This window comes from Arthrobacter celericrescens (assembly GCF_003614925.1).
Lineage (GTDB): Bacteria > Actinomycetota > Actinomycetes > Actinomycetales > Micrococcaceae > Arthrobacter > Arthrobacter celericrescens.
This window is the reverse complement of the sequence record NZ_QYLP01000030.1, coordinates 1-57671: the sequence shown is the minus strand read 5'-3', so window position 1 is coordinate 57671 and position 57671 is coordinate 1. Positions and strand designations below refer to the sequence as shown.

General features: G+C 65.4%; 47 protein-coding genes and 3 tRNA genes (1 of these 50 running past the window's edge). 25 read left to right on the top strand and 25 right to left on the bottom strand.

What is annotated here, in order from left to right; genetic code table 11:
- From murJ to trxA, 4 genes are all read left to right on the top strand, one after another.
- Window positions 1-169: the 3' portion of a murein biosynthesis integral membrane protein MurJ gene (gene murJ, locus D3654_RS06665; protein WP_120520732.1), read on the top strand. The gene continues 1868 nt to the left of window position 1, outside the view; 169 of the gene's 2037 nt are visible here — the last part of the coding sequence; its start codon lies beyond the left edge, outside the window; it ends in the stop codon at window positions 167-169.
- Between the two features lie 142 nt (window positions 170-311).
- A complete protein-coding gene (locus tag D3654_RS06660; protein ID WP_120520731.1) occupies window positions 312-2102 on the top strand; it encodes a discoidin/SUN/FTP domain-containing protein in 1791 nt (596 codons plus the stop codon).
- Between the two features lie 346 nt (window positions 2103-2448).
- Window positions 2449-3405 (top strand): thioredoxin-disulfide reductase, encoded by a 957-nt coding sequence (gene trxB / locus D3654_RS06655; RefSeq protein WP_120520730.1) that lies wholly within the window; start codon window positions 2449-2451, stop codon window positions 3403-3405.
- 40 nt (window positions 3406-3445) lie between these two features.
- On the top strand, window positions 3446-3772 hold the full coding sequence (trxA, locus tag D3654_RS06650) for a thioredoxin (RefSeq protein ID WP_074588517.1): 327 nt from the start codon (window positions 3446-3448) through the stop codon (window positions 3770-3772).
- A 7016-nt stretch (window positions 3773-10788) separates the two neighbouring features.
- On the opposite strand, the gene D3654_RS06645 is transcribed toward trxA, so the two are convergent.
- The 8 genes from D3654_RS06645 to rpmH form a co-directional block, all read right to left on the bottom strand.
- Window positions 10789-12057 (bottom strand): ParB/RepB/Spo0J family partition protein, encoded by a 1269-nt coding sequence (locus tag D3654_RS06645; protein ID WP_120520729.1) that lies wholly within the window; start codon window positions 12055-12057, stop codon window positions 10789-10791.
- A 65-nt stretch (window positions 12058-12122) separates the two neighbouring features.
- Window positions 12123-13178 (bottom strand): ParA family protein, encoded by a 1056-nt coding sequence (locus D3654_RS06640; protein WP_245413118.1) that lies wholly within the window; start codon window positions 13176-13178, stop codon window positions 12123-12125.
- Between the two features lie 96 nt (window positions 13179-13274).
- Complete coding sequence (gene rsmG, locus D3654_RS06635; RefSeq protein ID WP_120520727.1) at window positions 13275-13925, bottom strand: 16S rRNA (guanine(527)-N(7))-methyltransferase RsmG; 651 nt, start codon at window positions 13923-13925, stop codon at window positions 13275-13277.
- Window positions 13926-13930: 5 nt separating this feature from the next.
- Entirely contained in the window at window positions 13931-14509 is a 579-nt protein-coding gene (locus tag D3654_RS06630) for a Jag family protein (RefSeq protein ID WP_120520726.1), read from the bottom strand.
- On the bottom strand, window positions 14509-15477 hold the full coding sequence (gene yidC, locus D3654_RS06625) for a membrane protein insertase YidC (protein ID WP_120520725.1): 969 nt from the start codon (window positions 15475-15477) through the stop codon (window positions 14509-14511). The genes D3654_RS06630 and yidC overlap by 1 nt, the downstream gene beginning before the upstream one ends.
- 17 nt (window positions 15478-15494) lie before the next feature.
- Window positions 15495-15893 carry a membrane protein insertion efficiency factor YidD gene (yidD, locus tag D3654_RS06620; RefSeq protein WP_205571742.1) on the bottom strand — a complete coding sequence of 133 codons (399 nt, stop codon included), beginning with the start codon at window positions 15891-15893 and terminating at the stop codon, window positions 15495-15497.
- Window positions 15886-16296 (bottom strand): ribonuclease P protein component, encoded by a 411-nt coding sequence (gene rnpA, locus D3654_RS06615; RefSeq protein WP_120520723.1) that lies wholly within the window; start codon window positions 16294-16296, stop codon window positions 15886-15888. The genes yidD and rnpA overlap by 8 nt, the downstream gene beginning before the upstream one ends.
- A gap of 41 nt (window positions 16297-16337) precedes the next feature.
- Complete coding sequence (gene rpmH / locus D3654_RS06610) at window positions 16338-16475, bottom strand: 50S ribosomal protein L34 (RefSeq protein WP_074588526.1); 138 nt, start codon at window positions 16473-16475, stop codon at window positions 16338-16340.
- A 457-nt stretch (window positions 16476-16932) separates the two neighbouring features.
- On the opposite strand from rpmH, the gene dnaA reads away from it, so the two are divergent.
- The 11 genes from dnaA to D3654_RS06560 all read left to right on the top strand — a co-directional run bounded on the left by dnaA (window position 16933) and on the right by D3654_RS06560 (window position 29143).
- Window positions 16933-18354, top strand: a complete 1422-nt coding sequence (gene dnaA / locus D3654_RS06605; protein WP_120520722.1) for a chromosomal replication initiator protein DnaA — start codon at window positions 16933-16935, stop codon at window positions 18352-18354.
- Between the two features lie 549 nt (window positions 18355-18903).
- Window positions 18904-20028, top strand: coding sequence for a DNA polymerase III subunit beta (gene dnaN, locus D3654_RS06600; protein WP_120520721.1), 1125 nt, complete (start codon window positions 18904-18906; stop codon window positions 20026-20028).
- Between the two features lie 82 nt (window positions 20029-20110).
- A complete protein-coding gene (gnd, locus tag D3654_RS06595) occupies window positions 20111-21022 on the top strand; it encodes a phosphogluconate dehydrogenase (NAD(+)-dependent, decarboxylating) (RefSeq protein ID WP_120520720.1) in 912 nt (303 codons plus the stop codon).
- A 23-nt stretch (window positions 21023-21045) separates the two neighbouring features.
- Window positions 21046-22239 (top strand): DNA replication/repair protein RecF, encoded by a 1194-nt coding sequence (recF, locus tag D3654_RS06590; RefSeq protein WP_120520719.1) that lies wholly within the window; start codon window positions 21046-21048, stop codon window positions 22237-22239.
- Complete coding sequence (locus tag D3654_RS06585) at window positions 22226-22774, top strand: DciA family protein (RefSeq protein WP_120520718.1); 549 nt, start codon at window positions 22226-22228, stop codon at window positions 22772-22774. Before recF ends, D3654_RS06585 begins: the two co-directional genes overlap by 14 nt.
- Window positions 22775-23174: 400 nt before the next feature.
- Complete coding sequence (gene gyrB, locus D3654_RS06580) at window positions 23175-25250, top strand: DNA topoisomerase (ATP-hydrolyzing) subunit B (RefSeq protein WP_120520717.1); 2076 nt, start codon at window positions 23175-23177, stop codon at window positions 25248-25250.
- A 61-nt stretch (window positions 25251-25311) separates the two neighbouring features.
- A complete protein-coding gene (gene gyrA / locus D3654_RS06575; RefSeq protein WP_120520716.1) occupies window positions 25312-27996 on the top strand; it encodes a DNA gyrase subunit A in 2685 nt (894 codons plus the stop codon).
- Window positions 27989-28639, top strand: coding sequence for a DUF3566 domain-containing protein (locus tag D3654_RS06570; protein ID WP_120520715.1), 651 nt, complete (start codon window positions 27989-27991; stop codon window positions 28637-28639). Before gyrA ends, D3654_RS06570 begins: the two co-directional genes overlap by 8 nt.
- 112 nt (window positions 28640-28751) lie before the next feature.
- A tRNA-Ile gene (locus D3654_RS06565) sits at window positions 28752-28825 on the top strand.
- 47 nt (window positions 28826-28872) lie between these two features.
- Window positions 28873-28995: a DLW-39 family protein gene (locus D3654_RS20690; protein ID WP_245413114.1), complete on the top strand. Its 123-nt coding sequence runs from the start codon at window positions 28873-28875 to the stop codon at window positions 28993-28995.
- A 72-nt stretch (window positions 28996-29067) separates the two neighbouring features.
- A tRNA-Ala gene (locus tag D3654_RS06560) sits at window positions 29068-29143 on the top strand.
- Window positions 29144-29430: 287 nt separating this feature from the next.
- On the opposite strand, the gene D3654_RS06555 is transcribed toward D3654_RS06560, so the two are convergent.
- Together D3654_RS06555 and D3654_RS06550 are read right to left on the bottom strand one after the other, a co-directional pair.
- A complete protein-coding gene (locus D3654_RS06555; protein ID WP_120520714.1) occupies window positions 29431-30306 on the bottom strand; it encodes a glycosyltransferase family 2 protein in 876 nt (291 codons plus the stop codon).
- Window positions 30307-30422: 116 nt separating this feature from the next.
- Window positions 30423-31379, bottom strand: coding sequence for a hypothetical protein (locus D3654_RS06550; protein ID WP_120520713.1), 957 nt, complete (start codon window positions 31377-31379; stop codon window positions 30423-30425).
- Window positions 31380-31532: 153 nt separating this feature from the next.
- On the opposite strand from D3654_RS06550, the gene D3654_RS06545 reads away from it, so the two are divergent.
- Complete coding sequence (locus D3654_RS06545; protein WP_120520712.1) at window positions 31533-32075, top strand: peptidylprolyl isomerase; 543 nt, start codon at window positions 31533-31535, stop codon at window positions 32073-32075.
- 21 nt (window positions 32076-32096) lie between these two features.
- Entirely contained in the window at window positions 32097-32942 is an 846-nt protein-coding gene (locus tag D3654_RS06540; RefSeq protein ID WP_120520711.1) for a rhomboid family intramembrane serine protease, read from the top strand.
- Between the two features lie 788 nt (window positions 32943-33730).
- Here the strand turns inward: D3654_RS06540 and D3654_RS06535 are convergent.
- The 6 genes from D3654_RS06535 to D3654_RS06510 all read right to left on the bottom strand — a co-directional run bounded on the left by D3654_RS06535 (window position 33731) and on the right by D3654_RS06510 (window position 37058).
- Window positions 33731-34327 carry a DNA-3-methyladenine glycosylase I gene (locus tag D3654_RS06535; protein WP_120520710.1) on the bottom strand — a complete coding sequence of 199 codons (597 nt, stop codon included), beginning with the start codon at window positions 34325-34327 and terminating at the stop codon, window positions 33731-33733.
- A gap of 72 nt (window positions 34328-34399) precedes the next feature.
- A complete protein-coding gene (locus D3654_RS06530; protein WP_120520746.1) occupies window positions 34400-35047 on the bottom strand; it encodes an alpha-ketoglutarate-dependent dioxygenase AlkB family protein in 648 nt (215 codons plus the stop codon).
- Between the two features lie 50 nt (window positions 35048-35097).
- Entirely contained in the window at window positions 35098-35727 is a 630-nt protein-coding gene (locus D3654_RS06525) for a methylated-DNA--[protein]-cysteine S-methyltransferase (protein WP_425359395.1), read from the bottom strand.
- Between the two features lie 11 nt (window positions 35728-35738).
- Complete coding sequence (locus tag D3654_RS06520) at window positions 35739-36242, bottom strand: RNA polymerase sigma factor (RefSeq protein WP_120520709.1); 504 nt, start codon at window positions 36240-36242, stop codon at window positions 35739-35741.
- The gene (locus D3654_RS06515) at window positions 36242-36751 is read right to left on the bottom strand and encodes a methylated-DNA--[protein]-cysteine S-methyltransferase (protein ID WP_120520708.1); all 510 of its coding nucleotides are present in this window, start codon (window positions 36749-36751) and stop codon (window positions 36242-36244) included. The genes D3654_RS06520 and D3654_RS06515 overlap by 1 nt, the downstream gene beginning before the upstream one ends.
- A gap of 55 nt (window positions 36752-36806) precedes the next feature.
- Complete coding sequence (locus D3654_RS06510) at window positions 36807-37058, bottom strand: cell division protein CrgA (RefSeq protein ID WP_120520707.1); 252 nt, start codon at window positions 37056-37058, stop codon at window positions 36807-36809.
- Between the two features lie 173 nt (window positions 37059-37231).
- Between D3654_RS06510 and D3654_RS06505 the strand changes: the two genes are divergently transcribed.
- Window positions 37232-38017, top strand: coding sequence for a class E sortase (locus D3654_RS06505; protein WP_425359394.1), 786 nt, complete (start codon window positions 37232-37234; stop codon window positions 38015-38017).
- Window positions 38018-38187: 170 nt separating this feature from the next.
- Window positions 38188-38829: an aminodeoxychorismate/anthranilate synthase component II gene (locus tag D3654_RS06500; protein ID WP_120520705.1), complete on the top strand. Its 642-nt coding sequence runs from the start codon at window positions 38188-38190 to the stop codon at window positions 38827-38829.
- 90 nt (window positions 38830-38919) lie between these two features.
- Here the strand turns inward: D3654_RS06500 and pknB are convergent, their stop codons facing one another.
- From pknB to D3654_RS06465, 7 genes are read right to left on the bottom strand one after another with little or no spacing between them, the layout of a single operon-like run.
- Window positions 38920-40842 carry a Stk1 family PASTA domain-containing Ser/Thr kinase gene (pknB, locus tag D3654_RS06495; RefSeq protein WP_120520704.1) on the bottom strand — a complete coding sequence of 641 codons (1923 nt, stop codon included), beginning with the start codon at window positions 40840-40842 and terminating at the stop codon, window positions 38920-38922.
- Between the two features lie 6 nt (window positions 40843-40848).
- Window positions 40849-42621 carry a protein kinase domain-containing protein gene (locus tag D3654_RS06490; protein WP_120520703.1) on the bottom strand — a complete coding sequence of 591 codons (1773 nt, stop codon included), beginning with the start codon at window positions 42619-42621 and terminating at the stop codon, window positions 40849-40851.
- Window positions 42618-44075, bottom strand: coding sequence for a peptidoglycan D,D-transpeptidase FtsI family protein (locus tag D3654_RS06485; RefSeq protein WP_120520702.1), 1458 nt, complete (start codon window positions 44073-44075; stop codon window positions 42618-42620). The genes D3654_RS06490 and D3654_RS06485 overlap by 4 nt, the downstream gene beginning before the upstream one ends.
- Window positions 44072-45439, bottom strand: coding sequence for an FtsW/RodA/SpoVE family cell cycle protein (locus tag D3654_RS06480; protein WP_120520701.1), 1368 nt, complete (start codon window positions 45437-45439; stop codon window positions 44072-44074). The genes D3654_RS06485 and D3654_RS06480 overlap by 4 nt, the downstream gene beginning before the upstream one ends.
- Window positions 45436-47061, bottom strand: a complete 1626-nt coding sequence (locus D3654_RS06475) for a PP2C family protein-serine/threonine phosphatase (protein WP_120520700.1) — start codon at window positions 47059-47061, stop codon at window positions 45436-45438. Before D3654_RS06475 ends, D3654_RS06480 begins: the two co-directional genes overlap by 4 nt.
- 2 nt (window positions 47062-47063) lie before the next feature.
- On the bottom strand, window positions 47064-47543 hold the full coding sequence (locus D3654_RS06470; protein ID WP_120520699.1) for an FHA domain-containing protein FhaB/FipA: 480 nt from the start codon (window positions 47541-47543) through the stop codon (window positions 47064-47066).
- Window positions 47540-48295: an FHA domain-containing protein gene (locus D3654_RS06465; RefSeq protein WP_120520698.1), complete on the bottom strand. Its 756-nt coding sequence runs from the start codon at window positions 48293-48295 to the stop codon at window positions 47540-47542. The genes D3654_RS06470 and D3654_RS06465 overlap by 4 nt, the downstream gene beginning before the upstream one ends.
- A gap of 365 nt (window positions 48296-48660) precedes the next feature.
- Between D3654_RS06465 and D3654_RS06460 the strand changes: the two genes are divergently transcribed.
- A tRNA-Leu gene (locus tag D3654_RS06460) sits at window positions 48661-48743 on the top strand.
- Window positions 48744-48871: 128 nt separating this feature from the next.
- Here D3654_RS06460 and D3654_RS06455 read toward each other — a convergent pair.
- On the bottom strand, window positions 48872-49540 hold the full coding sequence (locus D3654_RS06455; RefSeq protein ID WP_245413112.1) for a TetR/AcrR family transcriptional regulator: 669 nt from the start codon (window positions 49538-49540) through the stop codon (window positions 48872-48874).
- 154 nt (window positions 49541-49694) lie between these two features.
- On the opposite strand from D3654_RS06455, the gene D3654_RS06450 reads away from it, so the two are divergent.
- A complete protein-coding gene (locus tag D3654_RS06450) occupies window positions 49695-51083 on the top strand; it encodes a flavin monoamine oxidase family protein (RefSeq protein WP_120520696.1) in 1389 nt (462 codons plus the stop codon).
- Between the two features lie 180 nt (window positions 51084-51263).
- Here the strand turns inward: D3654_RS06450 and D3654_RS06445 are convergent, their stop codons facing one another.
- Complete coding sequence (locus tag D3654_RS06445; protein WP_120520695.1) at window positions 51264-52193, bottom strand: carbamate kinase; 930 nt, start codon at window positions 52191-52193, stop codon at window positions 51264-51266.
- A 148-nt stretch (window positions 52194-52341) separates the two neighbouring features.
- Here D3654_RS06445 and D3654_RS20410 point away from each other — a divergent pair, with 148 nt between their 5' ends.
- Genes D3654_RS20410 through D3654_RS06420 form a run of 4 tightly spaced genes read left to right on the top strand, consistent with a single transcriptional unit; the run spans window position 52342 to window position 57625 of the window.
- Window positions 52342-53304 (top strand): oxamate carbamoyltransferase subunit AllH family protein, encoded by a 963-nt coding sequence (locus D3654_RS20410; protein WP_162943650.1) that lies wholly within the window; start codon window positions 52342-52344, stop codon window positions 53302-53304.
- An 11-nt stretch (window positions 53305-53315) separates the two neighbouring features.
- Window positions 53316-54845, top strand: a complete 1530-nt coding sequence (fdrA, locus tag D3654_RS06430; RefSeq protein WP_205571741.1) for an acyl-CoA synthetase FdrA — start codon at window positions 53316-53318, stop codon at window positions 54843-54845.
- Window positions 54842-56269, top strand: a complete 1428-nt coding sequence (locus D3654_RS06425) for a YlbE family protein (RefSeq protein WP_120520691.1) — start codon at window positions 54842-54844, stop codon at window positions 56267-56269. Before fdrA ends, D3654_RS06425 begins: the two co-directional genes overlap by 4 nt.
- 45 nt (window positions 56270-56314) lie before the next feature.
- The gene (locus tag D3654_RS06420) at window positions 56315-57625 is read left to right on the top strand and encodes a cytosine permease (RefSeq protein ID WP_120520690.1); all 1311 of its coding nucleotides are present in this window, start codon (window positions 56315-56317) and stop codon (window positions 57623-57625) included.
- Window positions 57626-57671 lie beyond the last annotated feature (46 nt).

Below are 57671 nucleotides of genomic sequence, written 5' to 3'. Positions count from 1 at the left end.
CCGGCCCGCCCGGAGCTACCTTCCCGAGGAGGAACAGCCCTCGGGCGCGCGTTCCATGTTCAAGGGTTCCGCGCTTCGCCGGGATGTTCCCCTGCCCGGCAGGCGGACCCGCCAGGACCCTGCCGGAGGACCCTCCCACCGGGAACGCAAACGCCGCCGCCGGGAGTGACGTGGCCCTTCCAACACAAGGCCCGTCCAGCTCAATCCGCTAGGATCAGAAGCTGAGAGGTAGTTGCAGGCCACGGGTCCACCGGCTTACCGGGAGCCCCGGGACAGGGCAACGCAGCTGCCGGACAGCCTAGGAGGAGCCCGTGTCCCAACCGATCGACGTCGGATCAGTACTTGGCGGCCGCTACAAGGTCACCGCCACCGTGTTGACCTCGCACGACCACGATCTGGTGCTCGACGGCGTCGACCAGGTCCTCAACCGGCCGGTCAGCATCCTCGTCGCCGGCCCCGGGAACGCCGAACAGCTCGCCCAGAGCGCCCGCGAAGTGGCCACCGGCGAGCGTCCCGGCAACGTGCAGATCCTGGACCTCGGCGTCAGCGAAAGCACCACCTACCTCATCGCCAACCACAGCACCGCTCCGGACCTGCTGGACCTTGTGGTGGCCACCAATCCTCCGTATGTGGAGCCGTTCTTCACGGACACCCTCGGCAGCGAGATCTTCGGCCAGGCGCGTTCGCGCGAGCCCGAAACCTATGATGGCCTGTACGACGAAGACGAGCACGACGCCGCGTACATCAACTACGACGATCCCGGGAACTACGTCGCAGCCCCCGCGGAACGTTCCGCACCCGCAGCCGGCGTGCCAGCCGTTCCGCCCATGCCGGCGGCGAAGCCGGCGTCCGCCGGCGGCATCGGGTCGCGGATCGCAGCCGCGGCAGCCGGTGCCGCAGCCGGTGCCGCTGCGGCTGCGGCCGCTGTGAAGAACGCGGCCAAGCCTGGTGCGGAACCCGCCCACGACGACGCCGGCAGCCCGGCTCCCGAAGGCCCCGGCGATGCGGTACGCCCGACGTCGGCCCCCGCCCAGGCGCCCACGCAACCTGCCCCGACTGCTGCTACGCCGACAGCACCTGCAGCGCCCTCGGCCCCGGTAACTCCGGCTCCGGCTGCACCTGCCAGTGCCGCACCGCAGCCTCCGGCCACCCAGGCCGTTCCCGCCGCTCAGGCTGCGCCGCCCGCCCCGGCAGCGGCGCCGGCCCAGGCCCCTGCCGCGCAAGCCCCTGCAGCCGAGCCGGCCCAGGCTCCCAAGGTTTCCCTTTGGTCCGACGAAGACCACGCCAGCGCAGGCGCAGGCGCCGCAGCCGGTGCCGGGGCGGGTGCTGCGGCCGGCGCCGGCGCGGGTTACGACCGCGGTGCCAGCAACTTCCCGGCCTCGGCGCGTGCGCAGTCCAACGACTACGAGGAAGAGGAGTACTACGAGGACGAAGAGCCGCCACGGGAGCCCCGCTCCATGCGCTGGCTGGTCGGCGGCATCCTCGCAGCCGTCCTGGTGGTCGGCCTGATCCTCGCCGTCAACACCCTCGGCGGACTGCTCGGCAACAACAGCAACCCGCCGGCGGCGCAGCAGAGCACGGCACCCACCACCGCGGGCAACGGCGGTACGGAGACACCCGGCAGCAACAACACCAGCGCTCCGCCCGCCGCGGCGGCGCCGGCCATCGAGGGCGTCACCCGCCAGGGCGACTTCGACTTCGCAGGCACCTATGACAAGGACCTCGCCAAGACCTTCGACGGCAACGCCGCGAGCTTCTGGTCCAACATGGAGTTCGCCACCGCCAACTGGGGCGGACTCGCTCCCGACGGCGTCCCGCTGGCTGTGAAGCTCAAGGAAGCGGCCGAGGTAAATTCGATCACCCTCAGCCAGTTGGGTGCTTCCGGCGGAAGCATCAGCGTCTACACCAACGACCGCCCGTCCATGGACGGCGCCAAGCTGGTGGGAACCAACAGCTTCACCTCACCCGAGCTCACCATTCCGCTCAGCTCGCCTACCACGGCGCAGTACGTGATCATCAACATCAAGACCCTGCCCAAGCTTGCCGCTCCGAAGACCCAGTACGGTTTCGGCCTCCGCCTCGCGGAGATAAAGGTTCAGTAAGGCAGCGCAGTCCAGTATGGCAGCGGCCTTTCGGTCGCCCCGTCGGCGCCGGTCACCGTCACGCGGTGTCCGGCGCTGACGCATTTAACGACGACGGCGGTTCCGGCCGCCTTCCGGCCGTCGTCGTGATCAGCCGCCCGACGCCGTCGCCCGCTTTTCCTTCGACACCGGCAGTCGTGTTACGGCCGGCGGGAGCGGCTGCCTTGGGCGGTAAGGGCAGACGGTACCCTGAATATGGTGGATATAGGTCCCCGGAACCACCGGAATATTCAACGGCGCCACGGGGTTGTGCCATGTGGCCGGGTTCGAGACCGGTGCATCGACTAAGGAAGAGGTTCACCCAACAGTGAGCAACGCAGAAAACACCGCGTCCCAGGTACGTGATGTCATCATCGTAGGCTCCGGTCCGGCCGGTTACACGGCGGCTGTCTACACGGCCCGTGCCAACCTGAAGCCGCTGCTCATCGCCGGTTCGGTCACGGCCGGTGGAGAACTGATGAACACCACTGACGTCGAAAACTACCCGGGCTTCCCGGACGGCATCATGGGCCCGGATCTGATGGAGAATTTCGAGAAGCAGGCTGCCCGTTTCGGCACCGAGATCCAGTTCGAGGACGTCACCGAGCTTGAGCTCGAGGGCGACATCAAGACTGTCACTATCGCCACGGGGGAGACCTTCCGGGCCCGTTCCATCATCCTTTCCACCGGTTCGGCGTACCGCGAGCTTGGCCTGGAGAACGAAAAGCGCCTCTCCGGCCACGGTGTCAGCTGGTGTGCAACCTGTGACGGTTTCTTCTTCAAGGACCAGGACATCGCCGTGATCGGCGGCGGCGACTCGGCCATGGAAGAAGCCCTCTTCCTCACGAAGTTCGCCAAGTCGGTCACCGTGGTCCACCGCCGCGACACCCTCAAGGCTTCCAAGATCATGGGCGACCGCGCCCAGGCCCACGAGAAGATTAATTTCGTGTGGAACACCGCTGTTGAGGATGTCATTGGCGGGGACAAGGTCACGGGCCTGAAGCTGAAGAACCTGGTTGACGGCACTGTTTCCGAGCTGCCCGTCACCGGTGTCTTCGTAGCGATCGGCAACGACCCGCGCTCCGAACTCGTCAAGGACAAGCTCGAGCTGACCCCGGAAGGCACCATCGCCGTCCAGGGCCGCAGCTCCAAGACCAGCATCAAGGGTGTGTTCGCAGCCGGCGACGTCATCGATCCGACGTACCGTCAGGCCATCACCGCTTCCGGTTCCGGTTGCGTGGCAGCACTCGACGTCGAACACTACCTGGCAGATCTGCACGGCTGAGCTGAGCAGCCGGCAAAGTCCATACGAAGGGAATGAAAGAATGAGCAACGCAAAAGACGTTACTGACGCCAGCTTTGGCACCGATGTTCTGAACGCCGATAAGCCGGTCATCGTGGACTTCTGGGCAGAGTGGTGCGGCCCCTGCCGCAAGCTGGGTCCGATCCTCGACGAGATCTCGGTTGAGTACGGTGACAAGGTGGACGTCGTCAAGGTCAACGTTGACGACAACCCGGCCATCGCCGCGGAGTACGGCATCACCTCCATCCCCGCCGTGTACCTCTTCAGCGGGGGAGAAGTGAAGAACACCGTCATCGGTGCAAAGCCGAAGCAGTTCTTCGAGAAGGAATTCGAAGCGGTCCTCTCCTAGGACGCCTCATCCCTTGCCGGCGGCCGTTGCTCCCTGAGCAGCGGCCGCCGGTTTTTTGTCCCTTTGGGGGCCACCCGTGCATGCCTCCGCCGCCCGGGTTGACGAGTAAACCGCCTGCCGTTTCATGCATGGTTCAGAATCCAGGGGAGCGTCCTGGACGCTGCGAAACCTGACTTCGTCCTTTTCATTGGGGCGCTCTACTCCGCTCTTCCTCCGCCTTGCGTCCGGTCGACTGGCCGACCCCGTGTTGCCGGTTTCACGTGAAACATGGATTCCCATTATTGGCCCTTTCCTCATACCCACGGGACCACCTCGAACCCATCGGCTGTCCGGCAGCGCGCGGTCCGTTCGCGCGGACCGGGGCCTGCCGAGGAACCTGGACTCCTGTTTTGGGCCGCTTTCGTCTTTCAGGGCGGGTAGTCCCTCCGCCAGCCCGATCGCCTTCTCCTCGTCCAGCTGGCACAGCGCACCGGGCTACTGTCTCCCGGCGTCGGACGTTCCCGCCTGCGGTTACCTGCTCCTCACAGAAACGAAACGGGTCCCGCGCACGCGATACGCTCACCGCCGTCCTTCGAGGGGCCAAAGTGGCCCCGGCAATCCGGAGTGTTTCTTCCTGCTGGCCAAAGCCGTTTGTGAGTATGGACGCTGAATAGCCAAAGGCCGCGTGGGAGGAGCATCAACACACGCGCCCAGGAGCGCCTTCTCGACGTTACACCTTCTCGACGTTACAGGGGACAAGCCTCCAGCCCGTACAACGGGCAGGCTGCGGGTGGCAGAGAGGCCTCACGCCGCTACCAAGGGCGGCACCGTGGGGCGCGCAAGCCGTAGGTATCCTTGCTACCAGAAACGGACTGCGCACGCTGTGCAAGAAGACGTAGCTCGGGAGATGCCGGCCCTCCAGCTCAGGCACTGGAGTTGTCTGAGATCGAACCCGTGATTGCCCATCTCGCGCGTGGCCGGCTTGCCCCACAACCGAAATTCGGACGGTGGCCAGGTGAAGGCTTCTGACGGATAGCCAACGAGTCCACCGCCTAGTGGTCGACCACGGGCCGGCCGATGCGCGGGCAACGCTCGAAGCCGCAAACCATCCCTGATGGCACCCCGGAAGAACGGTCTGATTCCACAGAACTGCCAGGGTGGCTATCTTCAGATACTTTCTCGAGGACCGGTTCAGCCGTCTCCAAGAAGCGGTAACAGCCCCCACCAAGCCTGCCTGCGTGTTCCAGCCAAGTCAGCAGGCCGCGTCCGTCTAGTCGCCTCCAGTCGACATATCGTTCTGCAGCCTCCGGACCGCGTTACTCCTGTTAACGCAGCCCTCCTCGACGTCTGTGTTCCTGCTGCCGGGGATACGCCCCAGTGGACCTGCCAACCTCGGTTCCGAGCCTCGTGAATCTGGAAAATCATGCGGTCGAATGGGACGCTCCAGCCTCCCTCCGGCACGTACTTACCGCCACGCAGGATGGGTGGCATCCTGGTCTGCCTTGGTCCGCAGCAACTACTCCATACGTCGTCGAATACCCCGTACGGTCCGGTTCCGCATCGGCGGGCAGCCCAACAGCAGGTGGCCCTGCTGGTCATCTTCTACTCCCAATCTACTGGGGTCGACGTCCACTACCTTCACGCACACCAAGACCTTGGAAGCTACCACTTCTTCCATGGCTGGCTCGATCCGCTCGGCGAGTCCGCCGACGCACCACAGACCCTCCGGAGACTCTTACCCCACCTGAGATGCGCTTGACCTTTCCTGACGGTCAACAACCATAACCAGGTGAGCACTAGGGTCGCCGTCGGGGTGGGAGCGGTCAAAGGCCTGAAGCAGTCTGTGGCTGTCTACTGACGCGCTTCGGGATGCAACCCGGCTCTACCCATCGGGCGCGATTGATGGCGACGGCGTGCGCGAATGGAAGGAAGCGCATCGCAGTTTGAAGTCCGTGTACGTCGCGCCATCCACCTCAGCGGCACAACCTCGACGACCAGCGCTCGTCGGCTTCCAAGGAAAGCGCACCGGCGTCGATACCGGAAGCCGCTTGCGTTGAATGATCTCCCAAATCTACAGGCACTTCGGCGTGCTTCTGATTCAGGCGGGCCTGTTTTTATCGAAGGCAGTCCGCGTTGGGATAGCTTTGCCGGTCACTACGTCTATCCCGACTGCCGGCTGAACGAGTTGGATGTGACGCAAGAGGCAAGTGCGTTGACGGGCAGCCCCATACCAGGGAGGTCGTTCCATGCAAGACGGGTTTCGATGCGTCGGCACCAGTCCACGTCCGGGCCTGCGACCCGGTGCCGTTTCACGTGAAACATCGACGGATGTAGTCCGCAGCGAACCCCGGCTCCCAATCTCCCTAGCAACCGTTTCCACGCCAGACCGCGCTCCAACACAGCAGACGCCAATGCTAACCAACGCATCGCTGAGCGGATCCGCAGGCAACTCTTCCGCCCGATCCTCTTTCCGCCCCACCGCGAAAGTCCTACCCGGCTGATCCTCACGGCCCCAGTATCGGCAGGCCAGTCAGCGTGACCACTGAGCAAAGGCAGGGAGCACTTCGACGAAATGCAGAGCTGCTCCTAATCGGGTCGTTGACGCCAGGCAGACAGTGTCTCTGCAGAAGGGTACGCAGCTCGGTAGGACGACCCTCTCTCAACGACTGGGCGCTTACAACTGGTTTCCCTAACCGCCTGGCTACGACGCGTGCCTATCTGCAGGCTCCCATTCGCCGGCATCGACACTTCCCAGCCTTCGTCCCGACTGCCCGGCCTGCTTCCGGGTTGGGCATTCGCGCATCGACCCCAACGGCGAACACGGCATGTTTCACGTGAAACCTACGCCGCTCCCTGACGCGACGGCTAGCATCGCCGTCGTCCTCACTGTTCGACCAACAATCGCTAAGTTCCAGCTCTCCATGGGACGGTTCTGTGTGGACAATTCGACTGCAGAACAGAAGGACCCCGACGACACCTGAACAGATCAGGGCAAGCCCGCGGGAACCTTGCGGGGCCTGTCTGCACGTCGACCAGGCCTCATGGGCCGATCAACAAGTTTTCCTGAAGGCCTCCCGTCATGGCTACTGCGCGTCGCCTCGCCTACCTGGAGTCCGTCACGAAGCGAGGTCGCAATGGGGACGCTGTTCCGGTCTGCCCCTGCACCCCGACTGGAGTAGTCTCTCGCCGCCGCGCAAAGAGGGGCGCTGCTGTCGGGCCTAGAGTGCTGCTGGCGGCATTGAGTCTGGCGCAGCTGCCGTCTGATCTCAGTGGCGCACTGCCACGTTGGAACCTAGTTGTCCTGAAGACGGTAGACATAGAAGCACGTGCCGCGGTTCCGATCGATAGCCACGGGCCACGGGTGATCTCGGTTCGCCACGCGGCATAGCCGCACCTGCCAGATCAATGCACGCACTTCCTTCCGTCGATGTTCGCAGCCGGACAAAATGCGGGATACTAGCAGCTGCCGGCCTGGACCCTCCCTATCGTCTGGAGGACAACTCCCCAAGCGGCGCAATCGCTAGGAACCATTTCGGCCTTACAGTGCGTGTGCGAAGCACGCCGGCCAGGGTCATCCATCCCGACCTCCACCCAGGACCACCTGGTGACATCAGCTGCGTCAGGCCCTCTCGGAAGGGTGACTGCGGAGAGCGTCCGGGTACCGAATGTGAACCTGGAGACATCCGATCAAGACGCGGTGCGCGATCGGAACGCGGTGAACATGATGCACACCACAAAAGAGTTATCCACCGGTCGGCGCTCGGTTATGCACAACGTTATCCACAGCGAAATCCACATGGGTCCGAATTCCCACAACCGAGCTTCGGACTACCCTGCGGTGCGTCCAAAGCCCGCCCTCGTCCGCTACGCTCGGCCGTATGCACATATAGTGTGCTGAGATGGTCAGTTAGGGGCAAGAATTGACTGAAATGCCCATCCAGGCGCGCTTTTAAGGCCAATTCTGGCCACTCCGGAGATGTTTCACGTGAAACAGTATGAAAGGTGCCGCCTGACCTGAAATCACCGGCCATGACCGAAGCTTCGTGGGACTACTAGCGCGGACCTCAAGCAATTCGCACCTTGCCGTCTATCCACAAAGTTATCCACAGCAATATCCACGGACCGCTGACCCGTTTTCAACAGGCTTGCTGGGGATTTCTGTTGGGCCAAACGTCTGTTCGGTGATCTCAACTTGGCCGGCCAAACAGTCAAACAAGAACGTCGATGTGACGCCCCGGCCTGAAAAGGACAAGCCAGAATAACGGCCGTGACGGTCGGACAAACCGAAAGACGCGCTGTTCCCGGGGGAGATCTGGCGGCCAAAGTCGCAATGCCGCTCGATCGCATAGCTCGCAGCTGAACATCGAACGGCCGACAAAGCGCCGGGCCACCCTGGAGTTGCGCGCGCCGACCACGCGGTGACCTCCTCGCGGTCGCTCCTTCCCGCAGCGCCCAACAACTGGGATGCCGCCCTCGGACCCGGTCGGTCCAGAGGAGTTGCCTAGGGTCGACGGAATTGGCGCTCGTCTCTGGAGGACCCGAACGACTTTGCGCTGAACCGGATCCGTCTGGGTTCAGGGGAGGACCTGGGTTCAGGGAACGACCCGGAGTCCGGCCAGGACCTTGTTTCAGGGGGCGACTTGGAGTCCGGGGGAGCACTACGTGATTCGGTAGCGTCCAGGTGCACGTCTTCCAAGCCATGGGCCGCCGGCTGATGCGCGCACATTCACCTCGCCCTCTGCAGCAGCTGACGGACTTGAACGATGAGAAGGAGGAATCGAACGATTGGTCGACACAACACCAACAAGTTTGCGGACTCCAACCGGGATGCCAGGGGACCCGTGCAATCAACCTGGGTCCGGCTCGGGAAATTCAGAGCGGAAGCCTAGCTGCCAAATCATCAGTAAGCTGAGTAAGGATGAAGCTGCGGTAGCTGTAGACCATCAGGCGCCTTAGCAAAGCAATCTCCTCCGGCGGCCTATTCCACTGGGTTGGCGTCCGTCGTCCCACCGAGGCTGTGTCCAAACCTTGCCCTGAGGTCAGCGTTGGACAAGGCCCGATAGCGAAGCCCGAGCGCCGACATGACGGGTGTGCGGGTTTCCCACACGGCGGATGCCTGACGGAGTAGCGAACGGGACCCGCCCAAGTGTTGCCTCAATTCAGCGCAACACAGCCTCCACGTTACCGTCATTGGTTTGCGGCTCGTCCTCGGCAAGGGCCCAGCCTGGATAACAGAAACTGGAACGGATACCCTGGGGAGCGGTCTGCCCCCTGATGGACGCTGGGTGGGCATCGCAGTCACTGGTACGTCTCGGCAGTTGTATCTGACAGCCTGGTGCGCAGTTGATCAAGGCTACTAGCTACGGGAGCGAGTCAAAGCGAATCGCGGTACCTCTCGTGATCCGCGCAAGCGATCAGGATGCAGACGTATGCGTACAGGTCTCCAGTCCGCCCACAACGGGGCTACTTAGCAAAACCACCCTACTTACTGGGAGAAGCGGGACCCTCTAGTTGTCCGGACGGCCTTGTTTCACGTGAAACCGTCTCCTCGTTAGATCCTCTGACTCTACTGCGCGGACTCTATGTGTGAACGATGGCATCACAGCGCAGGACCTCTCATGCGCCGCCAACAAGATCGGCCTGAGGCGATCTCGCATTCGAAACACAAGCACCATGAAGGAAGTCGCCCACATGCAGGTTGAATCGAAGAGAACTTGCTCAGGATGCCGGACCCGGCATCGCGCCCACCCTTGTTTCACGTGAAACATGGATGGTCACGCTGGCACGCCGCGAGGAACACCGGCATGGCTACGACTGGATATGCTGGTACCGCCGGCAGGCGAACGGCTCCAGATGCCAGTTGCATAACCCCGAGTCCGACCCCTCTCGTGCCTGGCAACTGAGATTCCCGGGACCGTATCCAATTCTCGACGCTCGGGAGGCTCGGAAGGCGAAGGACCTAGCATTGATGGCCCGGGCATCGGATGGTTTTGGCTGCATCGGTATTCCCTTGGCGCTTAGGTCCGTGCGGGGGATAAGCGGCATGTTTCACGTGAAACGCCGTAACGGTTTGAGAGGAACAGGTGACCTACTTCGATCTGTCTGCAGGTCGAATCCAATACCCGACGGCGACGCAATCGCTCATCAGTGCGCCCCGATTGCACCGAGAAGAACGCACGAACTGCGATACCTCTCGCTGCGCCGCTCTACGAGGCGCCGGCTCGTAGAGCAATCGAAGGGAACAGGGGCTTCGAGAGCACCCGGACTGGGACACCAGCAACAGCCTTTGGATCCCTCCTCAGCGGCCTGGGCTCACTTTGGTGCCCAAGAAGCCGTCCGAACCCCTGAACGCCAAGAGCACCCGTTGAGACCACAGCAACAGCAGCGGCAGCCTTGCCGCAAGAGCACACCGCAAGGGGAGGCTACGCGTAGCAATTGGTGCCAGTAGACCAGTTTCGACGATAAATGCCCGCGTTTCGCGGATCCTGCGAATCTGGATTAGAGAAGGCGGTCACCCCGCGCGAACTGCGCCCCGCGAGGAGGGAGTCAAGATCCGCGGGAGAGTTCCCACCAGGACTGTAGACACCCGGGGAAACAACAAAATGGCATGGGTTGCGAAACCCAGGATCTCAATCCGACGGGACGAGATGCAGCCGCGGAAACCGATGACTCGGTGCCCGACCCGGAAAGTCCACGCATAGATAGGGAAAAGTGACCGGCAAACAAGCCAGGCCACGGGATGCGGAGTCGGATCGATGAAGAACTGGAAGGAACACGGAAGCCCTCATCCGGCCTGAAAGCATCGCTGGACGCAACCGCCAGCTGGGTTCCGGCGCAAGCCTGATCCAGGAATCGGAGCTTCCGGAGTGATTCCAACGCAAAGCACTCCCCATCAAGGGCCGAGAAGAGCCAAGACACGGAACGTTTCACGTGAAACTCGAGCCGCTGTTCCAGAAAGGAACACGCGAAACCGCTCCAAGCCCAAAGACAAAGGGCGCCTCTCCAAACTGGAGAAGCGCCCTTCCGTGCTCGGAGCTCTATGATTCCGCACCAGGGGACAGAACGTCCATGATGCGGTTCAAGTCTTCTACGCTCGCAAATTCAATGCTCACACGTCCCTTACGCGCACCCAAGGTGATCTTCACGTTGGTGTCCAGGCGATCGGATAGCGAGGAAGCCAGGTAATCCAAGCGCTCGTGGCGGGCGTTAGGGCGGGGAATGTTGTTCATGGCCGGCGTCGCAGGCTCCTGGTACAAAGCAACGGCTTCCTCGGTGGCACGTACAGACATGCCTTCGGCGACGATCTTCTGCGCCAGGCGCTCCATGGCCGCGGCATCGGGAAGCGCAAGCAGTGCACGGGCATGCCCGGCAGAAAGAACACTGGCGGCGACGCGGCGCTGAACCAGCGGTGGCAACTTCAAAAGCCGAAGGGTGTTCGAGACCTGCGGACGCGAACGCCCGATGCGATCAGCGAGCTCCTCGTGCGTGGTGCCAAAGTCTTCGAGCAGCTGCTGGTAGGCAGCCGCCTCTTCCAAAGGATTCAGCTGGCTGCGGTGGAGGTTCTCGAGCAGCGCGTCACGAAGAAGGTCATCGTCATTCGTGTCTCGCACGATCGCGGGGATGGTTTCGAGTCCGGCGGCCTGGACTGCACGCCATCGGCGCTCACCCATGACCAATTCATACGGTTCTCCACCCTTTTCGGTTGAAGTACGTACGACAATTGGCTGGAGGACTCCGATTTCCTTAACAGAGTGAATGAGCTCCGCCATGTCGTCCTCATCGAAGACGCTGCGGGGTTGCTTCCGGTTCGGATGAATGTCCTGCACCGGGATTTCAGCGAAGCGCGCGCCGGGAACCTCAACGAGCTCCACCTCCGGCTCCTCAGGAGAGGGAGCGGCCTTTGCGGCAGTGTTCCGCGCAGACTTGGCCGTGGCCGGAGCTTTCGCCGTATCCTTCGCGGGAGTAGCCTTCGCAGGACCGGTCTTCGCAGCGCCGGCCTTTGCCTTGGTGGCCGGGGCAGTGACGACCGGCTCAGGAGCGTCCGACTCAGAAGCATTTGCGCCCGAAGCCGGCTGCGAGGGAGTCCGCGCCGCGGACTTGGCGGGGGGAGCTGCCAGTGCATCCGCCGTCGTCGGTTCCGTCTCGGAAACGGAAGGCGCGGGTGAGGCGACCTTCCGCGCTTCCGGGAAGAACAGGTCTACCGGGCGGGACGAGCCACCGGTGCCGTTGCCTGCAACACCAGCCGAAGCCGAGCTGGGAATAAGGGCACCAAGACCCCTGCCCAAACCCCGTCGCTTTTCGCTCATGTGTGTATCCCTCCAAAGGAACGGCAGGGAAGACCCGCCAAGGCTGTTGCAGTGTTTAGAGAAGTCTAGCGTTCAGCGATTTCCGCTGCGGCTTCCATATAGGAAAGGGCTCCGCTCGACGAGGAATCGTAGGTCATTACCGTCTGCTGGTAGCTCGGGGCCTCGGAAATACGGACCGAGCGGGGAACCACTGCACTGAGCACCTGATTCGGGAAGTGTTCACGCACTTCGGTGGCCACTTGGGCGGCCAGGTTGGTACGGCCGTCATACATCGTCAGGAGGATCGTCGAAACCACGAGGTCACCGTTCAGGTGCTTCTGGATCATCTCGATGTTCTTGAGCAGCTGGCTGAGGCCCTCCAGTGCGTAGTATTCGCACTGGATCGGGATCAGGACTTCACTGGCGGCGCAGAAGGCGTTGACCGTCAGCAGGCCAAGGCTCGGCGGGCAGTCGATGAAGATGAAGTCGAGCCGGGGTTCGCCGTTCTTCTCGCGTTCCTTCGCGTAGACATCGATCGCCCGGCGGAGGCGCTGCTCGCGGGCCACCAGGGAAACCAGTTCGATTTCCGCGCCGGCCAGGTGGATGGTGGCGGGAGCGCAAATGAGGTTGGGAACGTCGGGGCAGGGCGCCACCACTTCACCCAGCGGCAGGTCGTTGATCAGCACATCGTAGATGCTGTCGACGTCGGCGTGGTGCTCAATGCCGAGCGCGGTGGAGGCGTTGCCCTGGGGGTCGATGTCGATCACCAGGACGTTCAGGCCGGCCGATGCCAAGGCAGCGGCGATGTTGACCGTGGTGGTCGTCTTGCCGACGCCGCCCTTCTGATTGGACACAGTGAAGATGCGGGTCTTCTGCGGTTTCGGCAGCTCCCGGCCAACCAGGCGTTCCCTGCGGCGGGTCTCGTTGGCCAACTGGCGGGCAATGGGGCTGGAGTCGTCGATCAAGTCCATCACATTCCCTCCACCGCTTACGGTTGTTTCACGTGAAACTATCGAGTTATCAACCAAATTCGGGCTAATTTGTCCCATGAGGCCCAGCGTGGAGGGCGCAGAGACTGCACGTGCGGACCCCAAGGACATGAACGGGGGGATCCGATGCGTGGAGGTTTCGCTACTGGCCACTGTCACACTCACTCTCATTTGGCGTTGGCTGCCGTTCTCTAGCCTAACGGCTTCGCCTAGGACACGCCGGACACAGCGCGGGGAAGGCCGGGGAAACTACGCGGGTTTACGTGTCTTGTCGACCAGGACCTTGACCACTGTGGTGGGTTCCTCAAGCAGTTCCTCACCGCACAGAACAACGCTGGTTTCGACCCCGCCAAGTTTCCGGATGACCTTGGCGGCCTTTTCGATTTCCTCTTCGGCGCTACGTCCCTTGATGGCCACGAGTTCACCCTTGCCGTCCAGCAGGGGGATGGTCAGGCCGGCGAGCTTGCTCAGCGCGGATACGGCGCGGGCCGTGACAACGTCGGCCTTGACCAGACCCACCGCGAGTTCCGCACGGGTACGCATCACGGTCACGTTCGTGAGTCCGAGGTCGTCCACCACTTCCTGCAGCCAGATCACGCGCCGTTCCAGCGGCTCAATCAGGGTCAGTTCAAGGTCCGGGCGGGCAATCGCCAGGCACAGCCCGGGCAGCCCGGCGCCGGATCCGACGTCGGCCACGTGGCTGCCGTGGGCGATCTCCGATTCAATGACCGCGCAGTTGAGCACATGGCGACCCCACAGACGGGGGATCTCCCGCGGGCCGATAAGCCCGCGCTCGATCCCCGACGTCTCGAGGTGCTCCACATACCGGCGGGCCAGATCCAGGCGGTCGCCGAAGATTTTCTCTGCGGCCGACAGGTCCGCTGCAGTAATGTCCGCCATGATCCCTAGTCGGCCGAAACCACGATGTGGCGGTTGGCGCCTTCGCCCTCGGATTCCGATACGAAGCCGAGGTCGGCAACGGCGTCGTGGACGATCTTGCGCTCGTATGCGCTCATCGGTTCAAGGGCGACGGCGGAGCCGCTTTCCTTGACCTTCGCGACGGCGTCCTCGGCGATCTGCTGCAGCTCGCCGGCGCGTTCCTTGCGGTAGCCGTTGATGTCCAGCACCAGGCGGGAACGGGTGTCCGTGGCGGACAGCACCGAGAGGCGGGCCAGTTCCTGGAGCGCTTCAAGGACCTCGCCGTCGCGGCCGACCAGGCTCTCAAGGCCCTCGGAGGATTCCTCTGCGGCGATGGAGATGTAGGTGCGGCCGTTGCGCACCTCGATGTCGATGTCGCCATCGATGTCGGCAATGTCCAGGAGTTCCTCGAGGTAGTCTGCAGCGACGTCGCCCTCTTCCTCGAGGCGGCTCGCTGCGCTCCCCTTGCCGGCGGGCTTCTCTTCTGCCTGGGATGACAGGGACTCGGTGGCCAGCTCGTCGTTCACGCCTTCAGCCTTCGTCTCTTCAGTGCTATCAACCGACATTACTTCTTCTTCCTGTTCTTGCGTTGTGGCTGGACGCGCTGGCCCTTGGGCTTCTCGGGCTCGGCTTCAGCGGGGGTCTCCTCGGCCTTCTTTCCGCCGAGGATCGGCAGGACCGGCAGCCCCTTGGCGGCGCGGCGCTCGGCGAGGGCCTTCGCAGCGGGGGAGCCCGGCGTCGGCATGCGGCGGATGACGAAGAACTGCTGGCCCATGGTCCACAGGTTGGTGGTGGTCCAGTAGATGAGCACACCGATCGGGAAGTTGATGCCACCCACACCGAAGACGATGGGCAGGATGTAGAGCATCATCTTCTGCTGGCGCATGAACGGGCTGGCCATGGCCTCTTCGGACATGTTCTTGGCCATGATCTGCTTCTGGGTGATGAACTGCGAGGCCGTCATGGCCAGGATCATCACGATCGACAGGATCCAGACCGCAACCTCGTTTCCAGGGGCGCCGCCGTGGAGAAGCGAAGCGGACAGCGGAGCCCCGAAGATGCTCGACTGATCGAACTGCACCACCTGCGCGTGGCTCATGGCACCAATGCCCTGGCCCTTGTCCTTCGCGGCGGTAATGCCGGAGAGCACCTGGAACAACGCGAAGAAGAACGGCATCTGGATCAGCATCGGCAGGCAGGCCGAGAACGGGTTGGTGCCGTGCTTCTTGTACAGCGACATCTGTTCCTGCGCCATGGCCTGGCGGGAAAGCTGGTCGGTCTTGCCCTTGTACTTGTCCTGCAGCTTCTTCAGGTCCGGCTGCAGCAGCTGCATGCCGCGCTGCGCCTTGATCTGCTTGACGAAGACCGGAATAAGGGCGGCCCGCAGCACGAGCACCAGGCCAATGATGGACAGCGTCCACGTCCAGCCGTTGGCGGGTGGCAGCCCAATGAAGCTCAGACCCTCATGGAATCCGACCATGATGACTGAGACCAGCCATTTGAACGGAAACATGATTGTTTCAAAGAAGTCCATACGTTTTCCCTATTTCCTCAAGCCGCTTCCCGGCGGCCGTCTTCATCAGCCTGAGCAGCCAGGAACTGGTCCGGGTTGTTCAGTACAACAATCATGGGGGTGCGGCCCTCGGGCCAGTGGCGGTGGCCGGCGGGGACGTGGTCCACGCCGCCGGCGTTCCAGGGGTGGCAGCGCGCAAGGCGCCGTGCAGCGAGCCAGCTTCCCTTGACGGCACCATGGACCGTCACTGCTTCCAGCGCGTAGGCGGAGCACGAAGGAAAGAAGCGGCACACCTGGCCGTACAACGGCGAAACGATCCGCCGGTAGGCCTTCAGCAGCAGGATGAGGATGTTGCGGGGCAGGTCCCAGAGGACGGAACCGATAGTCCTTGAGGTTGAGACAAGGAAGCGGACGACGGCGGAGCCTAGCTCATGCACGCAGTGTCCCTTCCGTTGTAGTGCTGCCGATACGGTCCGGCAACCGCGGCGGAACCGTTCCGCCAAGCCGCTTCCTGTTCGCTGACAGGGCGGCGTTGAAATCGCCCAGCAGCTGTTCCCAATCAGCGGACGCTGCCGCCGGCAGGGCCCGGACAACTACGGCCAGTCCGGTTCCCTGGGTTTTCAAGGCCAGGGCAGCAGCTTCCCTCAGTCTCCTCTTAACGAGGTTCCTGGTGACAGCGTTCCCGACGGCTTTGGAAACAATGAAGCCGAACCGGCTGGGTTCATCGGCAGCGATAGGTGCCGTATATAACACTAAGTTCCGGCGTCCATTGCGGACGCCGGAACGTACTGTTGTTGAAAAGTCGGTTGAAGTCCGCAGACGATGGGGGGTGGCAAGCACCGCTTGACTCGCTTGGGAAGGTTGACCGACGAGTCAGTTATTTACGCCGACAGCTCGACGCGGCCCTTGCTGCGGCGGGCAGCCAGGATGGCGCGGCCGGCACGGGTGCGCATACGAAGGCGGAAGCCGTGCTTCTTGGCCCGACGGCGGTTATTCGGCTGAAAAGTCCGCTTGCTCACGTTAGTTACTCCAGTGGATCAAAGGTGCGCCCACCCGATCAAAAGGGGAAGAACTGGCCGACGCTAAGTTTTTTGTGCGTCCGCGCCCACCCAACGCCGGACAGTGCCGGAGATACAGGTGGCCGAAAGTGGACACATAGGACTTCACAACGTTAGGGCAAAAACACGCCACGGGTCAAACCGGGAAGCCGCCTCCAGGCTATCCCCAGCTGTGGCAAAGTCGGGCCGGCAGCCTGTGGATGAAGTGGCTCACAAGGCCGTTTCGAGAACCACAACCGTGTAATTATCCACAAGCAACTCCCCAGCTATCTTCTGGGGAATCCATCCCCTAGAGTGTCTCAGTAGCCGATTTTCCACGGACTGTGCATAACCCTGTGGATTCGGTTGGAATCCACCCTTGGTTCGGACTTTTCGGCTGCCGGCAATTCAGGCACACACGGACCAGAGGAACCACTTGATGACGGTAGACGAGACCAACCACGCCAATACTGTCGGAAGTTCCTGGCGCCGGGTCCTCAGCCTGCTCGAACAGGACGAGCGGGTCAGCCCCCGGCAGCGTGGTTTCGTCATCCTTGCCCAGGCCCAGGGCCTCATCGGTTCCACCCTCCTGGTGGCCGTTCCCAACGAACTGACCCGCGAGGTCCTGCAGACCCAGGTCAAGGACGCCCTGGACGACGCCCTGCGGAGTGTCTTCTCTGACGACATCCGCTGCGCCATCGATGTCGACACCGACCTGGTGCCGGTCCACGAAGAGCCGGCTCCCGCCGTCGAGCTTTCCGCCGGGGCGGATGACGCAGTGGAGCTGCGGCCCCAGCCGACCCCGCCCAGCACCTCGCACGAATTCGGCCGCCTGAACCCGAAGTACGTGTTCGACACCTTCGTGATCGGTTCCTCGAACCGCTTCGCGCACGCGGCCGCCGTCGCCGTCGCCGAAGCGCCCGCGAAGGCCTACAACCCGCTGTTCATCTACGGCGATTCGGGACTGGGCAAAACGCACCTGCTGCACGCGATCGGCCACTACGCCCGCCGGCTCTACGGCGGGATCCGGGTCCGGTACGTCAACTCCGAAGAGTTCACCAACGACTTCATCAACTCGATCCGCGACGACGAAGGCGCCAGCTTCAAGACCACCTACCGGAACGTCGATGTCCTGCTGATCGACGACATCCAGTTCCTGGCCGGCAAGGACCGGACCCTCGAAGAGTTCTTCCACACCTTTAACGCCCTGCACAACAACAACAAGCAGGTGGTCATCACCTCCGACCTGCCGCCGAAGCAGCTGGCCGGCTTCGAAGACCGCATGAAGTCCCGTTTCGAGTGGGGCCTGCTCACGGACATCCAGCCGCCGGAACTCGAAACCCGTATCGCGATCCTCCGGAAGAAGGCCCAGAGCGAAGGCCTGTCCGCGCCGGACGATGCCCTGGAGTACATCGCGTCCAAGATCTCGAGCAACATCCGCGAACTCGAAGGCGCCTTGATCCGCGTCACAGCATTCGCCAGCCTCAACCGCCAACCGGTGGACGTGGCCCTGGCCGAGATGGTCCTGAAGGACCTGATCACCGACGACGGCGCCCAGGAAATCACCGCGGAGCAGATCCTGAAGCAGACGGCGGACTACTTCAAGCTCAGCATGGAGGAGCTCTGCAGCAAGTCCCGCACCCGGACCCTGGTGACCGCGCGGCAGATCGCGATGTACCTGTGCCGTGAGCTGACGGACATGTCCCTGCCGAAGATCGGGCAGGAACTCGGCGGCCGCGACCACACCACCGTGATCCACGCCGACCGCAAGATCCGCGAACTCATGGCCGAACGCCGGGTCATCTACAACCAGGTCACGGAACTGACCAACCGCATCAAGCAGCAGCAGCGCGATTCCTGAGCCCTCTACGGAGCACTCCATGCCTTATTAACAGGCACATGTGGATAAGCCTGTGGACAGTTAAGGGGAGAACCGCGGTTAATGGGCTTAAAACCCTTAAGGCGCCTGTGGATCGTTAAAAACCGCCCTGGGGGTTGTCCACGTCCACACCCTGTTTAAAACCCAGGCTGCCCACACACCGTGAACAAGCCTTAACCCCGGATCCCCGCGGCAAAGCGGGGTTATCCACAGTTTCCACAAAGGTTATTAACACTACTAATCCCAAAAAATCCAGATCCCTCAAACAACAATCTCCTTCCGACCGGCCCGCCCCGCAGATCCTGGCGGTGCTGCGCACCGGCCAGCCCATTTGAGGGATGGGTTAATGCCAGGACTTCCGGCTAAGCTGTCAGCATCGTGTCCCTCCGGGCCGGATTTGTTGTCATTCGCGGTGCGCGCACCGGGCAAGCAACGGTTCCGAGGGGTCCATGGCAGTTCTCCGGAACTTCCACAAAGAGCATTGGCAGTAGCGATCGCGTAGGCGACAGCAATGAAAGGCGGCACCCTTCCGTGAAGTTCAGAGTCGACCGGGATGTCCTGGCAGAAGCCGTCACGTGGACAGCCCGATCCTTGTCTCCGCGGCCGCCGGTACCTGTTCTCTCCGGCCTCCTCCTCAAGGCGGAAGCCGGTACCGTCAGCCTCTCGAGCTTCGACTACGAAACTTCTGCACGGCTTGAGATTCCCGCGGACATCACCACCGAAGGCACCATCCTGGTGTCGGGCCGCCTGCTCGCAGACATCTGCCGCAGCCTGCCCTCCGCACCGGTCGACGTCGAAACCGACGGCAGCAAGGTGACGCTGAGCTGCCGCCGAAGCAGCTTCCACCTCGCCACCATGCCCGAGTCCGAGTACCCGCCGCTTCCGGCGCTGCCCGCCGTCAGCGGTACCCTGCCCGGCGACGCCTTCGCCCAGGCGGTCTCCCAGGTGATCATCGCCGCCAGCAAGGACGACACCCTGCCGATCCTGACCGGCGTCAGGATGGAAATCGAAGACGACCTGATCACCCTCCTGGCCACGGACCGCTACCGGCTCGCCATGCGCGAGGTGCCTTGGAAACCCGTCACTCCGGGCATTTCCACAAGCGCGCTCGTGAAGTCCAAGACCCTCAACGAGGTCGCCAAGACTCTCGGCGGCAGCGGGGACATCAACCTCGCCCTATCCGACGACGACAGCCGGCTGATCGGTTTCGAAAGCGGCGGCCGCACCACCACCTCCCTGTTGGTGGACGGGGACTACCCGAAGATCCGTTCCCTGTTCCCGGAAACCACGCCGATCCACGCCACCGTGCAGACCCAGGAACTCATCGAAGCTGTCCGCCGCGTTTCCCTCGTGGCCGAACGCAACACCCCGGTGCGCCTCGCCTTCACCGCTGGCCAGCTGAACCTCGACGCCGGCACTGGCGAGGACGCGCAGGCTTCCGAAGAACTCGAAGCGCAGCTCACCGGCGAAGAGATCACCGTGGCGTTCAACCCGCACTACCTGATCGAGGGGCTGAGCGTCATCGAGAGCAAGTTCGTGCGCTTCTCGTTCACCAGTGCTCCGAAGCCGGCCATGATCACCGCCCAGGCCGAGGCTGACGGCGACGACCAGGACGACTACCGCTACCTCGTGATGCCGGTCCGCCTGCCCAACTAGTCCCCACCGCCGCCCTCGCCTCGCAAGCTTGGCCCGGGAACCCTGACGGCGTGGGCCCAGTCGGGCCACCGCATCCGCCACCATCCCCACGCAGAAGAGAGTTCACACCGTGCACATCGGATTGATCGGCCTTGGAAAAATGGGTTTCAACATGCGCCAGCGCATGCGGAACGGCGGGATCCAGGTCACCGGCTTCGACCGCAACCCCGAGGTCACCGACGTCGCCACGGTCGATGAACTGATCTCCGCGCTCCCCAGCCCACGGATCGTCTGGGTGATGGTTCCCGCCGGCGACATCACCGACGCCGTGATCACCGAACTCGGCGAAAAGCTCAGCACCGGCGACATGGTGATCGACGGCGGCAACTCACGGTTCACGGAGGACCAGAAACACGCGGAATTCCTCGCCTCCAAGGGCATCCGTTTCGCTGACTGCGGTGTGTCCGGCGGCGTGTGGGGCCTGCAGAACGGGTACGGGCTCATGGCTGGTGGTTCGGCTGAAGACATCGAACTCGCCATGCCGGTCTTCGATGCCCTCCGTCCGGAAGGAGAACGGGCCGACAGTTTCGTGCACGTCGGCCGCGTGGGGGCGGGCCACTACGCCAAGATGGTGCACAACGGCATCGAATACGGGCTGATGCAGGCCTACGCCGAAGGCTACGAACTGCTTGCCGCCAAGGACATCATCGACGACCTTCCCGGCACGTTCCGTGCCTGGCAGAAAGGCACCGTGGTGCGCTCCTGGCTGCTGGACCTCATGGTGAAGGCGCTCGACGAGGATCCGGGCCTGGCATCGATCGACGACTACGTGGAGGATTCCGGCGAGGGCCGGTGGACCGTGGAGGAAGCCATCGCCAACGCGGTTCCCGCTCCCGCCATCACCGCAGCGCTCTTCGCGCGCTTCGCCTCGCGGGAAGAATCGTCCCCGGCCATGAAGATGGTGTCCGCCCTGCGCCACCAGTTCGGCGGGCACGCAACCCGTCCGTCCAGCTAAGCGGCCGGAGGCCGGCAGCACGCGTGTACCTCGAACACCTTTCGCTGAGTGATTTCCGCAGCTACGCCCAGGTTGACCTGAAGCTCGGCCCGGGAGTGACCGTCCTTGTCGGCTCCAACGGGATCGGCAAGACCAACCTGGTGGAGGCGATCGGCTACCTGGCCACCCTGGGGTCGCACCGGGTGAGCACGGACGCCCCGCTGATCCGGTTCGGAAGCGAACGCGCCATGATCCGGGCCAGGCTCGTGCGCGGCAGCCAGGCGACCGTCGTCGAACTCGAAATCAATGCCGGGCGGGCCAACCGCGGCCGGATCAACCGCGGAAATCCGCTCCGGGCCCGGGACATCCTGGGCATCTGCCAGACCGTGCTGTTCGCACCGGAAGACCTGGCCCTGGTGAAAGGCGATCCGTCCAACCGCCGCCGCTTCCTGGACGAGATGCTCGTCAGCCTCCTCCCCGCGCATGCCGCCACCCGCGCCGATTACGACCGGGTGCTCAAGCAGCGCAACGCGCTGCTGAAGTCCGCCCGCGCCGGCCGCTTCACTGCCGGGCATGAGGCGACACTCGACGTCTGGGACCAGCACATGGCGAAGGCCGGCGCCGAGCTGCTGCACGCACGGATTGAGCTGGTGGAACGGCTCCGTCCGCACCTCCAGCGGGCTTACGCCCAGCTCACGGACGGGTCGAAGGAAGCGAACGCGCTCTACCGCTCCACCCTCCAAGGCGTACTGGACGACGACGGCGGGCCGGCCGACGGGTCAAGCGCGCCCGGCGCCGGGGTGGAGGAGCTGCGGCAGTTGAGTGTCGACCAGCTCAGCGAGCGGTACATCCAGGCCTTCGCGGCGGCGCGCCGCAAGGAACTTGAGCGGGGCATATCCCTGGTGGGGCCGCACCGGGACGAGCTCGACCTGCTGCTCGGCGAAGCCCCGGCAAAGGGCTATGCCTCCCACGGCGAAACGTGGTCGATGTGCCTGGCACTCCGCCTCGCGTCCTACTACGTGATGCTCGATGATTCGCTGACCGGCGGCTCGGCCCCGATCCTCATCCTGGATGACGTTTTCGCGGAGCTGGACGTGCAAAGGCGGCGTAAACTTGCGGCAATAGTAGCCGGTGCCGAACAGGTACTGGTGACGGCCGCCGTCGACGCCGACATCCCCGAAGAGCTGGCCGGACGGCGGGTGAAGGTTGTCCCCGGAGGCATAGATGGCGAAGGATGACGGCGGACTGCAGCCCGGCCGCGACCCTGACAAGATCGACGCCGCCCAGGCTGCCCTGAACCGGATGCGCGAGGCCGCTGCCGCCCGCGGCGAAGTGCGGCGCGCCGCCCCAGGAAAGGCCGCGCCGAAACGGAAGGGGCTGCGGGACACCCGCGGCTTCAGCCAGTTCCACGGCAGCGGCCGGGATCCCCTGGGCCTGGGCAAGGTGGTCGGCCGCCTGGTGGCCGAGCGGGGCTGGACGTCTCCGGTAGCCGTGGGATCGGTCATGGCGGAATGGGCTGCCCTGGTGGGACCGGAAATCTCCGCCCACTGCACCCCGGAGAGTTTCACCGACACCACGCTGCATGTCCGCTGCGACTCCACAGCCTGGGCCACGCAGCTCCGGCTGCTGAATTCGAGCCTCCTGGAACTGTTCCGCAAGGAGCTCGGCGACGGCGTGGTGACGGCGATCCATGTCCTCGCTCCGACGGCTCCGAACTGGCGGAAAGGCGGCCGCAGCGTCAACGGCCGGGGCCCGCGGGACACCTACGGCTGATCGTTTTTCCGCTCTCCGCGGACGCTTCGCCAAAATCGCGCACAGCGGCCTGGAACGCACCATGGCCGTATAGCTCCCCGACTGGTGCCGTTTGGGGCGGTTCCAGAGGGGGCCAGCGGCCTGCCAGAGGCAGGTTTATGCCAAACCGCCCCGGCCAAATCGGGCTTGGAGCCCTCGGCACGATAGAATCGGGGATAGACAACTGGGCGCCGGCGAACAGTTGATTGGCCCTGCAGCTAAGCACGTCAGCTGCGGATCCGCCAGTCAAGGGGTCGTCGGCGTTATCAGTGGCGTCCCCTGTTGGCGGCCGCCGCATCCTTGGTGAGTGTCCTTCCCGGACACTGCCCTTGTGTGCGGTGACGGCCGGCGACCATCGAACACAGAGGAGTCGAAAGCGCCTGTGGCTAACGACAATGCAGAGATTTTGGCAACTGAGTCCGCCGAGGACATTGCCAGCATTCCGGATGCGTCCGCCGGTGCCCGGGAATACGGCGCCAGCGACATCACGGTGCTTGAAGGCCTCGAGGCAGTACGCAAGCGTCCCGGCATGTACATCGGATCCACCGGTCCCCGGGGCCTGCACCACCTGGTTTATGAAGTGGTGGACAACTCTGTCGATGAGGCCTTGGCCGGCTATTGCAGCCACATCGAGGTGACGCTCCAGGCCGACGGCGGCGTCAAAGTCGTCGACGACGGCCGCGGCATCCCCGTTGACATGCACCCCACCGAGGGCAAGCCCACGGTGGAGGTGGTCATGACCATCCTCCACGCCGGCGGAAAGTTCGGCGGTGGCGGCTACGCGGTGTCCGGCGGCCTGCACGGCGTGGGCATCTCCGTGGTGAACGCCCTCTCGCGCCGGGTCGACACCGAAGTCCGGCGCCAGGGCCACGTCTGGCGGATGTCCTTCGCCGACGGCGGCAAGCCGCAGGGCGAACTGGTCAAGGGCGAAGCCACGGACCAGACCGGCACCTCCCAGACGTTCTACCCCGACGGCAGCATCTTCGAAACCACCGAGTTCGATTTCGAAACCCTGCGTGCCCGTTTCCAGCAGATGGCCTTCCTCAACAAGGGCCTGCGGATCACCCTGACGGACGAGCGCCCGGTCAAGCAGGCCGACGGCGAGGACCTGGACCTGGACGCGGTCTCCACCGAAGGCGAAGTACCTGCCGAGCACCGCACCGTGGTGTACCAGTACAACGAGGGCTTGCTGGACTACGTCAAGCACCTGAACTCGAGCAAGAAGGTGGACATCGTCCACGAGGACGTCATCGCCTTCGAAACCGAAGACACCGAGCGGCACATCGCCGTCGAGGTTGCCATGCAGTGGACCACCGCCTACTCCGAAAGCGTCCACACCTACGCGAACACCATCAACACCCACGAGGGCGGCACCCACGAAGAGGGTTTCCGCGCGGCGATGACCTCCCTGATCAACCGCTACGCGCGCGAAAAGTCCATCATCAAGGAGAAGGACGACAACCTCACGGGCGACGACATCCGTGAAGGCCTCACCGCCGTCATCTCAGTGAAGCTGTCCGAACCGCAGTTCGAAGGCCAGACCAAGACCAAGCTCGGCAACTCCGAGGTTAAGGGCTTCGTGCAGCGCGTGGTCACCGACCAGCTGGGTGACTGGCTCGAACGCAACCCCGGCCCCGCCCGTGACGTCATCCGCAAGGCCATCCAGGCCGCCCAGGCCCGCATGGCCGCGCGCAAGGCCCGCGACAACGCCCGCCGGAAGAGCCCGCTGGAATCCTTCGGCATGCCCGGCAAGCTCTCCGACTGCTCCTCGAAGGACCCCTCGCGCTGCGAGGTGTACATCGTGGAGGGTGACTCCGCAGGCGGCTCGGCCAAGCGCGGCCGCAACCCGGAAACCCAGGCCATCCTGCCCCTGCGCGGCAAGATCCTGAACGTGGAGCGCGCCCGCCTGGACAAGGCCCTGGGCAACAATGAAGTCCAGTCCATGATCACCGCCTTCGGCACCGGCATCGGCGAGGACTTCGACATCTCCAAGCTCCGGTACCACAAGATCGTGCTTATGGCCGATGCCGACGTGGACGGCCAGCACATCACCACACTGCTGATGACCCTGCTGTTCCGCTACATGCGCCCGCTTATCGAGAACGGCTATGTGTACCTGGCCCAGCCGCCGCTGTACCGGATCAAGTGGTCCAACGCGAGCCACGACTACGTCTACAGCGACCGTGAGCGCGATGAAACCATCCGCAAGGGCACGGCGATGAACAAGCGACTGCCCAAGGACAACGGCATCCAGCGCTACAAGGGCCTCGGCGAAATGGACTACACGGAACTGTGGGACACCACCATGGACCCCGACCGCCGCACCCTGCTCCAGGTCACCATGGAGAACGCCGCTGCTGCGGACGAGATCTTCTCCGTGCTGATGGGCGAGGACGTCGAGTCGCGCAGGAACTTCATCCAGCAGAACGCCAAGGACGTCAGGTTCCTGGACATCTAAAGAGGCTCTTCAGACCCCTTGGATTCCCGAACCGACATATACCTGAAACGGAATACAAACTATGAGTGACGAAACCCCCGAGGTCCCCGAGGAACAGGACACCCCGGAAACCGTTCTTGAAGGCGACGTGCTGGTTGACCGCATCGAACAGGTGGACCTGCAGACGGAGATGCAGCGGTCCTACCTGGACTACGCCATGGCCGTCATCGTCGGCCGCGCCCTCCCCGACGTCCGTGACGGCCTGAAGCCCGTCCACCGCCGGGTGCTGTACGCGATGTTCGACGGCGGCTACCGCCCCGACCGCTCTTTCAACAAGTGCGCGCGCGTGGTCGGCGACGTGATGGGTACGTACCACCCGCACGGCGACATGGCGATCTACGACGCCTTGGTCCGACTGATCCAGGACTGGACCATGCGCTACCCGCTGGCGCTGGGCCAGGGCAACTTCGGCTCCCCGGGTAACGACGGCGCCGCAGCTCCGCGTTACACCGAAACCAAGATGGCCCAGCTGGCCATGGAGATGGTCCGGGACATCGACGAGGAAACCGTCGACTTCCAGGACAACTACGACGGCAAGAACCAGGAACCCACCATCCTGCCGGCGCGTTTCCCGAACCTGCTGGTCAACGGCTCCTCCGGCATCGCCGTCGGCATGGCAACGAACATTCCGCCGCACAACCTGCGCGAGGTTGCCGAGGGCGTCCAGTGGTACCTGGAGAACCCGCAGGCCTCCCGCGAGGAACTGCTTGAGGCGTTGCTGCTGCGCATCAAGGGACCGGATTTCCCCACCGGCGCGACCATCCTCGGCCACAAGGGCATCGAAGAGGCGTACCGCACCGGCCGCGGCTCCATCACCATGCGCGCCGTGGTGAACGTGGAGGAAATCCAGGGCCGTACCTGCCTGGTGGTCACCGAACTGCCGTACCAGGCCAACCCGGACAACCTGGCCATCAAGATCGCCGAACTGGTCAAGGACGGCAAGATCCAGGGCATCGCGGACCTCCGCGACGAAACCTCCGGCCGCACCGGCCAGCGCCTGGTGATCGTGCTCAAGCGCGACGCCGTGGCGAAGGTGGTGCTGAACAACCTCTACAAGCACACCCAGCTGCAGGACAACTTCGCCGCCAACATGCTGGCGATCGTCGACGGCGTACCGCGCACCCTGACGCTGGACGCCTTCATCCGGCACTGGGTGGCGCACCAGATGGACGTCATCGCACGCCGTACCCGGTACCGCCTGCGCAAGGCCGAAGAAGAAGCACACATCCTCCGTGCCCTGCTCAAGGCCTTGGACATGCTGGACGAGGTCATCGCGCTCATCCGCGCCTCCACCACCACCGAGGCCGCCCGCGAGGGCCTGATGGAACTCCTGGACATCGATGCGGACCAGGCCCGCGCCATCCTGGACATGCAGCTCCGCAAGCTTGCTGCCCTGGAACGCCAGAAGCTCCAGGAAAGGCACGCCGAACTCGAGGCCCTGATCGCCGAGTACAACGCGATCCTCGCCTCCGAACAGCGCCAGCGCGAGATCATCAGCACCGAGCTTGCCGAGATCGTGGCCAAGCACGGCGACGACCGCCGGACCCAGATCCTCATGGGCTTCGACGGGGACATGTCCATCGAAGACCTGATCCCCGAAGAAGAAGTGGTGGTCACCATCACCCGCGGCGGCTACGTCAAGCGCACCCGCAGTGACAACTACCGCTCGCAGCAGCGCGGCGGCAAGGGGGTCAAGGGCGCCCAGCTGCGCGGCGACGACGTCGTGGAGCACTTCTTCGTGACCACCACGCACCACTGGCTGCTCTTCTTCACCAACCTCGGGCGTGTGTACCGGGCCAAGGCGTACGAGCTTGCCGAAGCGGGCCGCGACGCCAAGGGCCAGCACGTGGCCAACCTGCTGGCGTTCCAGCCGGACGAGCACATTGCCCAGGTCCTGGACCTGCGCGACTACGCCCAGGCCCCCTACCTGGTGCTCGCCACGAAGAGCGGGCTCGTCAAGAAGACCCGCCTGGAGGACTACGACACCAACCGCAGCGCCGGCGTCATCGCCATCAACCTGCGCGACGAGGACGAACTGGTCTCGGCACAGCTGGTGTCCGAAACCGACGACCTCCTCCTGGTCTCCCGCAAGGGCCAGTCCATCCGCTTCACTGCAACGGACGAGGCACTGCGCCCGATGGGCCGTGCCACCTCCGGCGTGACCGGCATGAAGTTCCGTGAAGACGACGAGCTGTTGGCCGCGGACGTCGTGAAGGACGGCTCCTACGTCTTCGTGGTGACGGAAGGCGGATACGCCAAGCGCACCGCCGTCGAGGAATACCGGCTCCAGGGCCGCGGCGGCCTTGGCATCAAGGTGGCCAAACTGGCCGAAGAGCGCGGCGATCTGGTGGGTGCGCTCATCGTCCAGGACGAGGACGAAGTCCTGGTGGTGATGGAGGGCGGCAAGGTTGTCCGGTCCGCCGTCGCCGGTGTCCCTGCGAAGGGTCGCGATACGATGGGCGTCATCTTTGCCAAGCCGGACAAGAACGACCGCATCATCGAGGTGGCGCGCAACAGCGAACGCGGCCTCGAGGGTGAAGAGACGGATGAAGAACAGCAGTCCGGAGCCGAGGATAACGTAACGTTGGCTGCAGATGGCGGCGCCGCCCAGGCGGCCGCATCACACGACGGGACCCCCGAAGCAGACAGCAGCCAGGATCCCGGCACCGAGCTGAACGAAGACAATACCGGAGGAACGAATGAGTAATCCTGACTCATATCCCAAGCCGAACACAGACGTCCCCGGCGGACTTCGTCAGCCTTCCAGCACCCCGCAGGCAGGCGCGGCTGCCGGGTCCCGACCGCCGGTCCCGGCGGGCGCCCCGGCATCGGCACAGCGCCCGGCCGGGGCGCCGGCTGCCGCCCAGCGTCCCGCCCCCCAGGGCCAGCGCCCTGCGTCTCCGGGTTCCCGGCAGGCCGCGCGTCCCGCAGCCCCGGGCCAGCGCCCCGCTGCCCCCGGACTCGTGAAGCCCGCGCCGAAGGCGAAGGTCCGCCGTGCGCGCCTGCTGGTGAGCAAGGTGGACCCCTGGTCTGTCCTCAAGATGTCCTTCCTGCTGTCCGTGGCGCTGGGCATCGTCACCGTGGTGGCAGCCATGGTGCTGTGGACGGTCCTGGACCTCACCGGCATCTTCGACCAGGTGGACAGCCTCCTGGGCACCCTGGCCGGCTCCGAAGGCGGCGGCTTCGAACTGAAGAAGGTCGCGTCGCTGGGCCAGGTGCTCTCATTCGCCACCATCATCTCGGTGGTCAACGTGGTGCTGCTCACGGCCCTGTCCATGCTGAGCGCCGTACTTTATAACATTTCCGCAACGCTCGTCGGCGGCATCGGCGTCACGCTCACCGACGACTAGGAAAATCCCCGGAAATCCGCGGAAAACCAGCGGAAAACCGGGATGAATTGCCTCGATTTGAGATCGGGCCGGGATGTGCTGTAGAGTCATATCTCGGCCCGATGAGGCATCGGGGCGTATAGCTCAGGCGGTTAGAGCGCTTCGCTGATAACGAAGAGGTCCCAGGTTCAAGTCCTGGTACGCCCACGGAACCTGCACGGTTTCACGGTAAGGTCCGCAAGGACCGGAACGGGGTGCATGTGAAGAAGTTGCTGATTGTTGCAGCTGCGATCGCAGGCGTCCTGCTCTACCGGAAGGTGCAGGAATCCGAAGCCCGGAAGACGGTCTGGAGCCAGGCAACCGACACGGTTGACTAGCCAGGAGCCGCCGAACGGAACCGGTGAAAGCCGGGGAAGGTTCTGCGGTAGGATGGATGGGTTGCTTCTTATGGGGGCATGGCGCAATTGGTAGCGCACCTGCTTTGCAAGCAGGGGGTTCGGGGTTCGAGTCCCCGTGCCTCCACCATAGGAAAGAGTCCCGGTCAGGAATGACCGGGACTCTTTCGTTTCCGCACGCATTGTTTCCACGGATTCCGCGACATCACACGGCACGAGGCGCTCTGGACCGGGATTGCCGCCGTCGCGCTGGCCGCGCACTTCGCCTGCTTCATCACCGGCCGGGGTGGGCGTAGCTCTGGTGGGCGTCGTGCCCGGCAGACGATGGGAACCGGAAGCTACACGGCCGCGCAAAGGGACGACGGCGGTCAGTCGCTCGCCGGGCTCGGCACGGACTAAGCGCCGCGCGGCTCGCCGTTACTGGCCGCCGCGCCGGACGCTCTGGCTGGAGCTTGCGGTGTGGATGGCGCGCAGCAGCTTGGCCGGGAAGTACACCGAGAAGAAGACGACCATGGGAGCCTTCAACGCCATCTTCTTGACGTTGTGCGCCTTGTACGTGCGGTCGAAGCGGGTTACGTAGTAGCGGTAGTCCCGCGGTGAATCCTCGAGCCGGCGGGCGGACATGCCTGAGACCATCTGCGGCCAGTATTGGACCCGCATCTCGTGTTCGGCCAGGTGCAGCGAGAGGTCAATGTCCTCGTGCATCTCGTCCTTTTCGTCTAGGCAGGCCTCGTCCCGGATGGTTTCCCATGCCGAGCGGCGCAACGCCATGTTGGAGCCGAACAGGAAGTGGTACTGGTGCTTGGCCAGGCGCAGCATGAGCTGGCGCATCTTGTCGTCGGCCTTGAGGCCGAAGCGGCGCATGGGCATGTCGTAATAGACCACGGGACCGGTGGCGGCCTGGACGTCCGGGTCCATGAAAGCGTTCTGGACCTGTTCCACCCAGTCAGGTTCCAGGACGGAGTCGGCGTCGATGCGCCCCAGGACGTCGCCGGTGGCGTGGTTGAGCCCGAAATTGCGGGTGGGGATGAGGCCCTGCGCCCGGTCCTGGCTCAGCAGGATGATGGGGCTTTCAGGGTATTCCTGCTGCATCTGGCCCACGATCAGGGCTGTGCGGTCCGTGGACATGTTGTCCACGACGATGATCTCCGCAGCGGGGACAGACTGGTAAATGGCGGCGATGAGGCACTGCCTGATGACGCTTTCCTCGTTGTACGCCGGGATGACGATGGAGACTTCCGGCCTGGGTGCGTCAGAAGGTGCGGGTTCTTCGGGCGATCTATCGGCTGACATCCAGATAAATCTAACACCAGCATTCCCGCGCTAGAGGGAGCTTCCGGTGACGTGTGGATAAACATTGAGGGGACCCCGCGATGCGGAGTCCCCTCAATGGAATGCCCGGTCCGGGATCAGCCTTCGGTTTTGCTGTCCTTGTCCTCATCCTTGTGCAGGCTCGCGGCGATGTTCTTCACTGCGGTCTTGGCATCGGTTGCCACCTTGACGGCGGTGTCCTTTGCGTCCTCGGCCACCTCGGCGGCCTTGTCCGCGGCGTCCGCAGCGGCGTCCTTGATGGTTTCCTTGACTGATCCGGCCGCTTCGCCCTCTGCCTTGACCTCGTCCGGCGTCGGGAACGGGATCGGGGCAGAATCCGCCGGGGTCGCCTTGTCTGCCGGGGACACCGGGACGGGGGTCTTCCACGGGTCCTCGACCGGCTTGGACGCTTTCCACGCGGCAACACCCGCGGCCACGGCCGCGGCAATCACAGTAACGATCAGGAGGCCGCGCTTCTTGGGCTTCTCCTTGCGTCCGAGTCCGGCGGCGACGGCCTTGCCGGTTTCTTCGGCAACCGCCTTGAACTGCGCTCCGGCGGCCTGGGCCTGGTCCTGGAGGTTATGGACGACGCCGGAATCCACCAGTTTCTGGGCGACGGCGTCAACCTGGGCAGGCGCGTTCTCGAGGACATGGTGCACGGCGGTGGACGCCTGGCCGAGCTGTTCGGACAGCTTGGGCAGGTACTCCTCCACGACCTTGTCGCGGGCAACACCGAGTGCCGGGGTTGCCTTGTTCAATGCTTCCTGGATCTTCGGCGAGGCGTCCTCGACGGCGTCGTGGATCTTCGGCGCGAGGTTCGCCAGGCCTTCCTGGAGTTTCGGGGTAACGGTTGCGACGCCGTCGGCCAGGTTGTGTGCGGCCGACTTGAGGCCCTCCTGGATCTTCGGCGAGGCGGTATCGATTCCGTGCTGGATACGGGGAACCGCCCAGCTCACGGCAGCTTCGACGCGCGGTGCAGCCCAGTCTTTGGCGGTATCAACTCCTGCCGCCACAGAGTGCTCAAGGTCGCGGGCAATCCGGTCTGTTTTCTTCACAACTACCTCCCGATACACATGCTCGTTTGTTGTTAGCCTACGTCGCCTGGCGTGCACCGGCTATTCATCCGGGGTAATCCGGGGCGATTTCACCGAGCGCGGAACCGGCTTCCGGGCCGCTGCCGCGTTGACCCTGCATGAAAGAATGGGCCCATGACCATTGCAACCGCACAAGCAACCATCCACACCAGCCTCGGCGACATCGTGGTGAACCTCTTCGGCAACCACGCGCCCAAGACGGTGGCCAACTTCGTCGGCCTTGCCACCGGTGAAAAGTCCTGGACCCACCCGGAAACCGGCGAAGACAAGACCGGTACCCCGCTGTACGACGGCACGATCTTCCACCGCATCATCAAGGACTTCATGATCCAGGGCGGCGACCCGCTGGGCCGTGGCATCGGCGGTCCGGGCTACAAGTTCGACGACGAGATCCACCCGGAACTGAACTTCAACGCCCCGTACAAGCTGGCAATGGCCAACGCAGGCATCCAGATGGGCAAGGGCACCAACGGTTCCCAGTTCTTCATCACCACCGTCAACACCGACTGGCTGTTCGGCAAGCACTCCATCTTCGGTGAAGTGGCCGACGACGAGTCCAGGAAGGTCGTCGACTCCATCGAGGCCGTCCGCACCGGCATGGGCGACCGCCCGGTCGAAGACGTTGTCATCAACAGCATCGATGTCGTCCAGCTCTGATTCCCGGAGCCTGAACAACACATGAGCTTTGGATACCCGGCGGCGGAGCCGTCAGCAGGCGTTCCGGTTTGCCCCCGGCATCCCGACCGGCCATCGTATGTGCGGTGCCAGCGTTGCGGCCGCCCGGCGTGCCCGGAATGCCAGCGGGCGGCCGCCGTCGGGTTCCAATGCGTTGACTGCGTCAACGAACAGAAGCGTTCGACGCCGGCAGTACGTTCCGCCTATGGCGGCACCGCCGTCACCGGCCGACCGGTTGTCACCTTGGCGCTGATCGCCGCCTGCGTCCTGGTGTACGTCCTGCAGTGGATTGTCCCCCGGGACGCGATCTTCCAGGACTTCGCCTTCGCGACCGCTCTCGTGGACGAGCCTTGGCGGATGCTCACGGCTGCCTTCCTTCATTCGCAAGGCTTCTTCCTCCACATCGTGCTCAACATGTACACGCTGTGGATCTTCGGCCAGGCCCTGGAACCGTTGCTGGGCCGCATACGCTTCCTGGCCATCTACCTGCTTTCCGCCATCGGCGGTTCCGTCGGCTACCTTCTCTTGACGCCTTTGAACAGCAGTGTTGGCGTGGTGGGTGCTTCCGGTGCGATCTTCGGCCTCTTCGGCGCCATGCTGGTGATCCAGCGGCACCGTGGCGGGGACACACGGCAGCTCTGGGTCCTCATCGCCATCAACGGGGCCATCGGCTTCCTGGTGGCCGGCATCGCCTGGCAGGCACATCTCGGCGGATTCATCACCGGGGCCCTCGCTGCCGCAACGGTGGCCTACGCGCCGCGCGGACCGCGCCGCGCCCTCGTCCAGGCCGGCGGTCTCGCCGCCGTCGCGGTGCTCCTCGTGCTCGCCACCGTTTTCCGCACGGCCTAGGCCCAGCCCCAAGCATTCGGCGGCCAGGGTCCGCCTTCTTTGGCGTGCCCGTCTACCCCGCTTCCCCGAATCGACCTCAGGGCAGCCCCCACACAAGCAGCCTTCGCTTTTCCACAGCCGTTATCCACACTGTGTGTAACTTACATCTGTGTAGTTCATGGGTCTCGCCCCTTGTCCGTGCCGTTTTCGGGCCTCCAGCCGAAGAAATACCCAGATCCGTCCACAGCTGTGGATAACTTTGCTGCACAGTCTTGTGGTTATGTGGACAAAACCGCCGCCAGTTCCGGCAGTGTGGAAAAGTTCCTGGAGAGATGGAATCCACAGCGCATACCGGGTGATATCAACAGGCTTTTCAACATTGTTAATAACTCACACCGTTGTAGTTTCTGCCCTTAAACCACGCCGGATTCCCCGTGGATCCGCGGGTTTGCCGTGCAGGTAACCACAGCTTTTCCCCACCTGTGGATAACTTGTGGGAAGCGGCCTGTTGTTAAGTGGGTAACCCTGGTGGCGGAGCCATCCGCGGGCCGGGGACGGCTTACCGTCCACATTCGAGGTCCATCCCATCCACCGAGGTGAAGTTCTCCATCCCGCCGCCATGAACACTTGGTGAAGCCCCGGCCACGATCCACAGCCTTGTTCACATGGGGAAAACCACGGAAACGAGAGCGGCTCTCCAAAAACCCCGGGAAACCGGGCTTTTTACACTTCTGACATTGCTTTCCACATCACGTTTCCACAGCTGTGGATAAAGTTGCCCACTTTTGTGGACAGCCGGGGACGGCGGTTCAGCTCCAGACGCCGGAGCTTCCGCGGCGGTGGCTGTCCACAAGATGGGTGTCGATCATGCCGATGGCTTCCATCAGCGCGTACATCGTGGTGGGCCCCACAAAGGCGAAGCCCTTCTTCCGCAGCGCCTTGGACAGGGCCACGGACTCGGGTGACCGGGTGGCAAGGTCGGCGACGGTGGCGGGCGACGGCGTCCTTTCCGGCTGGAAGGACCACACAAAGTCCACCAAGCCGCCGTCGGCCCTCAGCGCGAGGACGGCGTTGGCGTTGGTGATCGCCGCGCGGATCTTCAAGCGGTTCCGCACGATGCCGGAGTCCAGCATGAGGCGCTCGACGTCGGCCTCGCCGAACTGCGCCACCTTCTCCGGATCGAAGTCCAGGAAGGCGGCACGGAAGGCCTCGCGTTTGCGCAGGATGGTGGCCCAGGAGAGGCCTGCCTGGAAGCCTTCGAGGCTGATGCGCTCGTACAGGCCGTGCTCGTCCCGCACCGGCATGCCCCACTCGGTGTCGTAGTAGTCCCGGAGCAGCGGGTCCGTGGATGCCCACGGAGGGCGGGCCAGGCCGTCGTCGCCGAGGATGGTGCCGGCCGGTGTCATGGGTGCCTCCAAAGGACGTTCAAAGCTGCTGTGGACATTGTGCGCCCTGGCTACGACATTCCGCGGACATCGCTAGGACATTCCGGTGACGCGCATGGTGATGTTGATCCGGCCATGCTCCAGCCCGCAGCCCTGCGGAGCGGTGTCCGGCTGGACCTTGACCACCCCGTGGAAGGCGAAACGCGACGCTCCGCCGAAGACAAAGAGGTCCCCGGACCGCAGCACCACATCCGTGTACGGTTTGCCCCGGCCTTCGGTGTTGCCGAAGCGGAACACGCAGCTGTCGCCGATGCTCAAGGACACGACCGGTGCCGCGGAGCGCTCGTCCTTGTCCTGGTGCATGCCCATCCTGGCGGCGTCATCGTAGAAGTTCACCAGCGCGGTGTCCGGCGTGTAGGCAGCCGCTGTTTCCGGCAACGAGCCGGCGGCAGCAAGGGCCTTGCGGCCTAGCCTGACCATCCAGTCCGGGAAGTCCAAGACGCGTCGGCCGTTGACGTCGAACGCCTCGCGCGTGTAGCGGTAGGGCTGCCAGTGCCAGCCGAGGCAGACCGTCCTGACCGACATCGGATGCCCGCCTCGCAGCACGGCAGCCCTCGGCGGCACGGGACCCGCCGCCCACTCGCGGAAGCGGTCGGCGATCCAGCGCTGCTGCTCCGGGCTGAGCCAGCCCGGCAAATGGACGGCGCCGTCGGCTATCCGCCGGGGCCCGGCGTCGGGCATTGAAAGCAGCTCTGCCGGGAACAACGCTTCTGCCGGAAACAACGGTTCGCTCACGCCGCCTCCAGGGCCAGCAGGGTCCGCTTGGCCTCAGGCCCGCCGAGATACCCGCCGAACGAACCGTCCGAACGCACCACGCGGTGGCAGGGCACGACGACAGGCAGCGGGTTGGTGGCGCAGGCGGAGCCGACGGCGCGGACGGCCTTAGGGCTGCCTGCCGCTTTCGCGACGTCGGCGTAGCTTTCGGTGCTGCCGTAGGCGATGTGCGGAAGGTGCTCCAGCACGCTCAGCCGGAAGCCGCGGCTGAGCGCGAAATCCAGCGGGACGTCGAAGCTGCGGCGGGTTCCGGCGAAGTATTCCTCGAGCTCGCGCGCGGTGGTGTCGAGCCGTGACGGTGCCTCCAGGATCCGCGGGCCCAGTTTGTCGGCGAGGGCCTGCAGCACGGCGTCGTGGTCTTCCAGGGCGAACGCGACGCGCACCAGGCCGCGTTCGGTGGCTGCCAGCAGGAGCCGGCCGAGCGGCGAATCCACGGTGCGGTAGGAAACATCGATAAGCTGCCGGTCCGCGGCGGCCGCGGCGAGGCGGGCGTGCAGGCGCTCAAGAGTGCCCGGGGCTGGTTCTGCAAGGCCGTCGAAAAACCCGTCGGGCAGCAGGGCTTCGGTGTCCATCTGGCTGTCTTCCATCGGTTTGGTATTCATCGGCTTGTTCCTTTCGAAGCCGGGGCGGACGCTTCCGCCAGGGCGGCCCGGAGCGCCTTGACGCCGTCGGCGCCCGCCCGGCGCGCGGCCTCCGGGGTAACGCCCAGCAGTTCGGAGATGTCCTTGTACGGCAGCCCCGCGAGGTAGTGGTACGCCACCGCCTGGCGCTGTTTCGGCGGGAGCTGCCCGACGGCGTCGAGCACTTCCGGGTGTCCCCCGCCCGGGATGCCGAGCGGGGACTCACGCGGCGGCAGTTCGTCCATGGGCAGGGCGTGCCGCTGCCGGGCGCGGAGGATGTCGATGGCCTTGCGGTGGGCGATGGTGACGAGCCAGGCCTGCACCGCGGCGTCCTCCGGCAGTTCGGGGTAGGCCTTCAGGGCGGAGAGGAACGTTTCGGACCAGGCGTCCTCGGCGTCATGGGCGCCGAGCACGGCACGGCAGACCCGCAACACCACGGCACCGTGTGCGCTGACGACCCTCTCAAAGGGCGGCTTGCCCATCAGAAGAGCTTGCTTTCCTTCACCGCGGTGGGCTCCTCGAGGTCCAGCAGGAAGCGTTTGTTCGCCAGGCCGCCGGCGTAGCCTGTAAGGCGGCCGTCGCTGCCGACGACGCGGTGGCACGGAATGACGATGCTCAGCGGGTTCCTGCCCACCGCCGACCCCACGGCCTGGGCAAGGTTGGGGTCGCCGAGTTCGGCGGCGAGGACGCCATAGCTGACCGTTTCCCCGTACGGAATATCTTCAAGCCGGGCCCAGACGCGCTCCTGGAACTCGTTGCCCCGCGCCCGGTAGTCGAGCTCGAATGCCGTCCGGTCCGCGGTGAGGTATTCACGGAGCTGCGCCACGGCCGGGGCGAAAACCGGATCCGTCGGTTCCGCCCGCGAACCGAAGAATTCCGCGGGCGGCATATGCCAGTGGCCCTCGTAGAAGATTCCGCTGAGCACCCCGTCCCGGGAAGTCAACGTCAGGGCCCCGAGCGGGGACTCGATGATGGTGTGCCTGTTGCTCATGTCAGGTAGACGCTGCAGGCGGACGGAATGTGAGGTCCGTGCCGAAGGTCGCTGCTCAGGAACGCCAGCGCGTGGTCATCAGGAAGCCCACGATCGCGATTCCGAAGCCGGCCACGATGTTCCAGGATTCCCACGCCGCCACCGGGTACTGGCCGCTGGTGATGTAGAACGTGATGATCCACAGCAGGCCGATGATCATGAGGCCGAACATCACCGGTTTGAACCAGACAGGGTTCGGCTTGTACTGCTCCTTGGCGGCGGTCTCAACAGTGCGGGCAGGCCGCTTGCGGGGCTTGGACTCGGGCACGGTTCCTCCTTGGCCTCTGAATGAAGGGCCGCGTGCCGGCTTGGTATCCTGCAGGAAGGAAAATTCCAGCGGTCTGCACGTTCGCGGTACTTCCGGGTTCGTCTCTAGCTGCCAAGTCTAGCCGGATTTCGGGGGGCGACCCGTGCGGCCGTTTCCCGGACAGAGGAGACCCCGTGACGCAGCAGCAGCCGGAGGCTTCCGCTGCCGTGCCCGCCACCTCCCCCCACCGCCCGGGAGCAGGGGGCGCCGCCCGGAAAACCGTGCAGGTCACCGGCGAACTCCTCCTGACTGCCGGCGCCGTGCTGCTGCTCTTCGTGGCCTGGGAACTCTGGTGGACCCATGTGGAAGCCGACGCCAGCCAGGCCAAGGCGATCGACGGTTTTGCCAGCGAGTTCACCGGACCCCTCACTCCCCCGGCGGAGCAAACCGACCACGGGAAGCCGGCGGTCTCCGCGGCGCCCGGCTACGGCGAGACGATCGGCATTATGTACGTCCCCCGCTTCGGTGCGGACTACTCGCGGCCCATCGTCCAGGGCACCGGCCCTGACGTCCTGGATTCCCTCGGCCTGGGACACTACGAAGGAACCGGCATGCCCGGCGCTGCCGGGAACTTCGCTGTGGCCGGCCACCGCCAGACCCACGGCGCCGTGCTGGACAGCATCCACCAACTCGTCCCCGGCGACCGCATCTACGTCCAGACCAAGGCCGGGTACTACACCTACGTGTACCGCAACAACCAGATCGTGCTGCCATCCCGCACCGACGTGCTGCTCCCGGTTCCCACCAAGGCAGGCGCGCCACCCCGGGACAGCTACCTCACCATGACCAGCTGCAACCCGCGCTTCGGCTCCGAGGAACGCATCGTTGCCTACTCACTGCTGGACAGCTGGCAGCCGGCCTCTGCCGGGCCGCCGTCTGACATCGCCGCCCTGGTGGCCATGACTCACGGAAAGGCCTGAGGCATGTACGGATGGATCTTCCGGCACCTGCCCGGCCCGTTATGGGCGCGCATATTGGCCTCGGCGGCACTCATCGCAGGAATACTGGTCCTGATGGTGCAGTTCCTCTTCCCTTGGATGTCCCAGTTCACCACCCTCACCGACTCAACGATTGGTTCAGTACAGCAGCCATGAGCACAACTAAAATCCTCGTCGTCGACAACTACGACAGCTTCGTCTACACCCTGGTGGGCTACCTGCAGGAGCTGGGCGCGGAAACCACCGTGGTCCGCAACGACGACGTCACCCTCCAGGAAGCGATCGAGCTCGCCGACGCCCGCGACGGCGTCCTGGTCTCCCCCGGGCCCGGCACGCCTGCGGAAGCCGGAGTCTGCATCGAGCTCATCAAATGGTGCGGGGACAACAACAAGCCCATGTTCGGCGTCTGCCTCGGCCACCAGGCGCTTGCCGAAGCGTACGGCGGCACCGTCACCCATGCGCCGGAACTAATGCACGGCAAGACCTCGCCGGTGCAGCACGAGGGCAAGAGCGTCTTCGCCGGGCTGCCGTCCCCCGTGACCGCCACCCGGTACCACTCACTGGCAGCCGTGCGCGAAACCATTCCGGACGTTCTGGAGATTACGGCCGAAACCGCGAATGGCGTGATCATGGGGCTGCAGCACAAGACCGCTCCGCTGTGCGGCGTGCAGTTCCACCCCGAGTCCGTCCTCACCGAAGGCGGCTACCAGATGCTCGGCAACTGGCTCGAATCGCTCGGCATGGCCGGGGCCGCCGCGAAGGCTGCGACGCTGAGCCCGCTGATCCAGCGCTAGCCTCCCGGCCGGGTGCCGGCGGGACCGCCGCCGGCACCTTCGCGGGTACCGCGGCGTAGACCCGTGCACTCCGTGCCAGGCGAAGGGGCGTCAGCCCTTCCTGCCGCCGCTGGCGCTCGGCTTGGGCGTTGGGGTCTCGCTGGGCGTCGGCTTCGGAGCCGGGGCCTTGGTGATCGTCACGGTGATTGCGCTGCCCTGCTCAGCGAGGGCCCCTTCCGGGATGCTCTGGGCGGTGACGATGCCGGGTTGCAGGACGCTGTTCTCCTGCTCGACGATCCTCATCGTGAGTCCGAGGTCGGCAAGTGCCTTTTCGGCCTCGCTCTTGGGAAGCTTGATCAGCTGCGGCATCTTGACCTTGCCGCTCGAGATGACCAGTTCAACGGTGCTCCCGGGCGCGACGACCGCCCCCGGCGCAGGGTTGGTCCCGATCACTGAACCTGCCGGAACCGTGGGACTGTTCGCGATGGTGTTCTTGTTTCCGCCCACCAGGCCTACATTGCGCAGCATGTCGCGCGCGGCGGCCTCGGTCTGCCCCGCAAGGTCCTTGGGCACGGTCACGGCGCTGGGGCCGTCAGAGACCTTCAGCGTGACGTGGCTTCCCGGAACGACCAGCGTGCCGACGGACGGATCCGTGCCGATGGCTGTTCCCTGCGGGACCTTGTCGTCCTTCACCCGCACGGGGGCGTCCGGCACGAGCTTGGCATCGTAGAGGACGCGGGTGGCGGCCGCTTCGCTCATGTTTGCGACCGACGGGATGGGGATCTTGACCGGTTCCTCGGGCCTCTGGTTCATGAAGTAGTAGAGGCCCAGACCGACGCCCGCCAGGACCAGGACCGTAAAGAGGATGACGACGGCGGTCCACGCCCGGCGGCGCGACTTCTGCCGCCGCGTCCGCTCACGTTCCCGCGGGAAGCCGAGCGGCATCGCCTCGTCGTCGGCGTCTTCGGTGTAGTTCGCCGGAAGCGGCTCCTCGCCACGGCCACCGGCCGGGGGCTGGCCGTCAAGGAAGCCGATGCCGGTGAAGCCGACCAGCGTCTCCGGTGCGGCGTCCTCCGCCGGCTCCTGTCCGACGTCGTCCGGACCTGCCTCGTAAGCAGCGATGGCGGGAACGGCTATGCCGTTGCGGGCGGCGCGCAGGGCGCGGCGGAAGGCGGCGGCGTCCTGGAATCGGTCCGCACGCTCCTTCTGCAGTCCCTTGGCCAGGACACTGTCCAGTGCCTCGGAAACCTCGGGATTGAAGGTGCTCGGGGCTGCCGGGGTCTCCCGTACATGCTGGTACGCCAGCGAAACCGGGCTGTCACCGGTGAAGGGCGGACGCGAGGTCAGCATCTCAAAGAGCAGGCAGGCAGCCGAGTACAGGTCGCTCCGTGCGTCCACGGTCTCGCCACGGGCCTGTTCCGGGGAAAGGTATTGGGCGGTGCCCACCACGGCCTGCGTCTGGGTCATGGTGGCCGCGGAATCGGCGATGGCCCGGGCAATGCCGAAGTCCATCACCTTCACGGTGTTGTCCTCGCCGACCATCACGTTGCCGGGCTTGATGTCACGGTGGACGATCCCGGCCTTGTGGCTGTATTCGAGTGCGGAAAGGACGCCGAGGCAGAGTTCCACGGCCTGCTCGATGTCCAGTTCCTTGCCGCGGATGAGTTCGCGCAGGGTCCGGCCGGACACGTACTCCATGACGATGTACGGCACCCGGACCGTCTCGCCGTGGCCGCCGTCCACCGTGTACTCCCCGGTGTCGTAGATCGCCACGATCGAGGGATGGTTCAGCGACGCCACGGCGTGGGCTTCGCGCTTGAACCTGGCCTGGAACTGGGGGTCCCGGGCCAGGTCCGCGCGGAGCAGTTTCACGGCAACGGTGCGGCCGAGGAGGGTGTCCGTACCCCGGTGCACGTCCGCCATGCCGCCGCGGCCCAGCAGCTCTCCTAGTTCATACCGCCCGTTGAGGACGCGCTGGTCTGTCACCGGAGTGCTGTCCTCTCTGTGTGCAGGTGCTGAACGTCGGGTAGTCATGCTTTCCTATTTGCTCGGGGAAGCGGAGGACGAGGCTTTGGCCATGGACAGATGGTAGACGACGGTGGCGCCGGCGTTGACCTCCGTGCCCGCGTCCGGTTCCGAACTGACGAAGGTGTCCGGTGCCTGGCCGACCTCACCCTCGACGGCTTCGCCCCGTACCCAGCGAAGGCCCGCGCCTTCGATGGCTGCCCGCACCTGGGACTCGGTGGCGCCCTGGGCGATGTTGGGAACCGCGATCTTCTCCGGACCCTTCGAATACGTGACCGCGATCGTCTCGCCCCTGAGGACAGGGCCCGAAGGCTCGATGTTCGTCACCGTTCCCTGGGTGGACGTATCGAACTTTTCGGTGCCCTTGACCACGAAGCCAAGGTCGATCAGCTCACTGCGGACGGTCTCGTAGGGGCGGCCGAGGTACTGCTCCGGAATGAGGTTGACCGTGTTCGGGGTGGTTTCGCTCGGGGACGGCGACTCTGAGGTTTCAGTGGCGCTGGGCGAGGCGGAGGTGGGCGGGGCGCTGCTCGACGCCGGGCTGCTCGTGCTGGATGAAGGCGCCGGAGACGTCGGGTTGAACAGGCCCATCTGGGTCAGCAGGAGGCCCAGGCCGGCGAAGAGGAGCAGGAGCAGCAGGGCGATCAGCGGCCACGTCCACGGACTGCGCTTCTTGCGTGCCGGCTGCGGCTCGTAGTTGTCCTCGTCTTCATCGTCGTACAGCACGGAGGATTCGTCCGGGTTGAGGGTGCGCTCGGCGGCCAGGGCGTCGGACCGCGACCCGGCGGCAGCAGCTCCCGCAGCTGCGCCGAGGACCGGAAGCGCGGAAGTCGCCGTCGTGTGCCCGTCCCTGCCGTGGGCAGCCACGACGCCGGTGGGCGCCGTCGCGACGCCGGTCGGGGCGGTGATGGGACCGGTGGCCCCCTCGAACAGGAGCATGCCCGGAACGGCGGCATGGGCTGCGGAGATATTCCCCGCGCGGATTGCTTCCGCGGCCTCGGCGAGCTTGATGGCATCCGCGGGGCGGTTCCGGGGATCCTTGGCCAGCATGGACATCAGCAGGGCGCGGACCGGGACAGGAAGGGTCTCCGGCAGCGGCGGCGGCGCGTCGTTGACCTGGGCCAACGCGATGGCGATCTGCGATTCGCCGGAGAACGGGCGGTGCCCGGTGAGGCTTTCATAACCGATGACGCCCAGGGAATATATGTCCGACGAGCCCGTGGCGGTCTGGCCAGTGGCCTGCTCGGGGGCGAGGTACTGGGCAGTTCCCATGACCTGGCCGGTCTGGGTCAGCGGGACCTGGTCCGCGAGGCGGGCGATGCCGAAGTCCGTGACCTTGACCCGGCCGTCCGGGGTGATGAGCAGGTTGCCCGGCTTCACGTCGCGGTGCACCAGGCCCTGGGCGTGCGCGACGGCCAGGGCGCGCGCGGTCTGCGAAATGATCGACATGGCCCGGTCCGGGGACAGGACCCGTTCCCGCTCAAGGATGGTGCTCAGCGGCTGCCCAGGCACCAGCTCCATGACGAGGTAGGCCGAGCCCTCCTCCTCGCCGTAGTCGAAGACGTTGGCGATGCCCACGTGGTTCAGCAGGGCGGTGTGGCGCGCTTCGGCGCGGAAACGCTGCAGGAAGCCGGGATCGCCCGTGTATTCCTCCTTGAGGACCTTGATGGCGACAATGCGGCCGAGGACCTGGTCTTTTGCTTTCCAGACCTCTCCCATGCCGCCGATCGCAATCCGGCTGGTCAGCTGGAACCTGCCGCCGAGGGTGATTCCTGACGTAGGTCTCACTTGTTCAACACCGCCTCAAAAATCTTCTTCGCATTCGGACTGGTTAGCTGTGCGCCGGTGGTCACGTCGACACCTTCGATCACGATGGTGACGGCCACCTGCGGGTCATTGGCCGGGGCAAACCCGGTAAACCATGAATTGTTCAAACCGCTGTCCCCCAACTGGGCGGTGCCGGTCTTGCCGGCCACCTGCACGCCCGGGATCGCGGCGCCGCGGCCGATGCCCTCGGACACGACGCCGGTCATCCACTCGGTGATCTGCCGGGAGATCGCGGCGCTCGTCGAGTTGCGGAGGACTTCCGGCTCCGGCTCGCTGATGACCCGGAGGTCAGGGGCGCGCACCGTCTTGATCAGGTTCGGTTTCATCTGCACGCCGCCGTTGGCGATCGCGGCGGTCATCATGGCAATCTGCAGCGGGGTCGCCTTGACGTCGCGCTGCCCGACGGCGGACTGCGCCAGGGAGGCGTCGTCCAGGTCATCGGGGAAGACACTGACGGCGGACTGGAGCTTGAGCTGGTCGCCGAAGTCCTGGCCGAAGCCGAACTTCCTGGCCTGGTCCGCGATGGCCTGCTGGCCGAGGTCAAGGGCGATGCTGGCGAAGGGAGTGTTGCAGGACTGCTCCAGCGCGAAGGCGAAGTCCGCCGTCGTGCGCGTGTAGCAATTGCCACCGGCGTAGTTCGGAAGGGACGCCGAGGAACCGGGCAGCGGCATGCTCGCCGGGTTGGGCAGGTCGCTGTCCTTGTTGTACTTCCCGGAGTTCAGGGCGGCCGCGGTGTCGATCAGCTTGAAGACCGAGCCGGGCGCCAGCAGGGCTCCCGTGGGTCCGCTGACCGACTGGTTCAAGTTGATGCCGCGGACCTTGTTGAGCTCCTCGAAGCTGGACTGTTCCTTGGCGACGTCGTGGGTGGCGATCAGGTTCGGATCGTAGGACGGCTTGGAGGCCATGGCGATGATCGCACCGGTCTTCGGGTTCGTCACGACGATCGAACCGCGCTGGCCGTCCGGGATGAGGTCGTAGGCCAGCTTCTGGATGGCCGGGTCGAGGGTGAGCTCAACGGAGGCACCCTTGGCCTGGCGGCCCAGGAAGACCTGGCTGATCCTGTCGAGGAACAGCTGGTCCGAACTGCCCGCGAGCTCGTCGCGGAGCTCCTGCTCCAGGCCGCTGGCCCCGTACGTCCGGGAGAAGTACCCGGTGATGCCGGCGTACAGTTCGGGCTGCGTGTATTTGCGCTGGAAGCTGCAGGTTTCGTCCCCGGCCACGGATTCGGCGATCGGCTTTCCGGCCACAATGATGGCGCCGCGGTCCTTGCAGTAATCGGCCAGGACGGCCCGCTGGTTCCAGGGGTTGTCGTTGAGCTCATCGGCTCCAACCACCTGGACGTAGCTGATGGCGCCGAAGATCAGGGCGAACATGGCGACGGCGGCAAGCCATGCGCTGCGGATGGACTGGTTCACGGCTGCTTCACCGCCTCACTGGATGCGTCGGTCATGGGGGTCGTATCGATGGGGCTGCGGGCGGTGTGCGAAATCATCAGCAGGAGGCCCACGATGATCCAGTTGGCCAGCAGCGAGGAGCCGCCGGCCGCGAGGAAGGGCGTGGTGAGTCCAGTCAGTGGGATCAGGCGGGTCACCCCGCCGATCACCACGAAGCACTGAAGGGCGATCGCGAAGGACAGGCCGCAGGCCAACAGCTTGCCGAAGGCGTCCCTGGTGCCCAGGGCTGCCCGGAAGCCGCGGGTGAACAGCAGCAGATACAACAGAACGACGGCGAACAGCCCGATCAGGCCGAGTTCTTCACCGATCAGGGCGATGATCATGTCGCTGTTGGCGAAGGGGACGAGGTCCGGCCGGCCCTGGCCGAGCCCGGTGCCGACCAGTCCGCCGTCGGCCATTCCGAATAGGCCCTGGACGATCTGGCGGCTGCCGCCGGGGAAACGGTCGTACACCTCGGGGGTGAAGGCGTTCCACCAGCTGTCGAGCCGGAAGCCCACGTGCGAGAAGATCCTGGACGCCACGAAACCGCCGCCCAGGATCAGGGCCAGGCCGATCACCACCCAGCTGATGCGGCTGGTGGCGACGTAGATCATCACGATGAACAAGCCGAAGAACAGCACGGAGGAACCGAGGTCGCGCTGGAAGACGAGGACGCCGATGCTGACGAGCCAGGCCGTGATCATGGGGCCCATGTCCTTGAAGCGCGGGAACTGCAGCGGCCCGATCTTGCGGCCGGCCAGGAGGATCAGGTCCCGGTTGGAGGAAAGATACCCGGCGAAGAATATGGCCAGCGTGATCTTGGCGATTTCACCGGGCTGGAAGGTCATGGGGCCAAGCCGGATCCACACGCTGGCGCCCAGGACTTCACCGGCCGAGATGCCGGGAACCAGCGGCAGGACCAGCAGGAGGGCGCTGGCAGCCAGCGAAATGAAGGTGAAGCGGCGCAGGATCCGGTGGTCCTTGAGGAACCAGATCGCCGTGATCGCGACGGCGACGGCGATCAGGGTCCAGCGCAGCTGGTTGTTGCCGGTGTCGTCCCCGGGTCCGTCCATCCGGTGGATGAGGGCCAATCCCAGGCCGTTCAGGGCCACCACGATCGGAAGTATCACCGGATCGGCATATTTAGCGCGGATGCGCAGGACGACGTGGAAGGCAAAGGCAGCCACGGCCAGCAGGATCGACTGGAACCAGAAATCGCTGTCGAAGGGGGTCTCGGAGTTGAGGTCCACCATGGCGCTTGCGCCGATCCCGACGGCGAGGGCCAGCACGAGGAGCGCAAGTTCAACGTTGCGCCGGGGCTTGGGTGCAGTATCTGCCTTGATCACGGGGACACCTCCTCACATGGTGCGTTGCTTGGCGTGGGCGATGCCGAGGGTTTGGCGGTGGAACCCGGCGAGGGCTTGGCAGACGGCGAGGCCTTAGCGGACGGTGTCGGCTTGGCGCTCGGCGACGGGCATGGAGTCGGGGCGGAACCGTCCGGCTCCTCCAGGTTCTTCACGATGCGCTGCGCGGCTTCAAGGCTGTCCGTTGGGATGGTCTGCCGGACCCTTTGCTGCTGGAACTCGGGAAGCGTATCCAGCTTGAGCTTCGATACCGATTCCAGGCTGGACAGCTGGATGGGACCCAGGCGCTGGGAGATCCCGTTGAAGATCGCCACCCGGCTGTCGTATTCGCCCACGTAGAAGCGGGTCTGCGTCCAGGCGTAGCCGAGCCACAGCCCGGCGACCAGGAAAACGGCCAGGACGGATGCTGCGAGGATCGTGAGCCAGCGGCGGCGCCCGGCGGGCAGCACGAGGACTTCTTCGCGGTCCTGTTCTGCCTTGTGGGTGAGCATGGTGGCTGCCCGGCGGGCCACGCTGCGGCCGGCCACGGTGGGGATGGATCCGGTTTCGGCCGCCGTGGCCGCGGCGCCCACCAGTTCGTGCGGGCGGGAAGCGAGCTCTTCGCGGAGGACTTCCGCGGAAAGGTGCTCACCGAGGTGCGGGTCGGTGACGGCGGGGGGCTCGCCGGCAGGCTTGGCGCCTTCCGCGGACGCGGCCGTTCCGGCCGCTGCGGCAGGTGTCTTTTCCCCGGCCGCTGTTTCCGACGCTTCGACGGTTTCGGCACTCTCCGTGGCGGCAGGCGGGGCGGGTTCCGCGGGGGCGACGATCTCGACGGAAGCCGTAGTGACGTCGTCGCCGGTTTCCTCGGCGATTTCCAGCATCACCACGGTGACGTTGTCCGGGGCGCCGTTCGCCAGCGTCAGCTGGATCAGCAGTTCGGCGCATTCGGCAAGGTTCCGGGTCTCCCGGACCACCTGCTCCACCACCGGTCCGGGAACGTAGTTCAAGCCGTCCGAGCAGAGCAGCCAGCGTTCGCCGGCTTCGACTTCGAGGACCGCCAGGTCCAGCTCCGGGCTCGCGTCCACATCGCCGAGCACGCGCATGAGGACGTTCTTGTGCGGGTGGGTTTCGGCTTCCTCCGGGCGGAGCCGGCCCTCGTCGATGAGCCGCTGGACGAAGGTGTGGTCCACGCTGACCTGCTCGAACGTGGTGCCGCGCAGCCGGTAGGCACGGGAATCGCCGATGTGGGCGAAATGCAGCTGGGAGCCCTCCAGCAGGAGGGCTGTGACAGTGGTGCCCATGCCCGCAAGCTTCGGATCCATGTGGACCAGCTCGGAGAGCAAGGAGTTGGCCGTCTGGATCTCGTCGGCGAGGACGGTGTCCGCGCCTTCGGGGTAGTCGTCGTGGTCCAGGTGGATCATGTCCAGGACGGTGGACGCCGAGGCGACGTCGCCGCCCGCATGCCCGCCCATCCCGTCGGCGACCACGGCAAGGTGGCGGCCAGCATAGGCTGAATCGTCGTTCTTGGAGCGAAGTCGGCCGACGTCGGAACGCGCCGCATAGCGCATGATCAGCGGACGGGTTCCGGGCGTGGGCTTGCCCTCGGGGGACTGGGGTGAAGCCATGGCTATGGCCTCAATTCAATGACCGTCTTGCCGATCCTCACGGGGACGCCAAGCTCCACCGGCAGGGCCCGGGTCAATTGCTGGTCGGCCAGGTAGGTGCCGTTGGTGGAGCCGAGATCTTCGATGAACCAGCGGCTGCCCTGCGGGAACAGTCGCGCATGCCGTCCCGAGGCGTAGTCGTCTTCGAGGACCAGGGTGGCTTCCTGGGCGCGGCCCAGCAGGATGGGGCTGGCGGCCAGCTGCACCGTGGTTCCCTTGAGCGGACCTTCGACGACGACGAGCTGCCGGGCCTGCTGCTTCGGGGCCGGCGTAGGGGGCGCCAGTTCGGGATGTTTGCGTACTTCGCGGGCCGTCGGGGCACCGGTAGCTGCCTTGCGTCCGATCATGAGGTCCCGGCGCATTGCGGACACGATGCTGAAGATCAATACCCACAGGAGCAACAGGAAGCCGAAACGCAGGGCCGTGATGGTCAGTTCGCTCACGCGCGGCCCCCGGGGTCGGAGCTGTTGGGGGGCACGTTCAGAAGCCTGAAGATGATCTTGGTTCGTCCCATCGTGATTGTGGAACCGTCTACAAGTTCCGTGCTGCCATCCAGTTTGTGCCCGTTGACATAGCTCCCGTTGGTGGAGCCGAGGTCCACGGCGCGGACAAAGCCGCCTTCGCTGCGGATCTCCAGGTGCTTGCGTGACACCCCGGTGTCTTCCACGAGGATGTCTGCTTCGGAGGATCGGCCCAGAATCACCGAGGGCGCGTTCAGCGAGTAGCGCTGGCCGCCGATGTCCAGGACGGGCTGAAGCCTGGATGGTTCCCGGCCGGGTGCGGCGGGGAGGTTGTTGCGGGGTGCAGGGGCGGGGGCGCCGCCGGATTTTTCCGTGCTCGAGGTGATTTCGAAATGGCCCTCGCGCTGGGTTTCGTCCTGCCGGAACGAGATGCGCACGGGGCCCTGCAGCGTATACCCCTGGCTGCGCACGTGCTGGATGACGACGTCGCACAGTTCCTCCGCCAGCGGGGTTCCCCATTCCTGGGCGCGGGTGAAGTCCTGAACGCTGAGGAGGACGTCGAAGACGTTCGGAGCCAAGGTGCGTCCGGCGGCGATGGTGAGGGACTTGTTGTCCAGTTCGCGGCGGAGCTTGCTGGCTATTTCCACGGGTTCCACCCGGGCGCGGGAGCCGGTGGAGAAGACACCGCGGACGGCTTTTTCGATGCCGCGCTCAACCCTGTCGAGCAATCCCATGGTCCTCCTCCTTCCGTTCCATCGACCCGGCAACTAACCGCTGCGCGGGCCTCGTCCCTCGCAGCAGGCATGGACCTTTGGAGTCCGTGACGGCATGGCCTTATGAAGGCCACTCCTTTCCCGATACTACTGGGCATGGCTGTGAATGGCCTTAATCCGCAACGGCCGGGCACGCGGAAAAGTTCGTCACAGTAGCCCCACAACCCTCGGTGACCGGGCGCGAAAACCGCGTCATTCCGGGGCCTGAAAGCCCTGCGGCGGCCCGATTGGTGTTTTTGCTCCAAGTTCCGTTATGCTTGATCTCGCTGCTTTTGCAGGGCAGGAAGCAAGGAAACTTGTGGATCGTTCCGTGCAGGAGAAGTTGCGCGCGAGTGGCGGAACGGCAGACGCGCTGGCTTCAGGTGCCAGTGTCCGAAAGGGCGTGGGGGTTCAAATCCCCCCTCGCGCACGCATTTGAAACACCCCGGTCTTCGGACCGGGGTGTTTTTGTTTAACCCGGGACGTTCGCCGCAGCGCCTTTTAGCCCCGCGCCGTTCCCGCAGTGGCGGGCCACGGGCGCGGTCCAGCAGCGCCTTTTCAGCCCCGCAGCGCCCCGAAGCCCGCAACCAGCGCGTCCAGGCCCATACGGAACGCGAGGTCCGAGGGGTAGTTCACCGGACCGAGGCTGCGCACGGCCGCCGTGAAGTGTGGCGTGGATTCGGCGAGCTTTCCGGAGTCGAAGATGTCCGCCGGGGCGGTGGCGTCGAAGGCTGCGCCGAAGATATAGGCCTCGAGAGCCACGATGCAGGGGATGATGCGGTCCTCGGGGAAGCCGGCGCGCAGGAACCCCTCCGTGACGGCCTCGTACATGGCCAGGGTCTGCGGGGCGTCGGTCACCGGCAGGACCGCGATGACCGAAATCAACGGTGTGTGCGCGGAGAAGATGTCGCGGTAGGAGTACGCCCACGACTTGACCGCTTCCTCCCAAGGCAGGCTGCCGAAGACGCTCGAGTCCACCTGGGACATCAGGTCCTCTTCCACGAGCCTGAGCACGTCGTCCTTCGACCCCACGTGGTTGTAGAGGGCTGACGGCGCCACGCCCAGCGACTTGGCCAGCGCCGCCATGGTGAGGCCGTCGTAGCCCTTCTTGCTGACCAGGGCCAGCGCCGCCGCGGTGATGCCGGCCTTGTCCAGGACCGACCCCACGGGCCGGCCGGCCCTCCGGCGCGGCTTGGTTTCGGCCGGTGAGGGGGAGGGCTCGGGCATGGATGACCTTTCTGGAAACGGCGTTTCCAGCATTATTCCACCGGGGGCTTCCCAGTTACCTAAGTCACCGGTACAGTAGAGATAAATGAATGGCATTCATTTATAGACCTGCATTACAGGCCGGCCAACGGAGCGCGGCCACGGAAAGGACATCATGTTGAATCTTGACCGCGACGTCGTCATCGTTGGCGCTGGTCCGTCCGGCCTGACCGCTGCGCGTGAACTGAAGAAGGCCGGCCTCACCGTCGCCGTGCTTGAGGCCCGGGACAGGGTCGGCGGACGCACCTGGACGGACACGATCGACGGCGCCATGCTCGAAATCGGCGGCCAGTGGGTCTCGCCGGACCAGACAGTGCTCATGGAAACCCTCGAGGAACTCGGCCTGGAAATGTACTCCCGCTACCGCGAAGGCGAGTCCATCTACATCGGCGCGGACGGCAAGCACAGCCGCTACACCGGCGCCTCCTTCCCTGTCAGCGAAAGCACCGCCGTCGAGATGGACAAGCTCACGGCCATCCTGGACGGACTGGCCGCCGAAATCGGCGCCGAGGAGCCCTGGGCCCACCCCAAGGCCCGCGAGCTCGACACCATCTCCTTCCACCACTGGCTGCGCCGGAACTCCGCGGACGAAGAGGCCTGCAACAACATCGGCCTGTTCATCGCCGGCGGCATGCTGACCAAGCCCGCCCACGCGTTCTCCGCCCTGCAGGCGGTGCTGATGGCGGCCTCGGCCGGCTCCTTCAGCAACCTCACCGACGAGGACTTCATCCTCGACAAGCGCGTGATCGGCGGCATGCAGCAGGTGTCCCTGCGCATCGCCGCGGAGCTGGGGGACGACGTCGTCCTCGACTCCCCGGTGCGCACCATCAACTGGGAAGAGGTCGACGGCGGCCACCGCGTTTCGGTCGAATCCGACCGCGCCACCGTGAACGCCCGCTTCGTCATCATGGCCGTCCCGCCGAACCTCTACAGCCGCGTCTCCTTCAACCCGCCGCTGCCGCGCCGCCAGCACCAGATGCACCAGCACCAGTCCCTGGGCCTGGTCATCAAGGTGCACGCCGTCTACGAGACCCCGTTCTGGCGCGACAAGGGCCTCTCCGGCACCTGCTTCGGCGCCGGCTCGCTGGTCCAGGAGGTCTACGACAACACCAACCACGGCGACACCCGTGGCACCCTGGTGGGCTTCGTCTCCGACGAAAAGGCCGACGCCATGTTCGAACTGAGCGAAGAGGACCGGAAGGCCGCCATCCTGGACTCCATCGCCGAATACCTGGGCGACGAGGCCAAGAACCCGTCCGTCTTCTACCTTTCCGACTGGGGTTCCGAGGAGTGGACCCGCGGCGCCTACGCGTCCAGCTACGACCTCGGCGGGCTGTCCCGCTACGGCAAAGACCAGCACGCCGCCGTCGGCCCGATCTACTGGTCCTCCTCCGACCTGGCGGCCGAGGGTTACCAGCACGTGGACGGCGCCGTGCGCATGGGCAAGAAGACCGCGGCACGCATCATCGCCGCGAACGACCGGGCGGCGCAGCCGGTGGCCTAGCGCAGCCGGTCGCGTAGCGCAGCCGGTGGCCTAGCGCAGCCGGTGGCCTAGCGCAGCCGGTGGCCTAGCGCAGCCGGTCGCATAGCGGAAGCAGGAAACTGCAAAGCGTCCCGGTCCTTGGATTTCCAGGGGCCGGGACGCCTTGTTTTTTGCGCAGACGGTTTGGCCAGAGCCAGAACCTCAGACGAAGACGATGCCTTCCGGGACATCCGGGCGGATTTCGGTGCCGACCTTGCGGGCCAGCAGGTCGTCCAGGCGGTCCAGCGGGCCGATGAGCACGCGGCCGCCGGCCTTCGCGACGCGGATCGCGGCGTCCACCTTCGGCTTCATGGAGCCCTCGGCGAAGGCCAGTTCGGAGATTGCTTCCGGCGAGGCCGTGAGGATGTCGCGCTGTTCCGGGGTGCCCCAGTTCTCGCTGACGAAGTCACCGTCGGTGAGCATGATCAGGGTGTCGGCCTCGAGTTCGGCCGCGAGCGTGGCACTGGCGGCGTCCTTGTCGACCACGGCCTGCATGCCGATCTGGTGGCCCCTGCCGTCGAGCTTGACCGGCACGCCGCCACCACCGACGCACACCACCAAGGTGCCGCCGTCGAGCAGTTTGCGGACCAGCGGGGACTGGACGATGCTGATTGGCTCCGGCGAGGGGACCACCCGGCGGAAGGCGTTGCCGTCCTTGGCGATGGTCCACCGGTACTCGGACGCGGCCTCGGCGGCGTCCTGCGCGGAGTACGTGGGGCCGATGAGCTTCGTGGGGCGGTGGAAGGCGGGGTCGTTCTCGTCCACCACGGTGGTGGTGACGATGGCCGCAACTTCGCGCTCCCCGGCGAGGGCGTTGGAGAGCTCCTGCTGGATGACGTAGCCGATCATGCCCTGGGTTTCGGCGCCCAGGATGTCCAGCGGGTAGGCCGCCACGTCCTGGTAGGCCAGGTTCTGCAGGGCAAGGAGGCCCACCTGGGGTCCGTTCCCGTGCGTAATCACCATTTCGTGTTCGCGTGCCAGCTTGGCAAGCGCCTGGCAGCTCTCTTTGACATTTGCCCGCAGCCGGTCGGCCGTCATCGGCTCGCCGCGCTTTGCGAGGGCGTTTCCGCCCAGTGCAACTACTAGTCGCATTTGAATCCTCCTCTGGGGACTGGCTCTAGAATACCGCAGATGGTATACCATCGTGAGGTGCAAGGCTGTGATGACTGAGAGTCGTCCCGGAGATTTCGGCTAGAGGAGCCTAATGGCAGCTTCACTCAAATCGAACTGTATACCAGCAGTGTCAATCGATTCCGCGTTGGTGACCGCCCTCCGGGAAACACCGGGTACTGGGAAGGTCCACTCTGTCTTCGAGCGGGCGATCAACATCCTTGCGCCGTGGGGCCAACTGGTCACCCTCGCCGCCCGCCAGTTGGACAACGCGCCCTGGACCGTCCGCGCCGAGGTCCGCGACTGGAGCCGCGCAGGCATCCAGGCCGGCGACCCGGCGGACTTCAGCACGCGCGGAATCTCCTTCGACTCCGCAGACACCGTGGTGCTGCTGCCCGGCGCGCGGGAATGGTTCGCGAAGCGGATTCCGCTCGCGGAGATCACGACGGCGGAACTCGCTTCGGGTGCCGCGGCGCTCGACGAGCTGCTTGTGGCCCACGGCGTTCGCGGCGGCATCCTCGAGGCATCCGACGCGGACCGCACCGCCACGGAACCCGGACGCACCGCCGCGGAACCCGGAAGCACCGCCGCGGAACCCGGACCCACCGCCTTCGACGCCGGAATCGCGCAGGGATTGCGGGCGGGCCGCGAGGCCCTCCACACGGCGGTCCGCGCCGGCGACAGCGGGGCCATCGGCGAAGCGGCGCTGCAGCTGCTCGGTCTGGGCTCCGGTCTCACTCCGGCAGGGGACGACTTCCTCTGCGGCCTGGCGCTGCTCGCGGCCCAGCCGGGCAGCCGGCTCGGCGCGGCATGCGAGGCGCTGTCCGCCGTCGTCGGGCAGCATGCGGACCGCACCACCCTGCTCAGCTGGACGACGCTGCGGGAGGCAGTGGACGGGCGCGTCCGCGAAAGCCTGCTCGAACTGCTCAGCCAGCTTTTCCGCCATAGGGCGGAAGACCCCGCCGGGCTCGCCCGGCACCTTCGTGCCCCGGTGGACCGTGCCCTTGGCATCGGCCACACCTCAGGGACGGACATCCTGTCCGGCCTCCTGGCCGGACTTCGACTCGAAACAGAACTGAGAGGGTCCATGTGAGTGTCACAGCAGTGATCAAGAAAAACAGCTATTTCGACTCGGTGTCACTGATGTCGATTTCGACGAAGGCGAACGGGATCGACGGCGTCGGCCAGGCCTTCGTCGCGATGGCGACCGAAATGAACAAGGCGGTCCTGCAGAACCTCGGCCTGCTCACCGACGAGCTGAAGGCCGCCACCACGAGCGACCTGATGATCGTCGTGGTGCCGTCCGAGGGCGCGGACGGGGATGAACTGGTGCCCCTGGTCGAGGAGCTGCTGGTCCGCAAGGCTCCGGCCGCGGGCGGCGCGGAGGTTTCGCACCGCACCGTCGCCTCCGCCGTGGAGGAGGACGCCGACATCAACCTGGCGGTCATCGCCGTGAACGGTGCTTTTGCCGCGCGCGAGGCCCGCAAGGCCCTCGACGCCGGCCTGAACGTCATGATGTTCAGCGACAACGTGGCTGTGGAGGACGAGATCGCCCTCAAGAACCTTGCCCACGACAACGGCCTGCTCATGATGGGCCCGGACTGCGGCACCGCCATCCTCAACGGCGTGGCCCTGTGCTTCGGCAACGCCGTGCGTCCCGGAACGGTGGGCATCGTGGCCGCCTCCGGCACCGGTTCCCAGGAAGTCAGCGTCCAGGTGCACGCCCTGGGCGGCGGCGTCTCGCAGCTGATCGGCACCGGCGGCCGCGACCTCAGCGCGGAGGTGGGCGGCATCATGATGATCGACGGCATCCGCGCCCTCGCAGCCGACCCCGGCACCGAGGTGATCGTGCTCGTCTCCAAGCCGCCGGCAGCGGAGACGGAAGCCAAGGTCCTCGCCGAGGTGGCCACCGCCGGCAAGCCCGTGGTGGTCTACTTCATCGGCGGTTCCCAGGACGCCGTCCTCGCCGCCGGGGGACACTTCGCCGCCAGCAGCGCCGACGCCGCCCGCCAGGCCGTGGAGCTCTCTTCCGCCGCCGCTTCGCAGCCCGAAACCCTCGACGCCGCGCAGGTGGACGCCGTCCTTGCCAAGCTTGCCCCCGGCCAGGAGAACGTCCGCGGACTGTTCTGCGGCGGGACCCTGTGCGACGAGTCCATGTACGCCCTGCTGAACGACGGCCGCGAGGTCTTCAGCAACATCCAGAAGGATCCGGCCTTCCAGATCGGGGCCGCCGACTCCAGCCGCGGGCACACCTTCCTGGACTTCGGCGACGACGAATTCACCAACGGCCGCCCGCACCCCATGATCGACCCCTCGAACCGCCTTGCGCGGATCGTGGAGGAAGCCAGGGACCCCAGCGTCGCCGCCCTCGTCATGGACTTCGTCCTGGGCTTCGGCGCCCACGAAGACCCCGCCGGCGTGACCCTGCCCGCCATCCGCGAAGGCCAGCGCATCGCGCAGGAGGACGGCCGGCACCTGGAGGTCATCGCATACGTCCTGGGCACCGAGCTCGACACCCCGGGCCTTGACGCCCAGCGCAAAGCCCTGGCCGAGGCCGGGGTCACCGTCACCAGCAGCAGCACCGTCACGGGCGAGTTCGCCCGCGCCATCGCCAGGAAGGGAGCCGCCGCATGAGCACGGCAGCATCACAGCTTTTCGGCGGACAGCTCAACGTGGTCAACATCGGCCTGAGCATGTTCGAAGACGACATCCGCAGCCAGGGCGCGCCCGTGCGCACCCTTGACTGGACCCCGCCGGGCGGCGGCAAGCCCGAGGTCATCGCGGCCCTTGACGCCCTGGCCCGCCCCGAGCTTGCCGAGCGGATCGAGGCCGCCAACGCGGAGGCCGTGGACCGCATCAAGAACGCGAAGCCGATGCTCGTGGGCTTCGGCCGGGCGATCGACGTGGTCCCCGGGATGACGCCCACCACCATCCTGCACTCCGGCCCGCCCGTGGCCTGGGAGGACATGTCCGGGCCGATGAAGGGCGCCGTCACCGGCGCGTTGGTCTTCGAGGGCCTGGCCACGGACCTGGAGGATGCCGCCCGCGTGGCCGCCTCCGGTGGAATCACCTTCGCTCCATGCCACGAGCACCGGTGCGTGGGTTCCATGGCCGGCGTGACCAGCCCGTCCATGTACATGCACGTGGTCCGCAACGAGACCCACGGCAACTACGCCTACACCAACCTCTCCGAGCAGCTCGCCAAGATCCTGCGCATGGGCGCCAACGACCAGAGCGTCATCGACCGCCTGGTCTGGATGCGCGACGTCCTGGGCCCCATGCTCAAGGAGGCCGTGGAGTTCACCGGCCCCATCGACCTGCGCCTCATGCTGGCCCAGGCCCTGCACATGGGCGACGAAGCCCACAACCGCAACATCGCCGGCACGGTGCTGCTCTTCCAGGCGCTGGCCCCCGGGCTGCTGCAGTCCTCCTTCAGCGAAGCCCGGAAGAAGGAAGTGTTCGACTTCATCGCGAGCTCGGACTACTTCTCGGGCCCCACCTGGATGGCCACCGCCAAGGCCGCCCTCGACGCCGCCCACGGAATCGAAGGCTCCACCGTCGTCACCACCATGGCGCGGAACGGCGTCGAGTTCGGCATCCGGGTCTCCGGACTGCCGGGCAACCACTGGCTCACCGGCCCGGCCCAGAAGGTCATCGGGCCAATGTTCGCCGGCTACAAGCCGGAGGACTCCGGCCTGGACATCGGGGACTCGGCCATCACGGAGACCTACGGCTTCGGCGGTTTCGCCATGGCCGCGGCCCCGGCGATCGTGGCCCTGGTGGGCGGCACCGTGGAGGACGCCATGGCGTACACGCGGGACATGGCCCTTATCACCACGGACCAAAACCCGAACGTCACCATCCCGGCCCTCGGCTTCCAGGGCATCCCCACGGGCATCGACGTCCGCAAGGTCCTGGAGACCGGCATCGTCCCGGTCATCAACACCGCCATCGCGCACAAGGATGCCGGCATCGGCATGATCGGCGCCGGCATCACCCACCCACCGGTCGACGTCTTCGAGAAGGCAATCCTTGCCCTTGCAGACAAGCTCGCCTGAGCCGGCCCCCCTTTAAGAAACCCCTAAGAGAAAGCAGTTGTGGCGATGACGACTCCGCCAGGCACTGTTGAAAGCACCACCGCCGGGACCGGGCTCGAATCCGAATTCGAGCACACGCCGGTCCCGGAAACCCACCGGAAGTCCCTCCTGACGGTTTCGGCCGTCTGGTTCGGATTCCCGATGATCCTGACCAATGCCGTCCCGGGTGGCCTCGTAGTCGCCCTGCTCGGCTTCTGGCAGGGCCTCGCCGCGATTGTCGTTGCCAACCTCATCATGTTCGTCTACGTCAGCCTGCTCAGCTACCGGGCCGGAAAGACGGGCAAGAGCTTCGCGCTGCAGGCTACGGAAACCTTCGGCACCGCCGGCTACGCGATCGCCTCGGGCTTCCTGGCCACCGTGGTGGTGGGCTGGTTCGCCTTCAACACCGGCGCCACCGGGGCGAGCCTGAACAAGGCCTTCGGTTGGAACGAGACCCTGGTGGTGGCGATCGCCGGCGTCGCGTTCATCGCGGTGACCTACCTCGGCATCAAGGCGCTGTCCTGGCTGGGTGCCATCGCGGCTCCGCTGTTCATCGTGGCCGTGGTGATCGCCATCGCGATCGCCGCGCAGAGCCACGACCTGGGCCAGATCGTGAACTTCCAGGGCGTGGGCGGCGGCGCGATGACCTTCGGCGTGGCCGTCACCTCGATCATGGCCACCTTCGCCGACTCGGGGACCATGACGGCGGACTTCACCCGCTGGTCGAAGAACGGCCGCGAAGCGGTGCTTGCTACCGCCACCGCGTTCCCGTTCGCGAGCCTCGTGGCGCAGCTCAGCGGCGGCCTGCTGGTGGCAGCCGGGGCGATCGCCTCGGCCCAGACCGCGGGCGGCGACTTCACGCCGATCCTCACCGGCGCGAACAACCCGCTCCTGAACGCCTTGGTGGTGGTCTTCGTGGTGATCAACCTCGGCTCGGTGTGCACACACTGCCTGTACAACGGCGCCCTGGGCTGGTCCCATCTGACCCGCTCGTCGATGCGCCTGCTCACCCTGGTGCTGGGCGTGATCGGCGTGGCCGTTGCCCTGCTGGGCGTGTGGAGCCTCTTCGTGAACTGGCTCGCGTTCCTCGGGGTGATCGTTCCGCCGCTCGGTGCCGTGCTCATCGCCGACCAGATCATCCTGCGCAAGCGGCTCGCCGGCCGCGCCGAGTCGAAGATCCGCCCGACGGCGTTCATCGCCTGGGCGGTCGGTGCCGTGGCCGCCGTCGTGGTCCACTTCGGCGCGCCGATGCTGTCGGACGCGGTGGTGGGCCTGGTGGTCGGGCTCGTGGCGTACCTGGCGATCGAGCGGCTGGCCGGGAAGACGGCCGCGGCTTAACTGCAGTAACCCGGAAGGGGCCGGAACCGCTTTGGGCGGTTCCGGC

Coding starts and splice junctions, on each gene's coding strand:
- rsmG (WP_120520727.1), bottom strand. CDS start 13,925: ATGGCGGACATTACTGCAGCGGACCTGTCGGCCGCAGAGAAAATCTTC.
- D3654_RS06475 (WP_120520700.1), bottom strand. CDS start 47,061: ATGGCTTCACCCCAGTCCCCCGAGGGCAAGCCCACGCCCGGAACCCGT.
- D3654_RS06645 (WP_120520729.1), bottom strand. CDS start 12,057: ATGAGCGAAAAGCGACGGGGTTTGGGCAGGGGTCTTGGTGCCCTTATT.
- D3654_RS06450 (WP_120520696.1), top strand. CDS start 49,695: ATGTTGAATCTTGACCGCGACGTCGTCATCGTTGGCGCTGGTCCGTCC.
- gyrA (WP_120520716.1), top strand. CDS start 25,312: ATGAGTGACGAAACCCCCGAGGTCCCCGAGGAACAGGACACCCCGGAA.
- D3654_RS06570 (WP_120520715.1), top strand. CDS start 27,989: ATGAGTAATCCTGACTCATATCCCAAGCCGAACACAGACGTCCCCGGC.
- D3654_RS06530 (WP_120520746.1), bottom strand. CDS start 35,047: ATGCCCGACGCCGGGCCCCGGCGGATAGCCGACGGCGCCGTCCATTTG.
- dnaA (WP_120520722.1), top strand. CDS start 16,933: ATGACGGTAGACGAGACCAACCACGCCAATACTGTCGGAAGTTCCTGG.
- pknB (WP_120520704.1), bottom strand. CDS start 40,842: ATGACTACCCGACGTTCAGCACCTGCACACAGAGAGGACAGCACTCCG.
- D3654_RS06540 (WP_120520711.1), top strand. CDS start 32,097: ATGAGCTTTGGATACCCGGCGGCGGAGCCGTCAGCAGGCGTTCCGGTT.
- D3654_RS06520 (WP_120520709.1), bottom strand. CDS start 36,242: ATGGGCAAGCCGCCCTTTGAGAGGGTCGTCAGCGCACACGGTGCCGTG.
- D3654_RS06515 (WP_120520708.1), bottom strand. CDS start 36,751: ATGAGCAACAGGCACACCATCATCGAGTCCCCGCTCGGGGCCCTGACG.
- D3654_RS06525 (WP_425359395.1), bottom strand. CDS start 35,727: ATGGAAGACAGCCAGATGGACACCGAAGCCCTGCTGCCCGACGGGTTT.
- D3654_RS06535 (WP_120520710.1), bottom strand. CDS start 34,327: ATGACACCGGCCGGCACCATCCTCGGCGACGACGGCCTGGCCCGCCCT.
- D3654_RS06420 (WP_120520690.1), top strand. CDS start 56,315: ATGACGACTCCGCCAGGCACTGTTGAAAGCACCACCGCCGGGACCGGG.
- D3654_RS06425 (WP_120520691.1), top strand. CDS start 54,842: ATGAGCACGGCAGCATCACAGCTTTTCGGCGGACAGCTCAACGTGGTC.
- yidC (WP_120520725.1), bottom strand. CDS start 15,477: ATGGACTTCTTTGAAACAATCATGTTTCCGTTCAAATGGCTGGTCTCA.
- trxA (WP_074588517.1), top strand. CDS start 3,446: ATGAGCAACGCAAAAGACGTTACTGACGCCAGCTTTGGCACCGATGTT.
- D3654_RS06500 (WP_120520705.1), top strand. CDS start 38,188: ATGAGCACAACTAAAATCCTCGTCGTCGACAACTACGACAGCTTCGTC.
- D3654_RS06445 (WP_120520695.1), bottom strand. CDS start 52,193: ATGCGACTAGTAGTTGCACTGGGCGGAAACGCCCTCGCAAAGCGCGGC.
- D3654_RS06555 (WP_120520714.1), bottom strand. CDS start 30,306: ATGTCAGCCGATAGATCGCCCGAAGAACCCGCACCTTCTGACGCACCC.
- D3654_RS06630 (WP_120520726.1), bottom strand. CDS start 14,509: ATGTCGGTTGATAGCACTGAAGAGACGAAGGCTGAAGGCGTGAACGAC.
- D3654_RS06545 (WP_120520712.1), top strand. CDS start 31,533: ATGACCATTGCAACCGCACAAGCAACCATCCACACCAGCCTCGGCGAC.
- D3654_RS06465 (WP_120520698.1), bottom strand. CDS start 48,295: ATGGGATTGCTCGACAGGGTTGAGCGCGGCATCGAAAAAGCCGTCCGC.
- D3654_RS06455 (WP_245413112.1), bottom strand. CDS start 49,540: ATGCCCGAGCCCTCCCCCTCACCGGCCGAAACCAAGCCGCGCCGGAGG.
- D3654_RS06585 (WP_120520718.1), top strand. CDS start 22,226: ATGGCGAAGGATGACGGCGGACTGCAGCCCGGCCGCGACCCTGACAAG.